At 39.5% G+C, this 57,671-nt stretch carries 58 protein-coding genes and 2 pseudogenes (1 of these 60 only partly in view); 19 read left to right on the forward strand and 41 right to left on the reverse strand.

Annotation, left to right across the window (positions count from 1 at the left end; genetic code table 11):
- The coding region (locus tag SMIDD28_RS11760; RefSeq protein ID WP_155719335.1) for a helix-turn-helix domain-containing protein at nt 1-93 on the reverse strand (93 nt) is incomplete at its 3' end.
- Nucleotides 94-307: 214 nt separating this feature from the next.
- On the opposite strand from SMIDD28_RS11760, the gene tyrS reads away from it, so the two are divergent.
- On the forward strand, nt 308-1,564 hold the full coding sequence (gene tyrS / locus SMIDD28_RS09525; RefSeq protein WP_061425760.1) for a tyrosine--tRNA ligase: 1,257 nt from the start codon (nt 308-310) through the stop codon (nt 1,562-1,564).
- Between the two features lie 77 nt (nt 1,565-1,641).
- Here tyrS and SMIDD28_RS09530 read toward each other — a convergent pair whose 3' ends face one another.
- Together SMIDD28_RS09530 and SMIDD28_RS09535 are read right to left on the reverse strand one after the other, a co-directional pair.
- On the reverse strand, nt 1,642-3,705 hold the full coding sequence (locus SMIDD28_RS09530) for a heavy metal translocating P-type ATPase (RefSeq protein WP_061425761.1): 2,064 nt from the start codon (nt 3,703-3,705) through the stop codon (nt 1,642-1,644).
- Nucleotide 3,706: 1 nt separating this feature from the next.
- On the reverse strand, nt 3,707-3,985 hold the full coding sequence (locus tag SMIDD28_RS09535; RefSeq protein ID WP_061425762.1) for a DUF6110 family protein: 279 nt from the start codon (nt 3,983-3,985) through the stop codon (nt 3,707-3,709).
- Nucleotides 3,986-4,242: 257 nt separating this feature from the next.
- On the opposite strand from SMIDD28_RS09535, the gene SMIDD28_RS09545 reads away from it, so the two are divergent.
- Entirely contained in the window at nt 4,243-5,091 is an 849-nt protein-coding gene (locus tag SMIDD28_RS09545) for a putative RNA methyltransferase (RefSeq protein WP_061425764.1), read from the forward strand.
- Nucleotides 5,092-5,445: 354 nt separating this feature from the next.
- Here the strand turns inward: SMIDD28_RS09545 and SMIDD28_RS12335 are convergent, their stop codons facing one another.
- The 3 genes from SMIDD28_RS12335 to malQ all read right to left on the reverse strand — a co-directional run bounded on the left by SMIDD28_RS12335 (nt 5,446) and on the right by malQ (nt 9,674).
- Nucleotides 5,446-5,652 (reverse strand): hypothetical protein, encoded by a 207-nt coding sequence (locus tag SMIDD28_RS12335; RefSeq protein ID WP_061425765.1) that lies wholly within the window; start codon nt 5,650-5,652, stop codon nt 5,446-5,448.
- Nucleotides 5,653-5,873: 221 nt separating this feature from the next.
- Nucleotides 5,874-8,132, reverse strand: coding sequence for a glycogen/starch/alpha-glucan family phosphorylase (glgP, locus tag SMIDD28_RS09555; protein WP_061425766.1), 2,259 nt, complete (start codon nt 8,130-8,132; stop codon nt 5,874-5,876).
- A 24-nt stretch (nt 8,133-8,156) separates the two neighbouring features.
- A complete protein-coding gene (gene malQ, locus SMIDD28_RS09560) occupies nt 8,157-9,674 on the reverse strand; it encodes a 4-alpha-glucanotransferase (protein WP_061425767.1) in 1,518 nt (505 codons plus the stop codon).
- Nucleotides 9,675-10,226: 552 nt separating this feature from the next.
- Here malQ and SMIDD28_RS09565 point away from each other — a divergent pair.
- The 5 genes from SMIDD28_RS09565 (at nt 10,227) to SMIDD28_RS09585 (ending at nt 15,686) form a co-directional block, all read left to right on the forward strand.
- Nucleotides 10,227-11,498 carry an extracellular solute-binding protein gene (locus SMIDD28_RS09565; protein ID WP_061425768.1) on the forward strand — a complete coding sequence of 424 codons (1,272 nt, stop codon included), beginning with the start codon at nt 10,227-10,229 and terminating at the stop codon, nt 11,496-11,498.
- A 109-nt stretch (nt 11,499-11,607) separates the two neighbouring features.
- Nucleotides 11,608-12,900 (forward strand): sugar ABC transporter permease, encoded by a 1,293-nt coding sequence (locus SMIDD28_RS09570; protein ID WP_000414961.1) that lies wholly within the window; start codon nt 11,608-11,610, stop codon nt 12,898-12,900.
- A 1-nt stretch (nt 12,901) separates the two neighbouring features.
- On the forward strand, nt 12,902-13,744 hold the full coding sequence (locus SMIDD28_RS09575) for a sugar ABC transporter permease (protein ID WP_004236955.1): 843 nt from the start codon (nt 12,902-12,904) through the stop codon (nt 13,742-13,744).
- A gap of 145 nt (nt 13,745-13,889) precedes the next feature.
- Nucleotides 13,890-14,690, forward strand: a complete 801-nt coding sequence (locus SMIDD28_RS09580; RefSeq protein WP_061425769.1) for a DUF1189 domain-containing protein — start codon at nt 13,890-13,892, stop codon at nt 14,688-14,690.
- A 9-nt stretch (nt 14,691-14,699) separates the two neighbouring features.
- Nucleotides 14,700-15,686: a LacI family DNA-binding transcriptional regulator gene (locus SMIDD28_RS09585; RefSeq protein ID WP_061425770.1), complete on the forward strand. Its 987-nt coding sequence runs from the start codon at nt 14,700-14,702 to the stop codon at nt 15,684-15,686.
- Nucleotides 15,687-15,715: 29 nt separating this feature from the next.
- Here the strand turns inward: SMIDD28_RS09585 and SMIDD28_RS09590 are convergent, their stop codons facing one another.
- The 11 genes from SMIDD28_RS09590 to hisS form a co-directional block, all read right to left on the reverse strand.
- Nucleotides 15,716-16,657, reverse strand: a complete 942-nt coding sequence (locus SMIDD28_RS09590) for a YitT family protein (RefSeq protein ID WP_045606596.1) — start codon at nt 16,655-16,657, stop codon at nt 15,716-15,718.
- Nucleotides 16,635-18,398, reverse strand: coding sequence for an aspartate--tRNA ligase (gene aspS, locus SMIDD28_RS09595; protein ID WP_061425771.1), 1,764 nt, complete (start codon nt 18,396-18,398; stop codon nt 16,635-16,637). Before aspS ends, SMIDD28_RS09590 begins: the two co-directional genes overlap by 23 nt.
- A 154-nt stretch (nt 18,399-18,552) precedes the next feature.
- A complete protein-coding gene (locus SMIDD28_RS09600; protein ID WP_061425772.1) occupies nt 18,553-18,783 on the reverse strand; it encodes a hypothetical protein in 231 nt (76 codons plus the stop codon).
- Nucleotides 18,784-18,800: 17 nt separating this feature from the next.
- Entirely contained in the window at nt 18,801-19,442 is a 642-nt protein-coding gene (locus tag SMIDD28_RS09605; RefSeq protein WP_061425773.1) for a CPBP family intramembrane glutamic endopeptidase, read from the reverse strand.
- Between the two features lie 9 nt (nt 19,443-19,451).
- Nucleotides 19,452-20,150, reverse strand: coding sequence for an ABC transporter permease (locus tag SMIDD28_RS09610; protein WP_061425774.1), 699 nt, complete (start codon nt 20,148-20,150; stop codon nt 19,452-19,454).
- On the reverse strand, nt 20,143-20,967 hold the full coding sequence (locus SMIDD28_RS09615; RefSeq protein ID WP_061425775.1) for an ABC transporter ATP-binding protein: 825 nt from the start codon (nt 20,965-20,967) through the stop codon (nt 20,143-20,145). Before SMIDD28_RS09615 ends, SMIDD28_RS09610 begins: the two co-directional genes overlap by 8 nt.
- A gap of 10 nt (nt 20,968-20,977) precedes the next feature.
- A complete protein-coding gene (locus tag SMIDD28_RS09620) occupies nt 20,978-21,712 on the reverse strand; it encodes a DUF3169 family protein (RefSeq protein ID WP_061425776.1) in 735 nt (244 codons plus the stop codon).
- A gap of 18 nt (nt 21,713-21,730) precedes the next feature.
- Nucleotides 21,731-22,081, reverse strand: a complete 351-nt coding sequence (locus SMIDD28_RS09625) for a PspC domain-containing protein (RefSeq protein ID WP_061425777.1) — start codon at nt 22,079-22,081, stop codon at nt 21,731-21,733.
- A 2-nt stretch (nt 22,082-22,083) separates the two neighbouring features.
- Nucleotides 22,084-22,281: a hypothetical protein gene (locus SMIDD28_RS09630; RefSeq protein ID WP_042900140.1), complete on the reverse strand. Its 198-nt coding sequence runs from the start codon at nt 22,279-22,281 to the stop codon at nt 22,084-22,086.
- Nucleotides 22,281-22,484, reverse strand: a complete 204-nt coding sequence (locus SMIDD28_RS09635) for a helix-turn-helix transcriptional regulator (protein WP_061425778.1) — start codon at nt 22,482-22,484, stop codon at nt 22,281-22,283. The genes SMIDD28_RS09630 and SMIDD28_RS09635 overlap by 1 nt, the downstream gene beginning before the upstream one ends.
- A 143-nt stretch (nt 22,485-22,627) precedes the next feature.
- Nucleotides 22,628-23,908: a histidine--tRNA ligase gene (hisS, locus tag SMIDD28_RS09640; RefSeq protein ID WP_061425779.1), complete on the reverse strand. Its 1,281-nt coding sequence runs from the start codon at nt 23,906-23,908 to the stop codon at nt 22,628-22,630.
- Between the two features lie 86 nt (nt 23,909-23,994).
- On the opposite strand from hisS, the gene SMIDD28_RS12340 reads away from it, so the two are divergent.
- Complete coding sequence (locus SMIDD28_RS12340; RefSeq protein ID WP_061425780.1) at nt 23,995-24,141, forward strand: hypothetical protein; 147 nt, start codon at nt 23,995-23,997, stop codon at nt 24,139-24,141.
- Here the strand turns inward: SMIDD28_RS12340 and SMIDD28_RS09650 are convergent.
- A complete protein-coding gene (locus tag SMIDD28_RS09650) occupies nt 24,138-25,385 on the reverse strand; it encodes an MFS transporter (RefSeq protein ID WP_061425781.1) in 1,248 nt (415 codons plus the stop codon). The two genes, SMIDD28_RS12340 and SMIDD28_RS09650, sit on opposite strands and share 4 nt — an antisense overlap.
- Nucleotides 25,386-25,691: 306 nt before the next feature.
- On the reverse strand, nt 25,692-26,543 hold the full coding sequence (gene rgg, locus SMIDD28_RS09655; RefSeq protein WP_061425782.1) for a quorum-sensing system transcriptional regulator Rgg: 852 nt from the start codon (nt 26,541-26,543) through the stop codon (nt 25,692-25,694).
- Between the two features lie 123 nt (nt 26,544-26,666).
- Between rgg and SMIDD28_RS09660 the strand changes: the two genes are divergently transcribed.
- Nucleotides 26,667-27,008: a metal-sulfur cluster assembly factor gene (locus SMIDD28_RS09660; protein WP_061425783.1), complete on the forward strand. Its 342-nt coding sequence runs from the start codon at nt 26,667-26,669 to the stop codon at nt 27,006-27,008.
- A gap of 60 nt (nt 27,009-27,068) precedes the next feature.
- Here the strand turns inward: SMIDD28_RS09660 and ilvD are convergent, their stop codons facing one another.
- The 6 genes from ilvD to SMIDD28_RS09690 all read right to left on the reverse strand — a co-directional run bounded on the left by ilvD (nt 27,069) and on the right by SMIDD28_RS09690 (nt 34,472).
- Complete coding sequence (gene ilvD, locus SMIDD28_RS09665; RefSeq protein WP_061425784.1) at nt 27,069-28,772, reverse strand: dihydroxy-acid dehydratase; 1,704 nt, start codon at nt 28,770-28,772, stop codon at nt 27,069-27,071.
- Between the two features lie 232 nt (nt 28,773-29,004).
- Nucleotides 29,005-29,937 (reverse strand): transketolase family protein, encoded by a 933-nt coding sequence (locus tag SMIDD28_RS09670; protein WP_061425785.1) that lies wholly within the window; start codon nt 29,935-29,937, stop codon nt 29,005-29,007.
- Nucleotides 29,934-30,791 (reverse strand): transketolase, encoded by an 858-nt coding sequence (locus tag SMIDD28_RS09675; RefSeq protein WP_061425786.1) that lies wholly within the window; start codon nt 30,789-30,791, stop codon nt 29,934-29,936. The genes SMIDD28_RS09670 and SMIDD28_RS09675 overlap by 4 nt, the downstream gene beginning before the upstream one ends.
- Before the next feature lie 3 nt (nt 30,792-30,794).
- The gene (locus tag SMIDD28_RS09680) at nt 30,795-32,141 is read right to left on the reverse strand and encodes a PTS ascorbate transporter subunit IIC (RefSeq protein ID WP_024056492.1); all 1,347 of its coding nucleotides are present in this window, start codon (nt 32,139-32,141) and stop codon (nt 30,795-30,797) included.
- A gap of 12 nt (nt 32,142-32,153) precedes the next feature.
- Nucleotides 32,154-32,438, reverse strand: a complete 285-nt coding sequence (locus SMIDD28_RS09685; protein WP_000912476.1) for a PTS sugar transporter subunit IIB — start codon at nt 32,436-32,438, stop codon at nt 32,154-32,156.
- A gap of 3 nt (nt 32,439-32,441) precedes the next feature.
- Complete coding sequence (locus SMIDD28_RS09690) at nt 32,442-34,472, reverse strand: BglG family transcription antiterminator (RefSeq protein WP_061425787.1); 2,031 nt, start codon at nt 34,470-34,472, stop codon at nt 32,442-32,444.
- Nucleotides 34,473-34,663: 191 nt separating this feature from the next.
- Here SMIDD28_RS09690 and SMIDD28_RS09695 point away from each other — a divergent pair, with 191 nt between their 5' ends.
- From SMIDD28_RS09695 to SMIDD28_RS09730, 9 genes are all read left to right on the forward strand, one after another.
- Nucleotides 34,664-35,671, forward strand: a complete 1,008-nt coding sequence (locus tag SMIDD28_RS09695) for an SPFH domain-containing protein (protein ID WP_061425788.1) — start codon at nt 34,664-34,666, stop codon at nt 35,669-35,671.
- A gap of 2 nt (nt 35,672-35,673) precedes the next feature.
- Complete coding sequence (locus SMIDD28_RS09700; protein ID WP_000796544.1) at nt 35,674-35,874, forward strand: type II toxin-antitoxin system antitoxin; 201 nt, start codon at nt 35,674-35,676, stop codon at nt 35,872-35,874.
- Nucleotides 35,875-36,025: 151 nt separating this feature from the next.
- Nucleotides 36,026-36,208: a 50S ribosomal protein L32 gene (gene rpmF / locus SMIDD28_RS09705; protein ID WP_000290417.1), complete on the forward strand. Its 183-nt coding sequence runs from the start codon at nt 36,026-36,028 to the stop codon at nt 36,206-36,208.
- Nucleotides 36,209-36,223: 15 nt separating this feature from the next.
- Nucleotides 36,224-36,373, forward strand: coding sequence for a 50S ribosomal protein L33 (rpmG, locus tag SMIDD28_RS09710; RefSeq protein ID WP_001265622.1), 150 nt, complete (start codon nt 36,224-36,226; stop codon nt 36,371-36,373).
- Nucleotides 36,374-36,562: 189 nt separating this feature from the next.
- Complete coding sequence (locus SMIDD28_RS12345) at nt 36,563-36,721, forward strand: hypothetical protein (protein ID WP_231075184.1); 159 nt, start codon at nt 36,563-36,565, stop codon at nt 36,719-36,721.
- 245 nt (nt 36,722-36,966) lie between these two features.
- Nucleotides 36,967-37,293, forward strand: a complete 327-nt coding sequence (locus tag SMIDD28_RS09715; RefSeq protein ID WP_000273858.1) for a PadR family transcriptional regulator — start codon at nt 36,967-36,969, stop codon at nt 37,291-37,293.
- Nucleotides 37,280-37,873 (forward strand): DUF1700 domain-containing protein, encoded by a 594-nt coding sequence (locus tag SMIDD28_RS09720; protein WP_061425789.1) that lies wholly within the window; start codon nt 37,280-37,282, stop codon nt 37,871-37,873. The genes SMIDD28_RS09715 and SMIDD28_RS09720 overlap by 14 nt, the downstream gene beginning before the upstream one ends.
- Complete coding sequence (locus SMIDD28_RS09725; protein WP_061425790.1) at nt 37,866-38,777, forward strand: DUF4097 family beta strand repeat-containing protein; 912 nt, start codon at nt 37,866-37,868, stop codon at nt 38,775-38,777. The genes SMIDD28_RS09720 and SMIDD28_RS09725 overlap by 8 nt, the downstream gene beginning before the upstream one ends.
- A 57-nt stretch (nt 38,778-38,834) precedes the next feature.
- Nucleotides 38,835-39,899, forward strand: coding sequence for a DUF6574 domain-containing protein (locus SMIDD28_RS09730; protein ID WP_061425791.1), 1,065 nt, complete (start codon nt 38,835-38,837; stop codon nt 39,897-39,899).
- Nucleotides 39,900-39,968: 69 nt separating this feature from the next.
- On the opposite strand, the gene SMIDD28_RS09735 is transcribed toward SMIDD28_RS09730, so the two are convergent.
- From SMIDD28_RS09735 to SMIDD28_RS09805, 15 genes and pseudogenes are all read right to left on the reverse strand, one after another.
- Nucleotides 39,969-40,829 carry a DUF4299 family protein gene (locus SMIDD28_RS09735; RefSeq protein WP_061425792.1) on the reverse strand — a complete coding sequence of 287 codons (861 nt, stop codon included), beginning with the start codon at nt 40,827-40,829 and terminating at the stop codon, nt 39,969-39,971.
- Between the two features lie 227 nt (nt 40,830-41,056).
- Nucleotides 41,057-42,043 carry an oxygen-dependent tRNA uridine(34) hydroxylase TrhO gene (locus SMIDD28_RS09740; protein ID WP_001030011.1) on the reverse strand — a complete coding sequence of 329 codons (987 nt, stop codon included), beginning with the start codon at nt 42,041-42,043 and terminating at the stop codon, nt 41,057-41,059.
- Between the two features lie 413 nt (nt 42,044-42,456).
- Complete coding sequence (locus tag SMIDD28_RS09745; protein WP_081103292.1) at nt 42,457-42,888, reverse strand: IS1096 element passenger TnpR family protein; 432 nt, start codon at nt 42,886-42,888, stop codon at nt 42,457-42,459.
- Between the two features lie 515 nt (nt 42,889-43,403).
- Nucleotides 43,404-44,288: an SPFH domain-containing protein gene (locus SMIDD28_RS09750; RefSeq protein WP_004237018.1), complete on the reverse strand. Its 885-nt coding sequence runs from the start codon at nt 44,286-44,288 to the stop codon at nt 43,404-43,406.
- 149 nt (nt 44,289-44,437) lie between these two features.
- Complete coding sequence (locus SMIDD28_RS09755; protein ID WP_061425793.1) at nt 44,438-45,589, reverse strand: iron-containing alcohol dehydrogenase; 1,152 nt, start codon at nt 45,587-45,589, stop codon at nt 44,438-44,440.
- 857 nt (nt 45,590-46,446) lie between these two features.
- Nucleotides 46,447-47,951: pseudogene (gene adcA, locus SMIDD28_RS09760) on the reverse strand (zinc ABC transporter substrate-binding lipoprotein AdcA).
- A gap of 9 nt (nt 47,952-47,960) precedes the next feature.
- On the reverse strand, nt 47,961-48,767 hold the full coding sequence (locus SMIDD28_RS09765; RefSeq protein ID WP_000950030.1) for a metal ABC transporter permease: 807 nt from the start codon (nt 48,765-48,767) through the stop codon (nt 47,961-47,963).
- The gene (locus tag SMIDD28_RS09770) at nt 48,760-49,464 is read right to left on the reverse strand and encodes a metal ABC transporter ATP-binding protein (protein WP_001269496.1); all 705 of its coding nucleotides are present in this window, start codon (nt 49,462-49,464) and stop codon (nt 48,760-48,762) included. Before SMIDD28_RS09770 ends, SMIDD28_RS09765 begins: the two co-directional genes overlap by 8 nt.
- Nucleotides 49,464-49,904, reverse strand: a complete 441-nt coding sequence (gene adcR, locus SMIDD28_RS09775) for a zinc-dependent transcriptional regulator AdcR (RefSeq protein WP_061425794.1) — start codon at nt 49,902-49,904, stop codon at nt 49,464-49,466. Before adcR ends, SMIDD28_RS09770 begins: the two co-directional genes overlap by 1 nt.
- 152 nt (nt 49,905-50,056) lie before the next feature.
- Entirely contained in the window at nt 50,057-51,325 is a 1,269-nt protein-coding gene (dltD, locus tag SMIDD28_RS09780; RefSeq protein WP_061425795.1) for a D-alanyl-lipoteichoic acid biosynthesis protein DltD, read from the reverse strand.
- Complete coding sequence (gene dltC, locus SMIDD28_RS09785; RefSeq protein WP_061425796.1) at nt 51,318-51,557, reverse strand: D-alanine--poly(phosphoribitol) ligase subunit DltC; 240 nt, start codon at nt 51,555-51,557, stop codon at nt 51,318-51,320. The genes dltD and dltC overlap by 8 nt, the downstream gene beginning before the upstream one ends.
- 13 nt (nt 51,558-51,570) lie before the next feature.
- Nucleotides 51,571-52,815 (reverse strand): D-alanyl-lipoteichoic acid biosynthesis protein DltB, encoded by a 1,245-nt coding sequence (gene dltB / locus SMIDD28_RS09790; RefSeq protein WP_061425797.1) that lies wholly within the window; start codon nt 52,813-52,815, stop codon nt 51,571-51,573.
- Nucleotides 52,812-54,362, reverse strand: coding sequence for a D-alanine--poly(phosphoribitol) ligase subunit DltA (gene dltA, locus SMIDD28_RS09795; RefSeq protein ID WP_061425798.1), 1,551 nt, complete (start codon nt 54,360-54,362; stop codon nt 52,812-52,814). Before dltA ends, dltB begins: the two co-directional genes overlap by 4 nt.
- A gap of 20 nt (nt 54,363-54,382) precedes the next feature.
- Nucleotides 54,383-54,514: a teichoic acid D-Ala incorporation-associated protein DltX gene (locus SMIDD28_RS09800; protein ID WP_000813667.1), complete on the reverse strand. Its 132-nt coding sequence runs from the start codon at nt 54,512-54,514 to the stop codon at nt 54,383-54,385.
- A 309-nt stretch (nt 54,515-54,823) separates the two neighbouring features.
- Entirely contained in the window at nt 54,824-56,002 is a 1,179-nt protein-coding gene (locus tag SMIDD28_RS09805) for a ryptide export MFS transporter (RefSeq protein WP_061425799.1), read from the reverse strand.
- 785 nt (nt 56,003-56,787) lie between these two features.
- Between SMIDD28_RS09805 and SMIDD28_RS12355 the strand changes: the two are divergent.
- Nucleotides 56,788-57,396, forward strand: a pseudogene (locus tag SMIDD28_RS12355) (hypothetical protein).
- 86 nt (nt 57,397-57,482) lie between these two features.
- Here the strand turns inward: SMIDD28_RS12355 and SMIDD28_RS09820 are convergent.
- Nucleotides 57,483-57,671: the 3' portion of a hypothetical protein gene (locus SMIDD28_RS09820; RefSeq protein WP_061425801.1), read on the reverse strand. It continues 15 nt past the right edge of the window; only the last 189 of its 204 coding nucleotides appear in the window; its start codon lies beyond the right edge, outside the window — the gene reads right to left on this strand; the stop codon is at nt 57,483-57,485.

Genomic DNA, 57,671 nt, shown 5'->3' on the forward strand with positions numbered 1-57,671 from the left:
GGATTGTCCAATAGCTTTGAAGGTTTCACCGCGCTCTAAGCCCAATTGGATATCATTGCGGTCTGAAAGGGTAAGGTGTTTATGTTTTGTCATAGTAGACCTCATTTCTAACTCAAACGTCTCACACTTAATTCCACCATAAAAATCCGTTTGAGACTAATTTCCACTTCGGTTAGGTAAGTGGAAGTTACTTTGAGAAGTTGCCCTTTCAATAAAATAGCCACTTTCTTCCTTATTCTACTAGGCTATTGCCCAAGTTTGTGATACAATAGGTAGAAACAATATTTTTAAAAAGGAGAAAAGACACATGCACATTTTTGATGAGCTAAAAGAGCGTGGTTTGATATTTCAAACGACTGATGAAGAAGCTTTGCGTAAAGCCCTAGAAGAAGGTCAAGTTTCTTATTATACTGGCTACGATCCAACTGCTGACAGCCTTCACCTAGGCCACCTTGTCGCAATCTTGACAAGTCGTCGCTTGCAACTAGCAGGTCACAAACCTTATGCGCTCGTTGGCGGTGCTACAGGTCTCATCGGAGATCCGTCCTTCAAAGATGCTGAACGTAGTCTCCAAACAAAAGACACAGTAGATGGCTGGGTCAAGTCTATCCAAGGACAACTGTCTCGTTTTCTTGACTTTGAAAATGGTGAAAACAAGGCTGTCATGGTCAACAACTACGACTGGTTTGGCAGTATCAGCTTCATTGACTTCCTCCGTGATATCGGAAAATATTTTACTGTCAACTACATGATGAGTAAGGAATCTGTGAAAAAACGGATTGAAACAGGGATTTCTTACACTGAGTTTGCTTACCAAATCATGCAAGGTTACGACTTCTTCGTCCTTAACCAAGACCATAATGTCACTCTTCAAATAGGTGGTTCTGACCAGTGGGGAAATATGACAGCTGGTACTGAATTGCTTCGTCGTAAGGCTGACAAGACTGGCCACGTTATCACTGTTCCATTGATTACAGATGCAACTGGTAAGAAATTTGGTAAATCAGAAGGAAATGCCGTCTGGCTCAATCCTGAAAAGACTTCTCCATACGAAATGTACCAATTCTGGATGAACGTGATGGACGCTGACGCTGTTCGCTTCTTGAAGATCTTTACTTTCTTGTCACTTGATGAGATTGAAGACATTCGTAAACAATTTGAAGCAGCGCCACACGAACGCTTGGCTCAAAAAGTCTTGGCTCGTGAAGTCGTTACACTTGTTCACGGCGAAGAAGCCTACAAAGAAGCCCTCAACATCACTGAGCAACTCTTTGCTGGAAACATCAAAAACCTTTCTGTCAAAGAACTCAAACAAGGACTTCGTGGAGTGCCAAACTACCAAGTACAAGCAGATGAAAATCACAATATCGTGGAACTGCTCGTCTCATCTGGTGTGGTTAGCTCAAAACGCCAAGCCCGTGAAGACGTCCAAAACGGAGCTATCTACGTCAACGGCGACCGCATCCAAGACCTTGACTATGTCTTGAGTGACGCTGATAAGTTAGAGAACGAACTGACTGTTATCCGTCGTGGAAAGAAAAAATACTTTGTATTGACTTACTAAATTGTTCAACATTTACCTATAAAAAAAGGAGTTAACCTCAATAAAGGTAACTCCTTTTTGCTGTTAATAACTCTCATCTATCTATTTTTAATAGACAGGCTACGCAGGACTATGCGTAAGGTTGTTAGATTATGTAAGATAGAGAGATTTGAAGGACTGAGCCAATTAAACAAGCCAAAGCCAATCAAACTACTATTTACGACAACGGTATCTTGAATATTCTTCTTGATAAGTGTTTGCAAAGATGATGATAACGAATTCAACTCTTGGAAGAAATCCAAACGATTATCTAACAATAAGATATCGCTCATCTGCTTAGAAATATCTGCACTCTCATTCATCACCACACCGATATCTGACAGGGTTAGAGCCGCTGAATCATTCAATCCATCCCCAACCATCAAAATAGTGTGACCTGCTTTCTGCAGTTCCTCTACTAACTCAAATTTCCCATCAGGTTTCAAGTCTGTATAGACCTGATCAAAGGGCAAATCTTTGACTAATTCCTCTGTCCTAACCAAGGTGTCCCCTGTTGCCAGAATCAATTTTTTCCCTTGTTCCTTAAGTTTCTCCAAGGCTGCTTTTGCTTCTTTTCTCAAAGGAGTATGGATGCAGAACATTCCAATCAATTCATTCTGATAAGCCAAGAATAAGAGATTGTAGTGACTCTTGTACTCTTCAATTAAAGCATTTTGTTCTGAATTGATATGAATTTGCTCATCCTGCATCAAAACATAATTCCCAATAAGAACTGGTTGCCCATCTATATGAGATTTGATCCCCTTGCTTGCGATATATTGGAGTTTCCCATGCATTTCCTCATGTTCAATTCCCTCTATCTCAGCTTGCTTGACGATAGCATTAGCAATAGGATGATAGATGTGCTCCTCAAGACAGGCACTGATTCTGAGAATATCTTCCTCACTATAGTCCCCAAAAGGTAACACCTTTTCAACTATAGGATAACTAGTTGTGATTGTTCCCGTCTTATCAAACAAGAAAGTATCAACTTCCAGGTATTTCTCCAGAACATCTCCATCCTTAATCACCATTTCACGGTTCAACCCCTCCTTGATAGCTGCCAAATAAGCTACAGGAGTAGAGATTTTCAAAGCGCAGGAGAAATCGACCAATAGGAAAGAAATAGCCTTAGAAAAAGAACCTGTTAATAGGTAAGTCAGACCAGCTCCCAAGAAATTATATTTGACGACCTTATCCGCCATCTTGATGAAATAGCGTTGTTTCGTTTTCTTGTTTTCTTCAGATTTCTTCATCAACTCAATCAGTTGTAAAACCCGGCTGTTCATCTGATTATCGGTTACACGAATGCGTAACTCTCCAGTTTCTAATACTGTATTTGCACAAACCAAATCAGACTCTCTTTTTTCAACTGGAAAACTCTCTCCTGTCAAGGAACTTTCGTTGACCATACCTAAACCTGAAACCACTTGTCCATCAAACAGAATTTCATTTCCTTGAGATAGGACCAAGACATCTCCTATTTGAACATCGGAACTCTTGATACTAACAACCGTATCGCCCTGTACTAGGAAAACATCGCTCTCTTTTGCAAGAAGGCTTTGTTCTAAATCTGTTGCAGTTTTTTTCAAGGACCACTGATCTAAATGATTCCCCAAATCAAGCATAAATATGATATTGCTAGCCGTCTTGGATTGGTTCATAAACAAGGACAATAAAATCGCCGAACAGTCCAAGACCTCCATCGTTAGTTCCTTACGCGCTAGTGTTTGATAGGCTTCTCTAATATAACCCAAAGCCTGATAACAAGTCCATATATAGCGAATTGGAGACGGTACAAGACTACGAAAAAGCACACGCTTAATCGCTGCACCTGAAACAATAGAATAAGCACTCTCTTCTCTACGAATGGGAAGAGTCATCAACTCAGAAACTTTCCCTTTATCAATTCTTTTTAAAAAGGCTTCTGCATTATCTAATACAGAAAAGCCTTCTTTTATACGTAGAGTAAAGTGCTGTTGATCCATGTAAAACCGGATAGACTCAATTCCCTTTTCATCTCTCGCCAAGGAACGAAGATAGTCTTGAATATCCAAGGTGAGCGAGAAAGATGATGATAGTCGGATATGTTGGTATCCTCTATGTAGCACTTTAAAAGACATGTTATTCCCCTATAAGGCTATCTAATTGCTCTGCTTTTTTCTCTTGCTCGTACAAATATTTGGCATCTTGCAAGACATCGTCTCCATGTTGCTTCACAACAGAAACAGATGCATCTAGCTCGTCCTTCAATTTGTAAGCCTTAGCCAAAGCTTTAGAATAACCTTTTTTAGCTTCCTTACTTGCTAAGATTTTCAAACCAAGGGTACCAAATGCAACACCACCCAAAAAGAGTGATGATTTTTTCGCAACTTTTGCGACGGTTAATACTTCTTTTAACATACTTATTTCCTCCTTATCATTATTATATAGCAATTTAGATATAAAAGCAATTTTATTTTATAAATTGGAGAATTATACTCAATGAAAATCAAAGAGCAAACTAGGAAACTAGCCGCAGGCTGTACTTGAGTACGGCAAGGCGACGTTGACGTGGTTTGAATTTGATTTTCGAAGAGTATTAGTTTTATTTCTACTGAATCTCCCATCTACTTATTCCTAAAGTTGCTTTCATTTGCCTCTTTTGATACACTTAAACTATGAATACAAATCTCAAACCCAAACTTCAGCGTTTTGCTTCTGCGACTGCCTTTGCCTGTCCTATCTGTCAAGAAAAGCTGACTCTGGTAGAGAACAGTCTTAAATGCTGCAACCGTCATTCTTTTGACCTGGCAAAATTCGGCTATGTCAATCTGGCACCTCAAATCAAGCAATCTGCCAACTACGACAAGGAAAACTTTCAAAACCGGCAACAAATCCTAGAAGCCGGCTTTTATCAGGCTATTTTAGAAGGTGTATCGGACTTGCTAGCAAGCTCAAAAACTACCACAACAATCTTGGATATTGGTTGTGGCGAAGGATTCTACTCTCGAAAACTCCAAGAAAGTCACTCTGAAAAAACTTTCTATGCCTTTGACATCTCCAAAGATTCAGTCCAGATCGCTGCCAAGAGCGAACCCAACTGGGCAGTCAATTGGTTCGTTGGCGACCTGGCTCGTCTTCCTATAAAAGACGCCAGCATGGATATCTTACTTGATATCTTCTCACCTGCAAACTATGGAGAATTTCGTCGCGTTTTATCCAAAGACGGTATCTTGATCAAGGTCATCCCAACCAAAAATCACCTCAAGGAAATTCGCCAAAGGGTACAAGACCAGCTGACAAACAAGGACTATTCCAACCAAGATATCAAAAATCATTTCCAAGAACACTTTACCATCCTATCTAACCAAACGGCCTCTCTGACTAAGACTATCACATCAGATCAGCTCCAAGCCCTACTCAGTATGACTCCTCTCCTCTTTCACATCGACCAGACTAAGATTGACTGGAGCCAACTGACAGAGATTACCATTGAAGCAGAGATTATGGTTGGGAGAGCACTCTAAACTATACTTCCCAAAGGTATAAAACTTACCGAAAATCTCCAATATTACAAAAACGCATAAGAACAGGTGGTCAAAACCTTAATCTTATGCGTTTTGTTATGCAAAAATCACTGGAGTTTCTATACACATTAAGTGGAAATATTTGAAATCAGTTCTCTTAATAACCATTGAACACCATATAGTACATTTACCCAAAATATGATATAGGCCGTATAAATCAAGTATTTCGATTTTTCCCGCCTCAAAGAATAAATCTTGTACAAGATAAACAAATTTAAAATAATAAATAATAGAGACAAAATCTTCCCCCAAAAATCAATCATAAAAGTAGGCAGTCAAGCATAGTTCTAATCTTTATTTTCGATTCGAAATTACAAACTTATCAATGAACAATAAGTGATATAAGGCCAGTACCAGACCCCAAACGCTACCACGAAAAGAGAATTCTTGATGATTGAGAGGAAACAAATCATGGTTACCAATATAGAGGCAGGTCAAAATGATAAATAAAATCCAAAATAAATCAGTCCATTTATATTTTGAAAAATATTTTTTCCACATAAAAACACCTTCTTTCCTACAATCATATTATAACACTTTGTGTAAGCGAATACAAGGGATATGAGGTTGAAAGAGAGTAAAAAGCAGTATTTCTAAGCCTTCACTGTATCTATGATTTCTATCTTTTTAAGACAAGATTGACTCAAATCTACATCATTAAAAAAGCGAATTTCAATCGAAATCCGCTTTTTTACAAAATGTATTCGTATAAATCTTGTATCTTAGTTCAAGTGCCAGATATCTTCGTTGTACTGAGCGATTGTACGGTCAGATGAGAAGAATCCTGCTTTAGAAATGTTAACGATAACTTTGTCCAACCATGCGTCACGGTCTTCGTAGTCAGCTAACATTTGCTCTTTGACTTTGATGTAGTCTTCCAAGTCAAGAAGAGTCATGAACCAGTCTTTGTTGATCAATTCATTGTAAAGACGTTCCAAGCGCTCTTTGTTTCCAGCTGCAAGAACTGCATCGCTAACGATGAAGTCAACCAATGGTTTGATAGCTTTACGAGCGTAGAATTCGCTTGATTTGTAAGCTGCTTTTGCGTAAAGATCGATAACAGTTTCTGAATCTTCACCAAAGATGTAAATGTTTTCGTCGCCAACCAACTCAGCGATTTCCACGTTAGCACCGTCCATAGTACCAAGAGTCAAAGCTCCGTTCAACATGAATTTCATGTTACCAGTACCTGAAGCTTCTTTAGAAGCAAGTGAGATTTGTTCTGAGATATCACATGCTGGGATAAGGAAGCTTGCTGCAGTAACGTTGTAGTTTTCAACCATAACTACTTGCAAGTGTGGAGCTACTGCTGGGTCGTTAGCAATAACTTCTGACATGCAAAGAATCAAGTGGATGATGTCTTGAGCGATTGTGTAGGCTGGAGCTGCTTTACCACCAAAGAAGATTGTGATTGGGCGAGCAGGAATGTTACCAGCTTTGATGTCAAGGTATTTGTGAATCACGTACAAGGCGTTCATTTGTTGGCGTTTGTACTCGTGAAGACGTTTGATTTGGATATCAAAGATAGAGTTTGGATTGATTTCAACACCTTGGTGTTCTTTCAAGTGACGAGCCAATTTACGTTTGTTGTGAGCCTTGATGCTTTCCAATTTTTCTTTGACAGCTGCTTTGTCTTCATAAGACAAGAGTTTCTCAAGCTCATCTGCTTCATGGTGCCAACCGTCTCCAAGAATCTCGTCTAAGTAGTGAGACAAGCTTGGATTAGCATGCATGAGCCAACGACGGAAAGTGATACCGTTTGTTTTGTTGTTGAATTTTTCTGGGTAAAGGTCGTAGAAAGCTTTCAACTCAGAATTTTTCAAGATTTCAGTGTGAAGTGCTGCAACCCCGTTAACGCTGTATCCGTAGTGGATATCCATGTGAGCCATATGAACACGTCCGCTCTCGTCAATAATTTGAACAGCTGGATCTTTCACTTCTGCTTTCACGCGACGGTCCAATTCTTTAATGATTGGTACCAAGTGAGGAACCACTTCTTGCAAGAATTCAAGAGGCCATTTTTCAAGGGCTTCAGCAAGGATTGTGTGGTTAGTGTAGGCAGTCATGCTACGAACGATTGAGATTGCTTCGTCAAGCTCGATACCACGTGCAGTCAAAAGACGGATCAATTCAGGGATAACCATTGATGGGTGAGTATCGTTGATTTGTACAACTGCGTAGTCAGCAAGGTCATGCAAGTTGCTTCCTTTTTCGACTGCTTCGTCGATGATCAATTGCGCACCATTTGAAACCATGAAGTATTGTTGGAAGATACGGAGCAATTCACCTTGACGGTCACTATCATCTGGGTAAAGGAAGAGAGTCAAGTTGCGAGCGATATCTGTCTTGTCAAAGTTGATACCATCTTTAATAATAGAAGAATCAACTGAATCCAAGTCAAACAAACGCAAGCGGTTTTTAGTTGCTGTTTCATAACCAGTAACATCAATATCGTAAAGAGTTGATGTCAAAGTAAAGTCTGCAAATGGTACTTGGTAACTACGGCTTGAGCGAATCAACCAGTTTTGCTCTGTCAACCATGCATTTGGAATTGTTTCTTGTTGGTTGTTTTTAAGAACTTGTTGGAAAAGACCAAAGTGGTAGTTAAGACCAACACCGTCACCATTCAAACCAAGAGTAGCGATTGAGTCGATGAAGCAGGCAGCCAAACGTCCCAAACCACCATTACCAAGAGATGGTTCCAATTCAACTTCTTCAACTTCGATCAAGTCTTTACCTGCAGCAGCAAGTTCTTTTTTGACATCGTCGTAAAGACCAAGGTTGATCAAGTTGTTTGACAAGAGTTTACCAATCAAGAACTCAGCTGAGATATAGTAAACTTTCTTTTTACCAGTGTTGACTGGTTTTTGGCTGCTTGCAAGCTTGCTGTAGTTAAGAAGAGCAAGGTAAAGCTCTTCATTGCTACATTCTGCAATGGTTTTATTGTAACGATTTTGTACAAATTCTTGTAGTGATAACATGTTTAAGTGTCTCCTGATATTATCTTATTTCTTTAATTCTAGCAAATTTTCATTGGTTCGGCGATAAATTGTCGTCAAGTCAAGCAAAGTTTCTTCGACAGCTGGTGTCAATTGATCTTCAGTCATACGCCAAGACCAGTTTCCACCAAGGGTAGACGGAAAGTTCATACGAGCTGTCTCATCCAATTCTAGCAAATCTTGCATAGTTGCAATTGCCATGAAGCTAACTGATGAAAAGACTGTACGAAGCATAGCATGTGGCACTGTTTCATACTCTTTACGGTTAGTGTAGCGAGCCATGTACTCACGAGTCGCATCATCGATCTCATTACGGTACCAACCAAGGACCGTGTTGTTATCGTGAGTTCCTGTGTACATAACTGAGTTAGCAGGTGCCAAGTGTGGGCTATCGATGCTTTCGTCTTCTGGGTTGAAAGCAAATTGAAGAATCTTCATTCCTGGGAAGCCAGTACGTTCACGCAATTCGATAACTTCGTCTGTCATGAAACCAAGGTCTTCTGCGATGATGTTTAACTCACCAAGTTCTTCCTTAACGGCTGCAAAAAGCTTGTATCCTGGACCTTTCACCCACTCACCAGGTGCTGCTGTATCGGAACCAGCAGGGATTTCCCAGTAAGATTCGAAACCACGGAAGTGGTCGATACGAACGATATCGTAGATTTTGAAGCTTTCACGCAAGCGTTCAATCCACCATTTGTAGCCGTCTTTGTCCATTGCTTCCCAGTCATAGATTGGGTTACCCCAAAGCTGACCAGTTGCAGAAAACTCATCTGGTGGGCATCCTGCGATGCAAGTTGCTTTACCGTTGACATCTGTCTTGAAGAGATGTGGATTTGCCCACATATCGCTTGAATCTTCCGCTACGTAGATTGGCATGTCCCCAACGATTTCGATGTGGTTGTCGTTAGCGTAAGCTTTCAATTTCAACCATTGTTGGAAGAAGAAGTACTGAGTCACACGGTGGTAAACCAACTTGTCTGCCAATTGCTCACGGTAGCTTTCAAGTGCTGAAGTTTTACGAGCACGAGCATCCGCATCTGGCCATTCAGTCCAAGCAAGATTGTCAAAATGCTCTTTGATAGCCATATACTCAGCAAAGAGCTCAAGCCATGATTGGTTGTCTTGAGCAAATTTCTCAAAATCTTTAACATCTCCGACTTCAAAGAAACGTTGCACCGCTTTTTCTAAAAGAGGACGACGTGCATAGTAAATCTTAGCATAGTCAACTTCAGACGCATCGCTACCAAAATCAACTCCTTCAAGGTCACTTGCTTCCAACAAACCTTGCTCCACCAAGATATCTAAATCGATAAAATGAGTGTTTCCTGCGAAGGCTGAGAAAGATTGGTAAGGAGAATCCCCGTAACTAGTTGTTCCTAGTGGAAGGATTTGCCAGTAACGTTGTTTTGTACGAACCAAGAAATCAACGAAGTCGTAAGCACTTTGACCAAATGATCCGATTCCGTAGGCTCCTGGAAGAGAAGAGATGTGCATCAACACACCACTTTGACGTTTTTTCATAATAGCACCTCATGTGTTAAAATTAATGGAACGTTGCGTATTTTTGCAGACGCAAACGTTTGCGCTACTTATAAGTATACTCCTTTTCAAGCATAATTGCAAGCGTTTTTAAAAAACTTTTTTGATTATTTTTAAGGAGACTAACCCATTTTAGCAAAGATAACTTAAAACCATCTAATCCTAAAGTTTGACTCTCACGGGACAGTCTACAAAGCGCAAATCCTCCTTTAGAAAACTTTGATTTATATGCAAAAAGGCACAAAGATCTATAGAAAATAGATAGGGATTAGAAACAGGGAGGTACCCCTCCTGATTTCCCTCTTTAGACAGATTCCATCTATTTTTTATTAAAAATACTGTATTCTTATCTATTTCACACTTTTCTTCTATTAAAAAGCAAAATCATGCTATCAAATCAAGCTTAAAAATTTTTTAAAATTTTTGACAAAAATACTTGCAACCGTTTTCTATTTGTGCTATACTAAGCTCATAAAGGAAAACGTTTGCGTTTCCTTATCAATAAAACTTGTTATTCTTTAGGAGGAATACACTATGTCATCTAAATTCATGAAGAGCGCTGCGGTGCTTGGAACTGTTACACTTGCTAGCTTGCTTTTGGTAGCTTGCGGAAGCAAAACTGCTGATAAACCTGCTGATTCTGGTTCATCTGAAGCGAAAGAAATCACTTTCTACGTTGAAGATCAATATAAAGCATTTGCTGAATCAGCTGCAAAAGCTTACGAAAAAGAAGCTGGCGTAAAAGTGACTATCAAAACCGGAGACCAAATGGGTGGTCTTGACAACCTTTCTCTAGATAACCAATCTGGTAAAGCTGCTGATGTTATGATGGCACCATACGACCGTGTAGGTAGCCTTGGTACTGATGGCCAACTTTCAGAAGTTAAATTGAGCGACGGCGCTAAAACAGATGATAAAACTAAATCTCTTGTAACAGCTGCTGACGGTAAAGTTTACGGTGCTCCTGCCGTTATCGAGTCACTTGTTATGTACTACAACAAAGACTTGGTGAAAGAAGCTCCAAAAACATTTGCTGACTTAGAAAGCCTTGCTAAAGATAGCAAATACGCATTCGCTGGAGAAGATGGAAAAACTTCTGCTTTCCTAGCTGACTGGACAAACTTCTACTTTGCATACGGACTTCTTGCTGGTAACGGCGCTTACGTATTCGGACAAAACGGTAAAGACGCTAAAGACATCGGTCTTGCAAACGACGGTGCTATCAAAGGTGTAGAGTACGCTAAATCTTGGTATGAAAAATGGCCTAAAGGTATGCAAGATACAGAAGGAGCTGGAAACCTAATCCAAACTCAATTCCAAGAAGGTAAAACAGCTGCTATCATCGATGGACCTTGGAAAGCTAAAGCCTTCAAAGACGCTAAAGTAAACTACGGTGTTGCAACTATCCCAACTCTTCCAAACGGAAAAGACTACGCAGCATTTGGTGGTGGTAAAGCTTGGATCATCCCATCAAGCACTAAGAACCTTGAAGCTGCTCAAAAATTTGTAGACTTCCTTGTTTCAACTGAAGAACAAAAAGCCTTCTACGATACAACTAACGAAATCCCAGCTAACACTGAAGCTCGTTCATACGCTGAAGGTAAAAACGATGAGTTGACAACAGCTGTTATCAAACAGTTCAAGAACGCTCAACCAATGCCAAACATCTCTCAAATGTCAGCAGTTTGGGACCCAGCTAAAACAATGTTGTTTGAAGCTGTAAGCGGTAAAAAAGATGCTAAAACAGCTGCAAACGATGCTGTAACATTGATCAAAGAAACAATCAAACAAAAATTTGGTGAATAAGAAATTTGTTCAAGGGGGGTGGAAATCAAATCCCCCTTTGAATTTATCAACAAAAACACAAATAGTTTAGGTTTTATGTAGAAACCAGTATCCTATGAAAGGAGTTATTATGGAAAAGCAACAACCTAGTAAAGCAGCCCTGCTGTCTATCATTCCTGGGTTAGGACAGATTTACAATAAACAAAAAGCCAAAGGTTTTATCTTCCTTGGTGTAACCATCGTATTTGTCCTCTACTTCCTAGCACTTGCAGCCCCTGAATTGAGCAATCTCATCACTCTTGGTGACAAGCCAGGTCGTGACAATTCCCTCTTTATGCTGATTCGTGGTGCCTTCCATTTAATCTTTGTAGTCGTTTATGTACTCTTTTATTTCTCAAATATCAAAGATGCACATACAACTGCTAAACACATTAACAATGGTATTCCAGTAGCACTTACCTTTAAAGAAATGGTCAAAGGAATCTATGAAAATGGCTTCCCTTACCTCTTGATCATTCCATCTTATATTGCCATGACTTTTGCGATCATCTTTCCAGTTATCGTAACCTTGATGATTGCCTTTACCAACTACGACTTCCAACACTTGCCACCAAACAAGTTGTTGGACTGGGTTGGTTTGACCAACTTTACGAACATCTGGAGCTTGAGTACATTCCGTTCTGCCTTTGGTTCTGTTCTTTCTTGGACTATCATTTGGGCTTTATCTGCCTCAACTTTACAGATCGTCATCGGTATCTTCACAGCTATCATTGCTAACCAACCATTTATCAAAGGAAAACGTATCTTTGGTGTTATTTTCCTTCTTCCTTGGGCTGTCCCAGCCTTCATCACTATCTTGACATTCTCAAACATGTTTAACGATAGTGTCGGAGCTATCAACACTCAAGTCTTGCCGATCTTTGCTAAATTCCTTCCATTCCTTGATGGGGCTCTTATCCCTTGGAAAACAGACCCTACTTGGACTAAGGTTGCCTTGATTATGATGCAAGGTTGGCTTGGATTCCCATATATCTACGTTTTGACTTTGGGTATCTTGCAATCTATTCCTAACGACCTTTACGAAGCAGCTTATATTGACGGTGCCAATGCTTGGCAAAAATTCCGCAACATCACTTTCCCAATGATCTTGGCTGTTGCAGCACCTACTTTGATTAGCCAATACACCTTCAACTTTAACAACTTCTCTATCATGTACCTCTTCAATGGTGGAGGACCTGGTAGTGTCGGTGGAGGAGCTGGTTCAACCGATATCTTGATCTCATGGATCTACCGTTTGACAACAGGTACATCTCCTCAATACTCAATGGCGGCAGCTGTTACCTTGATTATCTCTATCATTGTCATCTCAATCTCTATGATCGCATTCAAGAAACTACACGCATTTGATATGGAGGACGTCTAAGATGAATAACTCAATTAAACTCAAACGTAGACTGACTCAAACCCTTACTTACCTTTACCTGATTGGTCTATCAATCGTGATTATCTATCCACTTTTGATTACCATCATGTCAGCCTTTAAAGCAGGTAACGTCTCAGCCTTTAAACTAGATACTAACATCGACCTCAATTTTGATAACTTTAAAGGCCTCTTCACTGAAACCTTGTACGGTACTTGGTACCTCAACACTTTGATTATCGCCTTGATTACCATGGCTGTTCAAACAAGTATTATCGTACTTGCTGGTTATGCTTACAGCCGTTATAACTTCTTGGCTCGTAAACAAAGTTTGGTTTTCTTCTTGATTATCCAAATGGTGCCAACCATGGCCGCTTTGACAGCCTTCTTCGTTATGGCACTTATGTTGAACGCCCTTAACCACAGCTGGTTCCTCATCTTCCTCTACGTTGGTGGTGGTATCCCGATGAATGCTTGGCTCATGAAAGGCTACTTCGATACAGTGCCAATGTCTTTAGACGAATCTGCAAAACTAGACGGTGCAGGACACTTCCGCCGCTTCTGGCAAATTGTTCTTCCACTTGTTCGCCCAATGGTTGCCGTACAAGCTCTCTGGGCCTTCATGGGACCTTTTGGAGACTACATCCTCTCTAGTTTCTTGCTTCGTGAGAAAGAATACTTTACCGTTGCCGTAGGTCTCCAAACCTTCGTTAGCAATGTGAAAAACATGAAGATTGCCTACTTCTCAGCAGGTGCTATCCTCATCGCCCTTCCAATCTGTATTCTCTTCTTCTTCCTACAAAAGAACTTTGTTTCAGGACTTACAAGTGGTGGCGACAAGGGATAATCTATCCCCGCCACCCTTTTTCATTTTGAAGCTTGTGACTATAAAAATATCCTTACAACAAGCAATTTTTCTCCTAGACTTGAAATAAAGCGCATTTCTCTATATAATAATACTCATATAGAAAACACCTTTTAGAAAGATACCTATGCTTCCATATCCATTTTCCTATTTTTCAAGTATTTGGGGATTTCGTAAGCCCCTGTCCAAACGTTTCGGACTCAACTGGTTCCAGCTTCTCTTTACCAGTATCTTCCTTATCAGCTTGTCTATGGTACCCATTGCCATCCAAAACAGCTCCCAGGAGACTTATCCGCTAGAAACCTTTATCGATAATGTCTATGAACCATTGACAGATGAAGTTGTCCAGGATCTCTCTGAGCATGCTAAAATTGTTGATGGTAAATTAATTTATACAGGAACAGCTAGTCAAGCGCCTTCTCTTTTAATCGGTCCAAGTCAAAGCAAGGAGTTACCTAAGGACTTGCAACTGCATTTCGATGCGAATGAGCTAGTCATCAGCAAGGAAAGTAAGGAACTGACTCGTATCTCTTACCGGGCGATTCAGACTGAGAGCTTCAAAAGCAAAGGCAGCTTGACCCAAGCGATTTCTAAAGACTGGTACCAACAAAATCGTGTCTATATCAGTCTCTTCCTAGTTCTCGGTGCTAGCTTCCTCTTTGGTTTGAATTTCTTTATCGTCTCTCTAGGAGCGAGTCTTCTCCTTTATATCACTAAGAAATCACGCCTCTTTTCATTTAGGACCTTTAAAGAGTGCTACCATTTTATCTTGAACTGTTTAGGATTACCAACTCTGATTACGCTTATTTTGGGATTATTTGGCCAAAATATGTCAAACCTCATTACTGTACAAAATATTCTTTTTGTCCTTTATCTGGTCACTATCTTTTATAAAACACATTTCCGTGATCCAGATTACCATAAATAGGAGATTTTTATGCCCGTTACGATTAAAGACGTGGCCAAGGCTGCTGGTGTTTCACCTTCAACCGTAACCCGTGTTATTCAAAATAAATCAACCATTAGCGACGAAACAAAAAAACGCGTTCGCAAGGCTATGAAGGAGCTCAATTACCATCCCAACCTCAATGCTCGCAGCTTGGTAAGTAGCTATACTCAGGTGATTGGTTTGGTTCTTCCTGATGACTCAGACGCCTTCTACCAGAATCCTTTCTTTCCATCGGTTCTACGTGGTATCTCTCAAGTCGCATCTGAAAGCCACTATGCCATTCAGATAGCAACAGGAAAAGATGAGAAGGAGCGTCTCAACGCTATTTCACAAATGGTCTACGGCAAGCGTGTAGATGGGCTAATCTTTCTCTATGCCCAAGAAGAAGACCCTCTCGTAAAACTCGTAGCAGAAGAACAGTTCCCCTTCCTTATCTTAGGTAAATCTCTATCTCCTTTCATCCCGCTTGTCGACAACGACAATGTTCAAGCTGGTTTTGATGCAACTGAATATTTCATCAAAAAAGGCTGCAAACGCATTGCCTTTATCGGAGGAAATAAAAAGCTCTTCGTGACCAAAGACCGTTTAACAGGCTATGAACAGGCGCTTAAACATTACAAACTTACCACTGACACCAATCGCATCTACTTTGCAGACGAGTTTCTGGAAGAAAAGGGCTATAAATTTAGCAAGCGATTATTCAAGCACGATCCACAAATTGATGCTATCATCACAACCGATAGTCTCCTAGCCGAAGGGGTCTGTGACTATATTGCCAAACACCAGCTGGATGTCCCTGTTCTCAGCTTTGACTCGGTTAATCCTAAGCTCAATTTGGCAGCCTATATAGATATCAACAGCCTAGCCCTCGGACGCACTTCTTTAGAAACTATCCTCTGTATCATCAATGATTCTAAAGAAAATAGACAAATCTGCTACCGCCAGTTGATTGCCCACAAAATTATTGAAAAATAAAAACCAGCTCGCGCTGGTTTTTTTGATTACTAATTTTCTGTTTCAACGAACCGTCCCAGAATATGAACATTCTCAGATACAGAGACAAAGGCGCCTGGATCCACCTGTTTCATAATCTGTTTAAATTCATTAAACTCTGCACGTGTAATGACAGTGATTAAAACTGCCTTTCTCTCGTGATTATAGGTTCCTTCTGCATCGTGGATCATGGTTGCTCCGCGGTGCAATTTTTTATGGATTTTCTCAATTACCTTCTCTGGATGATTGGTCACAATCATAGCCTGCATGCGTTTTTGCTTGGTAAAGACAGCGTCTGTGACACGGCTAGAAACAAAGATGGTAATCATAGAGTAGAGAGCGTATTTCCAACCAAAGGTCAAACCTGCTATCAGCATGATGGTCCCATTTACCAAGAAAGAAATACTACCAACATTCTTACCTGTTTTCTTGCGAATGGTCAGGCTGACAATATCCGTCCCACCACTGGAGATATTGTTGCGAAGAGCAAAACCAATCCCCAAGCCCATGACAACACCTCCAAAAAGGGCATTGATAATAGGATCCTCCGTCAAGGTTGCCACAGGGACAAACTGGATAAAGAAAGAACTCATAGATACCGTGATAAAGGTAAAGACGGTGAACTTATGGCCAATCTGATACCAAGCCAAGACCATCAAAGGGAAGTTAATGGCGTAGAAGGTTAGCGAAATCGGAATATGAAAACCAAACCAGTGATTACTCAAGGCAGAAATAATCTGTGCCAGACCTGTCGCACCACTCGAATACACATGCCCTGGTTGGAAAAAGAAATTGACCGCCACTGCTGATAAAAATCCATAGACCAGAGAGGCCGAAATCTTCTCATCATATTTTTCGCGAGAGATGCTTTGTAAGACACGTAAAATTTTTATCTGATGAGCAAAGCGGCGCAGATAATAGCGCCACCGCTTAATTCGTTTTGCTTGTTTCATCTTCTTCTACTTGTAAGCTGAGTTCCTCTAGTTGTTTGAGAGCTACTGTTGAAGGAGCTTGTGTCATTGGATCACTTGCCTTGTTGTTCTTAGGAAAGGCAATGACTTCACGGATATTTTCTTCTCCTGCTAAGAGCATGACAAATCGGTCAAGCCCGATCGCCAAGCCACCGTGTGGTGGGAAACCATAGTCCATGGCTTCAAGAAGGAAGCCAAACTGGTCATTTGCTTCTTCGGCTGAAAAACCAAGAGCCTTGAACATACGTTCTTGAAGGTCTTTTTGGTTGATACGAAGGCTACCACCACCAAGCTCATAACCGTTCAAGACGATATCGTAAGCAATGGCACGAACCTTAGCCAAATCACCTTCTAATTCGTGAGCAGTCTCTTCCTGTGGAAGTGTGAATGGATGGTGGGCGCTCATGTAACGGCCTTCTTCTTCAGACCATTCAAACATTGGCCAGTCAACCACCCAAAGGAAGTTGAATTTATCGCTATCAATCAAACCAAGCTCTTTGGCAATACGTCCACGAAGGGCACCAAGAGTTGCATTGGCCACTTCAAGCGTATCCGCCACAAAGAGAACGAGGTCCTTATCTTCAAGAGCAAGCGCTGTTGTCAATTCTGCTTGGATGCCTGTCAAGAACTTAGCAACTGGTCCGTTTAATTCTCCATCAACAACCTTGACCCAAGCAAGACCTTTGGCACCGTACTGTTTGGCTACTTCCGTCATCTTGTCAATGTCTTTACGTGAATAGTTGTCCGCAGCTCCTTTGACCACAATGGCTTTAACAGCAGGTGCTTCTGAAAAGACTTTAAAATCAACACCCTTGACCACTTCTGTCAAGTCCTGAAGCAACATATCAAAACGGGTATCTGGCTTGTCAGAACCGTAAAGAGCCATCGCATCATCGTATTTCATACGAGGGAATGGAAGTGTCACTTCGATGCCTTTAGTTTCTTTCATCACGCGCGCAATCAAGCCTTCTGTGATATCTTGGATTTCTTGCTCAGTAAGGAAAGACGTTTCCAAGTCGACCTGAGTAAACTCAGGCTGGCGGTCTCCGCGCAAGTCCTCATCACGGAAACATTTAACGATTTGGTAATAACGATCAAATCCAGCATTCATCAACAATTGCTTAGTAATTTGTGGACTTTGAGGAAGGGCATAAAAATGTCCTTTATTAACACGAGACGGTACCAAGTAGTCACGCGCCCCTTCTGGTGTTGACTTAGAAAGGAATGGTGTCTCCACATCGATAAACTCCAACTCATCCAAGTAGTTGCGGATAGAGTGGGTTACCTTAGCACGAAGTTTAAGATTTTCCAACATTTCTGGACGACGAAGGTCAAGGTAACGGTAACGCAAACGCGTATCGTCATTGGCCTCAATGCCATCCTTAATCTCAAATGGGGTTGTCTTAGCTGTATTAAGCACTGTCAGAGCTGTCACGTTTAACTCAACTGCACCCGTTGGCAACTTATCATTGGCTTGCTCACGCGCAGCGACCTGACCAGTCACCTCGATAACAAATTCGCTACGAAGGCTTTCAGCTGTTGCCATAACCTCTGCAGATACTTTTTCAGGGTTGATAACCAACTGCATGATTCCTTCACGATCACGAAGGTCGATAAAGATCAAACCACCAAGGTCACGACGACGGCCTACCCATCCTTTCAAGGTTATTTCTTGTCCGATGTGTTCCTCACGAACACGACCAGCATACATACTACGTTTCATTGTTTCTCTCCTCTTTTATTCTGTTACTATTTTACCATAAAAGCGCAGGCTCTTCATGAAAATCAGCAGAAAAGTTTGCCAGTCTTTAAAAATCAGGTAAAGGACCTAAAAATTATCTCCAATAAAAAAATCCGATGAAGTTCATCGGACTCTTTTATTTTGAATTGTTGCCTACTTTACGCTTTTCAGCAATTTCAGCTGCCTTTCGAGGCAAGACAATTTCCGTTGTATAGGCTGTCCCAAAACGCCAGATACCAGCAATAGGGGCAAAGACTACTGCTAGATGGCTGTAGAAGAAATCACCTTTAAAGGCATAAGCTAGCGCTCCAATAATGAAAAATAGAACGATTGCTTGAATCACTGCTAATAAAATTACTCGTTTCATGTGACCTCCTGACTCTATTATAGCATGAGAATCATCAAAAAGCTGACTAAATTATTCAAAGCGTGGAGAGAAATACTGTAAAGAAGACCTTTTCGGCTTACATAAGCCAGACCCAAACTCAATCCTAGACTAGCATAAACTAAAAACTGTTGCAAAGTTCCTGGAGAATGAATCAAGGCAAACAGAACACTGGATACCAGAAGAAAAATCAGAGTTTGTTTACTATTGTCCTGCTTAGGAAAGAGGTAGCGTGCCAGCATTCCTCTAAAAATAAGTTCTTCCGTCAGAGGAGCAAAAATAACGACCGCAAAGAATGAGAAAAGTGGCTGAGATAAGGTCAAGTCTGTCGCTATTTGTTGATTTACTGAAGGATCATCTGGCAAGAAAAACTGTACAACTAGAGATAAGAACCAAACCAAGGCAGGAAGCCAAATAAATCGGTTGAAGCCACTCTTCTCAATATGAACAGGACCTTTCTGGTACCATTTATAAATGACGTACACATATACTCCAGCCAAGGCCACATAGAGCAAGGTAGTAGCATAGGGTGAAGCGCCTAGTTTCAAAGCTTCTACAGCACCACTCTGAACGGTACCATAGATAACCAGAAAAGATAGAAAGGCTAGAAGAAACCATCCGAGGTTTTTAAGTAGTTTCATATAAATCTCCTATCTTGCTTTATAGCTGTTTTTCAATACAAAGAGGTTTGCTATTCCTAACACAAGTACCCAAGCAAGTAACATACCGATGTTAGAAAAAGATATTTCTCCACCTTTTTTATTTAAAAGATTTACAATAGGACCGATGAACGAATAATCCAACACTTTTTGAGCCGTATCATTTTGAAGAGCAATCATAGGTAAAAAAGAGACAATTAACATAGGGAAGATACTATAAACTTGCGCTTTAGATTGAGTATCTGACACCGCACCGATTAGAAGGTTGAGAAAAATAATACTAATAGTTGCTAGGAGCAAATAGATAACATAGGCAAATAAATAACCCGATACATCTACTTTAAGATAGACTGGTAGTAAAATCATTCCAAGCAACATAATCAACAAAGGGAGGACGAGCATACTAAGAGTATATTCTGTTGCTGTCACACCACTTAGAATGAGTGATTTGAGATTTCGTTTTTCCTTATCTTCTGCCATCATAATCGATACCATATAACCACTTCCCATGCTCAAGACCATCGTCAAACTCGTAGAGAGGAGAAACATACTCAATTCTCCATTCTTATTCATGAATTCATTATATAGAACAGCAATACCAAAAGGCATCAATAAAGTCGCTAACAAAGTTGAATTGCTAATAAGAACTTGCACTCTTAACCATAGTAGGGCATTTAATTTTCTAAACATCTAACTTTTCTCCTGTTAATCTGATAAAGATCTCTTCTAAAGTCGGCTCACAAGAGTGAACCACCATCAAATCTGTCGTGTCTAAATGTGGCAATTCTTCAAATGGAACTATCTGTTCTCGTCCATCGTTATAAACCACATGTACTTTCTTATCCACATGATACTTCTGGATAATATCTTGTGGACTTCCATACTCTATTAAGTTTCCCTTATTTAAAAGAGATAAGCGATCACAAAGCAGAGTTGCTTCATTCATATCATGCGTGGTCAGAAAGATCGTTGTCCCCGCCTGCTTTAATTCTTGAAGTAGGGTATGAATCATCTTAGATGTTGTAGGGTCTAAGCCACTGGTTGGCTCATCTAGAAAGAGAATCTTAGGAGCATTCAGAAGGGCACGAGCCAAGAACATTCGTTGTTTCATTCCTGTAGATAGTTTTTCTGCGATAATATCTTTAGCATCTGCCAATCCAACCTGTTGGAGCACCTGATTTACTCTATCTGACTTGAGACCATATAACTTAGCATAGATGAGAAGATTTTTATAAAGACTCATCTTTTCATAAAAACCACTGCCATCACTAACAATACCAATTTGTTCCAAATCATTTGAGGTTAAATCTTGAGAATTCTTGCCTAACAAAACTGTTTTACCTTGATCTGCAGCCAACTGACCTGTCAAGACATTGATCATGGTTGTTTTACCTGAGCCAGAAGGGCCAAGAAAACCAAAGATTTCACCTTCCTTAATCTCAAAAGAAATCTGGTGAAGAGCTTTTTTGCTCCCAAAACTTTTGCTTACATTTTCAACACGAATCATAGAAACTCCTTTATTTGAAATAGCGTTTTACCATAGGTAACTGCATCACGTTGATATAAACATGGATGGCTCCGACAAGCAAGAAAGCTAGTAACTGAATCTCACCTGTCAAGAAAGAAATGATAATAATAAAGACATATAAGACTGGTAAGACATATTGGTGTAATTGGAATAAAATTCGAAAACTCTGTTCCAAATTAGCTTGTCGCTCTCCTTCATCATAAGAATTGATATAATCTAAGACATCCTTGGGTGTAGAGAAAAGAGACAAATCAAACTGACGAACAATCGCAATTGTTTTAGAAAGAGATTTTTGAGCGGATAAGAATAGCACAAAGGCTAAGAAAGAGAGGGAAAATGTTTGGTGGCCTGTATGCAATATAACCACTTCATTTAATGAGAGGAAAATAGACAATGAAATCGCTACACTTGTAATATTAAAGGCAATGGTTCCAAACTCGAGATTCCGATACATTTGCACATAATAGGTTTCATTCAGATCATCATCCATTTCCTCTTGGTACAAGGAATGAAATTTTCTGCTTTTCTTTAGGAAATTGAAAGTCAAAAGAACGCTAATAAAACCTAACAGTAAACAAATAGTTGATATCCAGGGTATCAAGACTTTTACATCTAAAATAATTTCGTAGGATTCGGCACCAGCTTTAAACATCCCTACAAACACGCCGAAGAAAGCTCCCAAGACAATAGACATTAAAAATAACAATCCACGTTTCTTTTTCATATTCAACCTCTCTCTAAACTAAACCAATCCAACTAACCACTGACCAAAGACTTTACCTGATTCATAAATTACTGTCAAACCTTCTGTTCCAAGTGATACTAAAATCAAACAAACAGCAAACAAGAGAATAGCTTGGTTTCTTGCTTTTTTCGCCCCTTCTCCTAAAGGGTCTCTCCCAAGCCAACCTGCTAGATAAGCATATAGGATGACTGTTAAAATCCCAAACTCTGTTGACCAAAGAAACAGCAAAATGGCTACCAAACGGATGACGTTAGTCTTGATATTAAAATAATTTCCTAAACCTGCACAGACACCTGCAAGTTCTTTTTGTTCTGTATCTACTTGAAATCCTGCTAAAAACTCTTTCATATTCATTCTCCTTTTTCACTTGCTAAATTGTTTGCTTTCTTTTCAATCCAGTCAACGACTGGGATAAGAGCAAAGTAGGCCCAAATAAATTGGTCACTCTGATAGGGACTAAACCAGCCTAAGTCTATCCCAATCAGTAGAAATACACTGACTAATAGAGCTATGGCAACTACATAATAAATTACTTTATACTTGTTCATCACTCATCCTCCTCTAAGCGAAATACCGATTCGACTGTTTCGTTGAAAATTTGAGATATTTTCAGGGCAATGATAATGGACGGGGTGTACTCATCCCGTTCTAGTAGGCTAACGGTCTGTCTGGAAACCCCTGCCAGCTTGGCTAGGTCGGTTTGATTGAGACCATCGCGAGCCCGCAGCTCTTTTAGACGATTTTTAAGCATTCCTTTCTCCTTTTCTCTTAACTTGATTATATTGTAACACATCTTTTTCTTTTTGACAAGCATATTTGTCAAAAAGTTTATGATTTTTGTCATTTTGCAAAAGAAAAAGGTCAGGAATAAGATCCTGACCAGTTTTTCTACTATTAAAAGCCTAATTTTTCAAAGATTTCTGAGAAGTTTTGGCTGATTGTCTCAAGTGACACTTGCACTTCTTCTCGGGTTTGGTTGTTCTTGACCGTCACTTGTCCGCTTTCGACTTCGCTCTCACCTAGAGTGATGAGGGTCTTAGCCGCAAAGACATCGGCTGACTTGAACTGAGCTTTGAGCTTACGGTTGAGGTAATCACGCTCTGCTTTGAATCCTTGTTGGCGAAGAGCCTGTACCAATTCCAAGGCCTTGGCATTTGCTCCTTGACCCAAGACTGCGATATAGACATCTAGGGTGTTTTCGATAGGGAGGGCCACACCTTGCTTTTCAAGAATGAGAAGCAGGCGCTCTACACCAAGTCCAAAACCAAAGCCAGCAGTTTCAGGACCACCAAAGTAGGCAACCAAACCATCGTAACGACCACCCGCACAGACGGTCAAGTCATTGCCCTCAATCTCAGTGATAAACTCGAAAATCGTGTGGTTGTAGTAGTCCAGACCACGCACCATATTGGTATCGATGATGTAGTCTACTCCAAGATTTTCCAACATCTGACGGACAGCATCAAAATGAGCTTGGCTTTCTTCATCAAGGAAGTCCAAGATAGAAGGCGCATTTTCCACTGCTACCTTGTCTTCTTTTTCCTTAGAGTCCAAGACACGGAGAGGATTTTCCTCCAAACGACGTTGGCTATCCTTAGATAAACTCTCCTTGAGTGGTGTCAAATAGTCAATCAAGGCTTGACGGTAGGCCGCACGGCTCTCAGGATTTCCAAGAGTGTTAAGATGTAATTTGACACCTTGGATGCCGATTTCTTTCAAGAAATGGGCTGCCATTGCAATCGTTTCCACATCGGTAGCTGGATTGCTAGAGCCAAAACACTCAACACCAATCTGGTGGAACTGGCGCAAACGTCCTGCCTGTGGACGCTCGTAGCGGAACATAGGGCCCATGTAGTAGAACTTACTTGGCTTTTGCACTTCTGGGGCAAAGAGTTTATTTTCCACATAAGAACGGACAACTGGCGCAGTTCCTTCTGGACGGAGGGTGATATGACGGTCACCCTTGTCATAGAAGTCGTACATTTCCTTGGTCACGATATCGGTCGTATCTCCGACAGAGCGACTGATAACCTCGTAATGCTCGAAAATAGGCGTACGCACTTCCGCATAGTTATAGCGCTTGAAAATCTCACGGGCAAAGCCCTCAACATACTGCCACTTGGCAGACTCAGCAGGCAAGATATCCTGCGTTCCTTTTGGTTTTTGTAATTTCATAGGGTGTCCTCTTTAAACTTAATAGTCTTATTTTACCATAAATAAAGGGATTAAAACAGTAAGAAAAAAATTAGGATTTATACTCAATGAAAATCAAAAAGCAAACTAGGAAGTTAGCCGCAGGTTGCTCAAAACAATGTTTTGAGGTTGTGGATAGAACTGACGAAGTCAGTAACCATATCTACGGTAAGACGACACTGACGTGGTTTGAAGAGATTTTCGAAGAGTATTAGATATCATTTTTAAGATTAAGAACTGTCAAAAGAATAGCCAGCAAGGAGAGACCAACAAATAGCATCCAAGTCAACTGTATATTCCATACAGCTATAAGTGAAAAACAAGCTGTTCCCACAGGTATGGATAAGGTAAACAATAAACCTAAAAAATTACTGGTACGAGCTAGAACCTCTGGAGCTAGATTTTTCAGGAGTAAGGCACTAATCTTTGGTTGAACTTTACCAGACACATACAGAGTTGAACAGAGAAATAGTAAACCAAGTACGACTTGATTGAATAAATTAGCTAGACCAACTAGACTGAGTCCTACGGTCACCCACATCATCAATCTAGGCAAGGACTGCTTCCCAAAATAATCATTGCCCGTAAGGCTACTGATGATGATTGCTAACAAAGCACAGAATTGACTGATAAATAATGCCTCTGTGTAAGAAAAGTCCAAAAGAGAATGGCTCAAAAAGAAGATGTTATAGATGCTTCCTAAAGCGCCTCCCAAGGCATTGATAAGCAAGACAGCAAAGAGCATGAAGCCAAAGTTTTTCTGTCCACCTTTAAGAAAAACGAGACGTAAATTTCGATAAATCGTTAGGAACTGCTCTTTGATCGGAAGCTTCTCATTTTTTAGAATTTCACCATCAGCAGATGACATTGACAGGCTCAATTTGCTTTTTCCCAAAAAGAGGATGACGGCTGATACTAGGAAGAAACAGGCATTGATTCCCGCAACGAGAGAAAAATTATTGACCGATAGCCCTAAGAGCCAAACTCCGAAAGCTTGACCACCAATAGCTGAAATATAGGTGATGAACTGAGAAAAAGAGTAAGCTTCCATCAGATCTGACTCTGCTACCTTTTCTTTAACAAGAGGCATTCGCAAGCCACCAGCAAAATCACTGGCTACATCACTAATGACATTGATGAGGCAAAGGGTCGAAAAGGCAAAGAAACTAGCTTGCTGGACAACTAAAGCTGCTAGAAAAAATAAAATCGCCTGAAACAAACCACTATAGACCATCCATTTGACCTTATCCCTCGTGTAATCTGCTCGAATCCCTACAAAAACTGTAAAGAAAGTCGGAAGAATCATGACAATATTCGCCATAGCAACCGCAAAAGATGCTTGTGGCAGGGTCGATGCATAGACGATAAAGACCAGATTGAAAATCGAAGCACCAAAAGCATTGAAGAATCGTGACAAAGTTAAGATTCGATAAGCTTGATTTCTAAACAATAGTTTCATAGATAATCTCCCTTCTTGTTCGAATACTCAATGAAAATCAAAGAGCAAACTAGGAAGCTAGCCGAAGGCTGTACTTGAGTACGGCAAGGTGAAGCTGACGTGGTTTGAATTTGATTTTCGAAGAGTAGAAGTTTTATGTGAAGTATGACTATAGTATAGCACTTAGAAATTTTAGAGGAAAAACTTTTGAATATATGCAACAAATAAAATGAGCAAAAAGAAACGATAGAATTTCTCCAGTGATACGAGAGAGCCCAACAGTTCTATCGCTTAAAATTTCAAATGATTTTCTTAGTTTGCAGATATTCAACAATCGGAGGTTTTTCTGTAGTATTCAGCAGATTTGTTGCAGCCAAGCATCTCAAAAATACGGACAGCATCCTCCATCTTTTTCTGTCCTTCCTTGACTCTACCTTGCTTGCTATCAAGGAGACCTTCCGCCCACAGATAAACAATCCGGAAATAGGTCTCATTTTCCTTGTAGAAATGCTCTTCGATAACACGTTTAAAATAAGAGGCATTGGTAAATTCTTCACACTCAATGCTGGCTAAAAAACCATTCAATAGTATAGTGTGAAAAAGGTTTCGATTACCAGACATTTCCATTAGAAAATCAGATTTTCGTACCATCTCTCTAACATACCTAGTGAAAAGAGAAACAGATAGAAATGGTGAACTGACTGAAAATAAATTGAGTTCATAGATTCCCCAGATCTCGGTAGAAAACAGATAGTCATGAAGGACTTTCCCCTCCTCTGCCGTTAACTCTACCCTTTCGTCCATGCTCTTCATATAAGACTTTATAAGAATGGCATTTAGAATATGTTTCTGTTTGTTTTGAGAATGGGCATGCTTTTGATACTCCCTGCGATACAAGTCCTCAAGAGGTGCTATATTCTTTGGATCCAAGACATCTATGATTTCTTTTCTCAACTCAGAATCTGTATCATACTGAAAACCTCTCGCCAGAAAGAGGATTTCCTCCACACTGGCAGATATGTTTTCTAGGGCAAATAGAAACTTTTCCACCGAAAGCTCACTCTGACCTGTTTCAAAGCGAGATAACATAGACGGCGAAAATTGTCCTCCAGTTGCTTGTCTCAGCGAGATATTTCTTGACTCTCGTAATTGTCTAAAGACTTTTCCAATCTGCTCCATAGGCTTCCCCTTGATTCAGTATTTTCTTCATTTTATCATATTTTTCAGAAAATTCATCAAAAACTTGCCAAATTGTCAGAATTATGAGAAAATAGAGGATATTTATCACGTGGAGGGACTGTAATGAGAGAGGATATCAAAATCAATGACCGTGCTTTGGCCTTGCAAGACCAAATTATCGAAAAACTAGAGAAGGTTTTTGATACAGATGTGGAATTGGATGTTTACAATCTAGGGCTGATCTATGAAATCAATCTGGACGAAACAGGTCTCTGCAAGATTGTCATGACCTTCACCGACACTGCCTGCGATTGTGCCGAAAGCCTGCCTATCGAAATCGTTGCAGGTCTGAAACAAATTGATGGTATCGAAGATGTCAAGGTTGAAGTTACCTGGTCGCCTGCCTGGAAGATCACACGAATCAGTCGCTACGGCCGTATTGCCCTTGGACTGCCACCTCGTTAAGCAGGTAAATTACTTTTGAAGATGAAAAAAAGCAAGCCCAAGTTGGCTTGCTTTTTGAGTTTATTTTTTACCTGACTTGTCCATATTCCAGAAGTCTGTCACGGCTCCGCGTGAAGCAGATGATACGATATGGGCATATTTACCGAGGACACCACGACTGTAAAGTGGTGGTAAGGTTGTTTCTGCCTTACGTTTTTCAAGTTCTTCTTGGGATACGGCCATAGAAATTTCTTTAGTATCTTGGTCAACCGTAACGATATCGCCTGTACGGAGATAGGCAATTGGTCCACCATCCTGAGCTTCAGGAGCGATATGTCCAACAACCAGACCATAAGTACCGCCAGAGAAACGTCCGTCTGTCAAGAGGGCAACCTTGTCTCCTTGACCTTTACCAACGATCATTGATGAAAGTGACAGCATCTCAGGCATACCAGGACCACCTTTAGGTCCAACGAAACGAACAACAACTACATCGCCATCAACGATTTCATCTGTCAGAACGGCCTGAATCGCATCTTCTTCTGAGTCAAAGACCTTAGCTGGACCAACGTGACGACGGACCTTAACACCTGATACCTTGGCAACCGCACCATCAGGGGCAAGGTTTCCGTTCAAGATGATAAGCGGACCATCTGCACGTTTTGGATTTTCAAGTGGCATGATAACTTTTTGACCTGGTGTAAGGTCTGCAAAGTCAGCTAAGTTCTCAGCGACAGTCTTACCAGTACATGTAATACGGTCTCCATGAAGGAAACCATTTGCCAAGAGATATCTCATAACCGCAGGCACACCACCGACTTCGTAAAGGTCTTGGAAGACATACTGACCAGATGGTTTCAAGTCGGCCAAGTGAGGCACACGTTCTTGAATCGTATTGAAGTCCTCAAGTGACAAATCAACATTAGCCGCGTGGGCAATGGCAAGCAAGTGAAGAGTGGCATTTGTAGAACCACCGAGAGCCATGGTTACAGTGATGGCATCTTCAAAGGCTTCACGAGTCAAGATATCTGATGGTTTGAGACCAAGCTCCAGCATTTTAACTACAGCACGTCCTGCTGCTTCGATGTCTTCTTTCTTGTCAGCTGATTCAGCTGGGTGAGATGAAGAACCTGGCAAACTCATACCTAGAACTTCGATAGCTGTCGCCATGGTATTAGCAGTATACATACCACCACAGCCACCAGGTCCAGGGCAAGCATTACATTCAAGACGTTTAACGTCCTCAGCCGTCATATCACCGTGGTTCCATTTTCCGATACCCTCAAAAACAGAAACCAAGTCAATATCTTTGCCATCAAGATTTCCCGGTGCAATAGTTCCACCATAGGCGAAAATAGCTGGAATATCCATATTAGCAATAGCAATCATAGATCCAGGCATGTTCTTGTCACAGCCACCGATAGCGACGAAGGCATCCACGTTGTGACCACCCATAGCCGCCTCGATTGAGTCCGCAATGATATCACGAGATGTCAAAGAAAAACGCATACCAGGCGTTCCCATGGCAATCCCGTCCGCTACAGTAATAGTCCCAAACTGCACAGGCCAAGCACCTGCCGATTTGATACCTTCTTTGGCTAATTTCCCAAAATCATGCAAGTGGATGTTACATGGTGTATTTTCCGCCCAAGTCGAAATAACCCCAACAATCGGTGTTTCAAAGTCCTTATCTGTCATACCGGTCGCACGAAGCATGGCACGGTTTGGCGATTTTACCATGCTGTCATAAATGCTACTGCGGTGACGTTTATCTAATTCAGTCATTTGTTCCCTCCCATTTCAGTTTTTACTATTATAGCACATTTTAAAGGCAATGAACAGAATAAAATTCTTGAATTTTCAGAAAATTCTATACACACGTGAAATATTTAAAATTAAAAACAACAAAGCGGATTAGTACACTTTCTGATGACCAGAATATGCTTTTTAATCCGCTTTCTTTAAATAACGTAATGTAATTTTTACAGAAATTCTTTCAGATAAGTGTATTTAACATCTATCTTGCATTATAAAACTCTAGAACCTTCTCTTTTATATTCGATTCACTCAAACCATACTCATTAAGAAGGTAATCCATTTTCCCTACTTGACCGAATTTTTCTTGAACACCTATCCGATGAATTTTTGTTATTCCATCATCAGAGAATAATTCACATAAAGCACTGCCAATTCCACCTATCTGATTGTGGTTTTCTACAGTAAATATAGTTTTTCCACTTAACATTGTTTTTATCTGTTCTGGTATCGGTTTGATTCTAAATAAATCTATCACACCTACTGAATAACCTAATTTAGACAGTTCATCCGCAACTCGAATACTTGGAGCAACCATTATGCCAGAAGCAACTATTACAACATCTTCACCGTGTCTTAACTCAATGTAGCCTTTAGAAAAATCTTCTCCACCTTGATATACAGCCTCTGGAGCTTTTCTAATTGTTCGAATATATTTTAGTCCTTTTAATTCTAATGTCTGGTTCAAGATTTCACGAAATTGGATATCATCAGTTGCTTCAAAAATGATTGATTTAGGAATTAAACGTAACAATCCAATTTCTTCAAATGGCATATGTGTTCCACCATTCATCTCTGCCGTTACTCCTGCATCTGAGCCAATCACAGTGGCATCCAATTGTGCGTACCCAAGAGAAATAAATAATTGATCAAATACTCTTCGTGAAGCAAAAGGGCCAAATGTATGAAGATAAGGTCTAAACCCCTGAATAGATAAACCTGCTGCAAGCCCGACCATTTCTGCTTCCATGATCCCAACATTCACATAACGGTCTCCAAAGTCCTTTTCAAGATTATTAGTAGCCATCGAACTTGACAAATCTGCTTCTAAAACTACTATATCAGAATAACTTTGGTTAGCTTCTAGAAGGAAATCTCTATACACATGTCGTAATTCTTTCGTACTTCTCATCATTCTGTTTCCTCCAATTCCTGACTTAATCTTTCTACAACTGAAGTTAACATTTGTCTCTCCTCTACAGTAGGGCGAAGATGATGATTGGATTTCATTTCTTCCAGCTCTCGAACTCCTTGACCTTTAATAGTGTCTAATACAATACACTTAGGGGATGAATTATTTGACTGTTTTAATTGGATAATCCCTTCATAAATTTCTCTAATATCTGAACCATTGACCCTAATGGATTCAAACCCAAATGCTGAGAATTTTTCTACAAAATCACCTGGATTACAAATATCCTTTGTAAAACCATCTAATTGTTTTTTGTTATCGTCTACAAATACAATTAAATTAGATAACTGTTGATGAGAAGCAAACTGTATAGCCTCCCAACATTGTCCCTCATTTAACTCACCATCTCCAACAATAGCATAGGTATAAAAGGGACTTTTTCTTATTCTCTGACCATATGCAAGCCCGGTTGCAACACTAATTCCCTGTCCTAAAGAGCCAGTTGTCATATCTATACCCGGCGTTAGATTTCTATCAGGATGAGACGGTAATTTGGTTCCATTTGTATTTAAAGAATGTAAGAATTCTTTGTCAAAGAAACCATTCAAATAGAGTGTGCTGTACAAAGCTGGTCCAGCATGTCCCTTGGATAAAACAAAATAATCTCTATCTAGTGACGCAAATATTTCTGGAGTCATCGGCATTATTTCACCATAAAGCACTGCTAAAACTTCTACTATAGACAGACTCCCTCCATAATGGCCGAATCCAAGATGATTCAATGTTCTAAGAGTATTTAATCGGATTTTTGTTGCAAATTTTCTTAACTCATCTTCTCTATTTTCACTTAAAATCATCCCTTATTCCTCCTTTGCAGATGGCTTTTTAATAAAGGATACTCCAAACATAACTGCTAGAATAAGAACAAGACCAATAACAATGCCTGCTTGTGAGCCAAATTGATTCAACATTCCTAAAATAATTCCTGATAGACCAAAATCTGCATCTGAGAAAGTTGACCCTTGGAAACCAAGTCCTCCCAAAACTGGCATTAAAAAGACTGGAAGAAAACTAATTAAAATACCTTGTAAAAATGCTCCAATAGTGGCTCCACGAACACCACCAGATGCATTCCCAATGACACCTGCAGTCGCTCCACAGAAGAAATGAGGCACAACGCCTGGTAAGATGACAACCGTTCCTGAAGCAATCATAATTGCCATACTTACTAAACCACCAACAAAACTAGAGATAAATCCAATTAGGACTGCATTAGGTGCATAAGTATAAACAATCGGACAATCCAAAGCAGGTTTTGAATTAGGTACAAGACGCTCTGAAATACCTTTAAAGGCTGGAACAATTTCACCCAAAATAAGGCGAACACCTGCTAAAATAACAAATACACCTGCTGCAAATTGACCTGCTAATTGTAAAGCATAAACTAGACCACTTGTACCATTACTGATTTCTTTTTCTATATATTCTGACCCTGCAAAGATAGCTACAATAATGTAAATAACTGCCATAGATAAAGTAATACTAACAGTACTATCACGTAAAAAAGCTAAACTCTTTGGGAATTTAATGTCCTCTGTTGATTTTGATTTGTCACCGATAAGGCTACCAGTGAAACCACTTAACCAATATCCCAAAGAACTGAAATGACCTAAAGCCACCTTGTCATTTCCAGTTAATTGAACCATATATTTTTGCACAAATGCCGGGGAAACACTCATAATAATACCAAGTGCTAATCCTCCTAGTAAGATAAGAGGCAAACTTGTAAAGCCAGCAACTGATAAAATGACCGCAATCATACACGCCATATATAGAGTGTGGTGCCCTGTTAAAAAGATATATTTGAATCGAGTAAAACGAGCAATTAAGATATTGAATACCATACCTGCAAACATAATCATTGCAGTAGCTGAGCCATATGTGGTTAAAGCTACAGCTACAATTGCTTCATTATTCGGTACAACTCCAGATAAATGAAAAGCATGTTCAAACATGGTACCAAATGGATTCAAAGAATTTTGTACAATTCCTGCACCACCAGATACAACTAAGAAACCAACAAAGGTCTTAATTCCACCTTTAATAATATCAGGTAATTTCTTCTTCTGAAGAACTAATCCTAAGATTGCAATTAAAGCTACTAAAATAGCTGGTGTACTAACAATATCCAATATGAACTTCATCATGACGCTAGCCTCCTATATAAGTCCTTTTTCTTCACAAAGTTTAGTAATTAATTCTCGTAGTTCATCCATATCAATAATACTATTTAAGATACGAACATCTCCAAGATGACTAGCTGAATCAGCTAGATCACGACCAACAATCCAAATATCAGCTGCATTTGGATCTGCTCCACCTAAATCATAGTGTTCAACTTCTACATCTGAAACATTCAAATCACTCAATACAGATTCAATATTCATCTGTACCATAAAACTTGAACCTAATCCTGAACCACAAGCTGTACCAATTTTTAACATTATCTAATCCTCCTGTTTAATTATCATTTCAATGTCATCATAGTTTTTTGATGATATTAAAGTTTGAACATGACTTTTATCTCTTAAAATTGTTGTTAAATGTGACAAAGCCTTTAAATGACTTTCATTATCAATGGCTGCAATACAAATCAACAATCTTACCTCTTGTTCTGGATTATCCAATAAATAAATCGGTTCTTCCAAAACTAACATTGACATTCCTATTTCATTCACACCTTCATCTGGCCGAGCGTGAGGAATTGCTACTCCCTTCCCTAAATTAATAAAAGGCCCAAACTCTTCTACTTTTTGAATCATTGCCTCAGGGTAGTTCTCAGTTATCTTATCTTGATTCAAAAGTGGTTTAGCTGCTAAACGAATTGCCTCCTTCCATCCTAATTTTTCCGAACTAACCTGATAAGTTTCTTTTGTAATTAATTCTTCTAACAATGGTAACACTTCCTTTCTGTTCATATCTTGATAGAGATACCTCTTTAATGCTAATTTTAACTCTAATTCTTGTGTGATTACACTATATCGTCTTACTATGCTAATTATCTGATTAAGTTCAATATCTCGATAACCTGTATCTGGGAAATCTTTTGATACCAATTCAACTAACTGTGTTGTTTGTTCTTCCGTCATCATAACAGAAACTAGATAATTTGGCTTCTCTGTATCCACCTTTATAGTAGAAAAAACCATATCATAGTCACTACTAGTTTTCGCATATAAATCATCAATCTTTGAGGTTCCTATAAACTCAATTTGAGGGAATAATGCTAATAGATTCTCTTTTATCATCAATGAAGAACTAATTCCATTAGGACAAATAATTGCTGCCTTATAACATTTTTGAGGCAAAGTATCTGCTTTCTTTAAATATCCTCCAAAATGGATAACAAAATATGCTGTTTCACTATCAGGTATGGGCTTGTCAATAGCGTCCATCAAGGGAGTCAAAGAATCTTTTACTAGTTCAAATAAATCAGGATAATGTTCTTTAACATGCAACACATATTCATTTGAACTAGGTAAGCCGAACTTTAATCTATAGTAAGCCGGTATAAGGTGGCGGCGAAGATTTTCTCTCAATACTTCCCTTTGTTTAAAATGTAACAAAGAAATATCTTCCATTCTACTTATAATAGCCTCTGTTAATTGATTAAAGTAAACCGGAGCAACATCTACTTCACCTTCAAAGCAACTTGATAATAAAACTGTGATATAGCGATAATCATCCTCAGAAAACACCGTATCTATAATTCCCAAATCAACCACTGTATCCAATAAAATAGTCGTTATATCTTGAATAATAGGAGATACTAATGTCTCTGAAAGACATACTCTTTCAACATCCCTTTGATACCTACATATAATGAATACTAAACCGAAAAGGCAAACTTTTAATTGATTAACAATAGGTACTATCTGTAGCTTTTCATAATAATCTTTAACCACCTGATCAATCAAATCATAAGTTAATGAATACCCCCAACTGGATAAAACATAATCCAACCCCCAAATCCCTATGGAGGATTCCAGCAACTCACTAACCATTTGAAAAGCTAAACGGTGCTTATTCCACTCTGAACCGTGTAAAGTATAACCTTTTGCTCTACTGTACCCTAGCTCCAAATCATTATCTAACATAATCTTTCTTAATGATTGAATATCAGATAAGGTTGTATTCTTACTTACTTTCAAAAAGTCTTGGTAATGATTATTCGATATAAAATCTAATCGGCAAAAAGTGTAAAGATAGATTAATGCTAAGCGAGTCGACTTTGGTAAAACCAATTCATCCGACTTAATAATATCTGTCAAAGACTGCTTCGTACGATTTGATAAACTATAGCGACCTTGTTTTTTATCCAGCACTATCCCTTTATTAGCTAGATAAGGCACTAAATAATCTATTCCTTCTTTGACTTCCTTTATAGGCAAGCTCACCTTAACAGATAATTCATATAATGATAGCTCACAATGATCCATCAAAGTCATCAAAATAACTAGTGCTCTATAATCAAACATTTCTCTTCCTTTCTAACTACAATTATAGTGTAAAAGTTATAAGAATAAAAGAGTATTTCAGCACAATATAATCTCACCTCCTACAAGTAATTATTGGGCTGAAACTTTTTAGTGATTATTTTTCAACTTTCTATTGACTTTTAAAAACAAAGTGATATCATTTAGATATCAAATAATAGGAGATCATTCTTATGACTGAAAAACTCATCAATTCAAAACCAAATGGTGTATTCGCATTGATTCTCATTGAGTTGACAATCGTACTTGGTATCTTTATATTGATAATGGGTGCTGGTTCGGAAAACATTTTTGGAATTATTATCGGACCTTTACTAATCGTAATTGCAGTGCTAACTCATGCTGGTTTAAAAGTTGTCAAACCTCAAGAAGCTCTGGTTCTGACACTCTTTGGTAACTATACAGGTACCATCAAAGAACCTGGTTTTTACTTTGTCAATCCCTTCAGCGTAGCGGTCAACCCTGCAAACCACACTCGACTTGGACAAAGTGGTGATGTTAGCACAAAATCTCCTTTTTTAGGAGCTAAATCATCAAATGACAATGATGTAAATCTTGAAATTAGCAAGAAACACATTTCACTCAAGGTTATGACCTTAAGTAATTCCCGTCAAAAAATCAATGATTGCTTAGGAAATCCTGTAGAAATCGGAATTGCTGTTACTTGGCGTGTAGTCGATACTGCTAAGGCAGTTTTCAACGTTGATAACTACAAGGAATACCTCTCTTTGCAATGTGATAGCGCCCTCCGAAATATTGTCCGCATCTATCCTTACGATGTGTCTCCTAACGTGGATACTACGGGTGACGGCCAAGCAGATGAAGGTAGCCTCCGTGGCTCTAGCGAAATTGTGGCTAACCGTATTCGTGAAGAAATCCAAAGTCGTGTTGAGGATGCTGGCTTAGAAATCCTTGAAGCACGTATTACTTACCTAGCTTACGCTCCAGAAATTGCTGCTGTCATGCTTCAACGCCAACAAGCATCTGCCATTATTGATGCACGTAAGATGATTGTAGATGGTGCTGTAGGAATGGTTGAAATGGCACTAGAACGGCTCAATGAAGGGGAATTGGTAGAGCTTGACGAAGAACGTAAGGCTGCTATGGTTTCAAATCTCCTTGTCGTACTTTGTGGCAATCATGATGCACAACCAATTGTCAACACAGGAAGTCTTTACTAAAGATGGCTGAAGCTAAAAAAAAGCAGATCCCCCTTCGACTCTCAACAAAGTTATACGCTGCACTCGCATCATGGGCAGAAGATGACTTTCGTTCAGTCAATGGGCAAATCGAATATCTCCTCACAGAATGTGTCAAACAACGGAAGAAAGACGGAAAATACGTATCAGAAACCATTGACGAACCATTTGAGATTGATATTTAACACCTTCTCCTGTCTGCTAGGTCTTACAGGAGAATTTTTTCATCTTTTTTTGTCAAGTAACTTTACTTTACAAAAAAAATGTGTTATCCTAGTATGGTTGATGAAAATCAGTAGATTGAATCGAATATAAATACCTAAAGGAGAAATCAAAATGGCAGTACCTGCACGTCGCACTTCAAAAGCGAAGAAAAACAAACGTCGTACACACTACAAAGTAACAGCTCCATCTGTAAACTTTGACGAAACTACTGGAGATTACTCACGTTCTCACCGTGTATCACTTAAAGGATACTACAAAGGACGTAAAATCGCTAAAGCTGCATCAGCTGAATAATAGAAGGGAGATACCATGCGCGTAAATATTACACTTGAACACAAAGAATCTGGTGAACGCTTGTACCTTACTTCTAAAAACAAACGTAACACTCCAGACCGTCTTCAATTGAAGAAATACTCACCAAAACTTCGCAAACACGTTGTGTTTACAGAAGTTAAGTAAGCATTCAATACGAATCAATACAGAAGAAAAACGCATTCAAGCGTTTTTTTCTTTTGTTAATTTCAGTACATTGCAATCAAAATTAACCGAATCACTACCTTTTTCACTACCTTTTTTGAAATAAGAATATTGATTCGGACAATTAAAAGCAAGAGGAGAAGAGGCTGGGCAAAAAGTCTTTAATACTCAATGAAAATCAAAGAGCAAACTAGGAAGCTAGCCACAGGTTGCTCAAAACAGTGTTTTGAGGTTGTGGATAGAACTGACGAAGTCAGCTCAAAACACCGTTTTGAGGTTGCAGATAGAACTGACGAAGTCAGTAACATCTATACGATAAGGCTAAGCTGACGTAGTTTGAGTTTGATTTTCGAAGAGTATAAAATCAGAAAAACGCATAGTATCAATCCTTGAATGAACTGCACCCCAAAAGTTAGGCAGAAAAAATCTAACTTTTTGGGGTCAGTACAAAGCCTGCGTTTTTTATATATAAAAATTTTACACATTTCTCTTGACAGGGCTTTCTTTTAGATGTACAATGTATGTGTAGAAAAATTATATATAAAAATCTTATACATTAGAAAAGGAGGTTTCTCATGTACTTTCCAACATCCTCTGCCTTGATTGAATTTCTCATCTTGGCCGTACTGGAGCAGGATGATTCTTATGGTTATGAGATTAGCCAGACCATTAAGCTGATCGCTAATATCAAAGAATCCACACTCTATCCCATTCTCAAAAAATTGGAAGGCAATAGCTTTCTGACAACCTATTCTAGAGAGTTCCAAGGTCGCATGCGCAAATACTACTCCTTGACAAACGGTGGTATAGAGCAGCTCGTAACCCTAAAAGATGAATGGGCACTTTATACAGACACCATCAATGGCATCATAGAAGGGAGTATCCGCCATGACAAGAACTGAATACCTGACTCAGCTAGAACTCTATCTCAAAAAACTGCCTCAGGCTGACCAAATTGAAGCCATGGACTATTTCAGGGAACTCTTTGACGATGCTGGAGTCGAGGGAGAAGAAGAACTCATCGCTAGTTTGGGAACTCCCAAAGAAGCGGCCCACGAAGTTCTCTCAAATCTTCTCGATAAAAAAATCAATGAAGCACCTGCTCAAAAGAATAACCGACAAATTTTGCATATCGCCTTGTTAGCCCTACTTGCAGCACCCATCGGTATTCCTTTAGGAATCGCCATTCTCTTGGCTCTTTTCGCAATCCTTGTGGCCGCTTCGAGCGTCATCTTGGCTTTCTTTGCGGTTTCCATACTTGGTATCATCGGCGGATTCCTATTTTTAGTTGAAAGTTTCACTGTCCTAGCTCAAGCTAAATCAGCCTTTATCTTGATTTTTGGTTCTGGTTTACTGGCTATCGGTGCTTCTTCACTAGTCTTACTAGGTATTTCCTATGTAGCCCGCTTCTTCGGTCTACTCATTGTTCGCCTGGTGCAATTTGTTCTCAAAAAAGGAAAGAGAGGTGATCAGCATGCGTAAATTGACAAAAGGATTTCTCATTTTTGGTGTGGTGACTACCATTATCGGCTTTATCCTGCTCTTTGTAGGCATCCAATCTGACGGGATTAAGAGTTTGCTTGCTATGTCCAAGGAGCCTGTCTATGATAGTCGGATGGAAGAGTTGACCTTTGGCAAGGAAGTCGAAAACCTAGAGATCACGCTCCACCAACACGCGCTGACCATCACAGACTCTTTCGATGATCAAATCCACATTTCTTATCATCCATCTATTTCTGCTAACCATGATCTTATCACCAATCAGAACGATAAAACGCTGAGCCTCACTGATAAGAAACTGTCTGAAACTCCATTTCTCTCTTCTGGAATTGGCGGGATTCTTCATATCGCAAGTAGCTACTCTAGTCGTTTTGATGAAGTTATTCTCCAATTGCCAAAAGGAAGAAGTCTAAAAGGAATCAACGTGTCAGCCAATCGCGGTCAAACTAGTATCACTAAGGCTAGCCTTGAAAATGCGACCCTCAATACAAACAGCTATATCCTCCGAATTGAAGGAAGTCGTATCAAAAACAGTAAACTCACAACCCCTAATATCGTTAATATCTTTGATACAGACCTTACAGATAGTCAGCTAGAGTCAACAGAGAAGCACTTCCACGCTGAAAATATTAAAGTATATGGTAAAGTAGAACTATCTTCTAAAAATGCGCTCAGTATCATGCTAACTCAAAAAGAAAGCCAAGAAATTAACTTAGACCTCTCGAGTCACCATGGTTTTATTTATCAATTATTAAGAGATAAGAGTCAACAGAAACCCAACGAATTAAGCAACCCTTACAAAACTGAAAAGACCGATGTAAAAGGTCAACTCATAGCTAAGGCTGATGATTATATTAGTCTTGAGACTACAGCCAACAGACCTTAACAAACCTATTTATATCGACCACAATAACGCATATCTAACTAAAAAGGAGGTTCTACCATGAAACAAGAATGGTTTGAAAGTAATGATTTTGTAAAAACAACAAGCAAGAACAAGCCTGATGAACAACACAAAGATGTTAGAGACAAGGCTGAAGAAACGATAGTCGATCTCGATACACCAATTGAAAAAAATACTCAAGTAGAGGAGGAAGTCTCTCAAGCTAAAGTCGAACTTGAAAACCAGCAAGAAGAGACAATTGAAACGCCTGAAGACAGTGAAGCGAGAACAGAAATAGAAGAAAAGAAAGCATTAGATTCTACTGAAGAAGAGCAAGATCTTTCTGGGGAAACAGAAAAAGTCACTATAACTGAAGAGAGTCAAGAAGCACTTCCGCAGCAAAACACAACCACGAAAGAGCCACTTCTTCTCAGTAAATCCTTAGAAAGTCCTTATATTCCCGACCAAGCTCCAAAATCTACGGATAAATGGAAAGAGCAAGTGCTTGATTTTTGGTCTTGGCTAGTGGAGGCTCTCAAATCTCCTACAAGCAAGCTTGAAACAAGTAGCACACACAGCTACACAGCCTTTCTCTTGCTCATTCTGTTTTCTGCATCTTCCTTTTTCTTTAGTATCTACCACATCAAACATGCTTACTATGGACATATAGCAACTATGCATAATCACTTCCCTGAACAATTTGCTTCATTGAATCTCTTTTCGGTTATCTCTATCCTAGTAGCAACCACACTCTTCTTCTTTTCATTCCTCTTGGGTAGTTTCGTCGTGAGACGATTTATCTACCAAGAAAAGGACTGGACGCTAGAAAAGGTTCTCCAACAATATAGTCAACTCTTGGCAATTCCAATCTTCCTCACTGCTATTGCTAGTTTCTTTGCCTTCTTTGACAGCCTGCGATTTACGGCCCTCTTGTGTGTGATTAGCATTGGAATCATTCTGCTTGCCAGTCTCCATATCATTACAAGACCAAGTCAAGCAAGTGAAACCGACTCCTTCTATCAATTATTCTTGTCTGTCCTTGTGAACGGAGTCATTATCCTCCTCTTCTTTGTAGCTGAAGTCGCACTGATTGGGGATTACCTTCGTATCTTGGCCTTTCTTTAAACTTCAATCCTGTCTTTCACGGCAGGATTTTTCTATGCCAAAAAGCAAGTCGATTGACCTGCTTCTGCTTTACTTTTCTTGTGCTAATGTTTTAAAATCTTTGTCTAAGATGGGTTGCACTTCTAATTGATTGGCATCTAGTTGGTGGTAAGATGCTGATGGTAGTGACTCTAGGAATTTTGCATAGTCCAAGCGGGCAATGGCTTCATAGTTTTCTGGTTTAGAGCCATCTCCTGTGATTTGAACCAAGTCAATCTCCCACTTGACTTCCTTATCCACCAATTGCTCAATATAGGCTGCAGGAACAAATGGTTCTCTCGGTAAAACTGTCTTGACTCCTTGAGCCAGATGGTAAACGCCATGCACTTGGTCTTCTCCATCCTGATAGAAGGAAACTCTTGCAAAGTAGGCGTCTGTCTCTTGAACCGCACGCACACGCGCTTCAAACTGAGCCAAGCCATCTTCCACTAAAAAGCTTTTCAAGTCCTCGTGACTAAAGAAAACTGGATTAAAAATTCCTTGGCAAATCGTAAAACGGGCTGCATTATCTGTCAGATGGGCTTGAATACTTGCTTGGAAATAAGCTTCAAGATCAAAACCATCTAGTCCTTCAATCTCAGTTCCTGTATAAGCAAGCAGAGCATCTAAAAATGACTTGATAATCTGCCAGTCTGTCTTCGTGAGTAGGTCAGGAAGCTTGACACGGTAAGCCTTTTGACCATCAGCATAGCTAACCTTAAAGAGAAATTGTGATTGCCCCACTATCGCACACTCGATATATTCGAGACGGTTAAGAGGCTGACGGAGATAGACTGCATCATAACTATGCGACTCCAAACCGTCTAGCAAGGCCAAGATCGACTTGGCAGTCAAAATCTCTTGTTCTCCTAAAATGCTCTGTTTATTTGGAATAAAAAATGTTTTCGTCATAACTGGACTCCTTTGAAATCGTTTACATATAGTAAACCCTATTTTTCTGAAAGATACAGAAACAAACTTTATACTCTTCGAAAATCAAATTCAAACTGCGTCAGCTTCGCCTTGCCGTACTCAAGTACAGCCTGCGGCTAACTTTCTAGTTTGCTCTTTGATTTTCATTGAGTATTAGATTTTTGAGTACAAAGCATAGAAAAACAGCCCCTGAGGACTGTTTGATCTTATACAGTAGCTGCTTGATCCAAGCTTTCACCGATAGCGGCTAGACGCTCGACAACTTCAGCTTGTGTCAATTCATGTTCTGAAACATAGCGGTTACGTGGGTGAACACGGCACTCGTGTGAGCATCCACGAAGGTACTTGTCTTCATTTTCTTCTGATGTCAAGATACGACGGTTACAGAATGGATTTCCACAGTTGACATAACGTTCACATGGTGTTCCATCAAACCAGTCTTTCCCTACGATAGTTGGGTTGACATGGTTGACATCAACGGCGATACGCTCGTCAAAGACATACATTTTCCCATCCCAAAGCTCACCTTGAACTTCTGGGTCTTTACCGTAAGTTGCGATTCCTCCGTGCAATTGGCCAACATCTTTGTAGCCTTCACGGACCATCCAGCCTGAGAATTTCTCACAGCGAACGCCACCTGTACAGTAAACCACGACACGCTTGTCCATGAATTTTTCCTTGTTGTCACGAACCCACTGTGGCAACTCACGGAAGTTGCGGATGTCTGGGCGGATAGCCCCACGGAAATGTCCTAGGTCATACTCATAATCATTACGTGTGTCAAGGACAACTGTATCTTCGTCAAGAAGGGCTTCTTTGAACTCTTTTGGAGACAAGTAAGCACCTGTTGTTTCAAGTGGGTTGATGTCGTTGTCAAAGTCGTTGTCTTCCAAACCAAGGTGGACAATCTCTTTCTTGTAGCGAACGAACATCTTCTTGAAGGCTTGTTCATTTTCTTCGTCAATCTTGAACCAAAGGTCTTCCATTCCTGGAAGGCTGTGAACGTAGTCCATGTATTTTTGAGTTGTTTCGTAGTCACCTGAAACTGTTCCGTTAATCCCCTCGTCAGCGACTAGGATACGGCCTTTAAGGCCGATTGATTTACAGAAAGCCAAGTGGTCTGCAGCAAATTGCTCTGCATTTTCAATTGGAGTGTAAAGGTAGTAAAGTAAGACACGAATATCTTTTGCCATAAGATTTGTTCTCTTTTCTATTCTTAAATTTTCAGAATTTTTCATCTAACTATACTAGTATACCTACTTGAGAAAACGAATGCAATTTATTTGACTGAAAATTGTAGAAGGTTCTCGAAATTTCCTGAATGGTTAAAATAAGGGAAATAAGGGAACACGGATATCTATGTTTTCGTTTCAAAAAATCACTGTCTTCCCCAGATAAGCCTGAGGAAAACAGTGCTTCAGTTTTTAGGAATTAGGAATGAATACACGAAATCAATCTATACTCTTCTAAAATCAAAAAGCAATCTAGGTAGGTAACCTTTTCATAGATTTATTTCCGATTTTGTCAATATTATCTAAAGCCTCAAAAAGAATGTTAATCTATCTGTGGTTAGTCCTGTAGTTTACTTTTTGATTTCTGTTTAGCACTAGTGGATTATTTTTTGTTTCTCAACTACCCATTCTTCACAGTCAAAACCATCATAATCTGGATATTGTTCTGGTGGCGTTCCAATCGAACGTACGAGATAAGCTTCTTCGTCCTCTATCTCGATTTCTCTCAGCACTTGACATTCGAAACGCCATTCATCACCGAAGTCGAAAATAAACTTAAATTTTTGTTTGACACTTGGGATATCCAGATAGACATTTTCTGTGTAACGTTCTTCAACATCGGCACTGACAAAGCTAAGAAAGTAAGAATCTGCATGACTCCACGCAACATTATCCATGAAAAATGCATGAGCATGATCACTTGCAAAATCGAAACTCCATAAAATCACATCTGCTAGTTCCGCTAACGTTTTTGTTTTTGGAATCTGTATATGTCGGCAGCAATCTTTTTTAAATTTGACGGAAATGACCTAAGCTTCTACAGATGCTGGCTTTTCAACTTCTATTTCTTGTTTTACTAATTTTAAGTGTACCATAATACCTCCAATAGCTAATCGATAGGGTTGCGCCTAAGAGACATTCCCTCTCAGTCATTTTAACATAAGTTTGTCTAACTGTGGTATTTGAAACTAGATAATCCCTCTGTTTCACGCGAAACATCCTACTTCCTCCAATTTAGGAAAGCTATTCTAGCAGTGAGCGTAACGTAATAGGATGGTTTTAATATCTATTCTCTTTGCTATCCACATGTTTTACACAGATTGTTAATAACTAACTTAAAGTGTTTTTGATTTCCCTCTTTATAAATAATAAATATTTAAACTATTACAGAGATTCAGTCAACCACAGGTAATAGCAAGCCACTCAAAGTTATCCACACTTATCCACAGCCTGTTAATAACTTTTGTGAATAATTTTTTCAAGCCAAGACTCATCTCTTACCATTACCAAAAAAGAGCCTGTTGCCAAGCTCTTTAGTCTATTATTTCTTCTCAGCGCGAAGGGCTGACAAGATTTGTGTACGAATATCATCCACACCATTTGGCGTATTTGGTAAAAAGATGGTTTGATTTCCTTTAGAGGCAAAGGTATTCAAGGTATCCAAGTACTGGTTAGTCAAAAGGATGGACATGATTTGCTCTTCTGTCATGCCAACATTGGCTTCCTTGAGTTCTGTGATAGACTCTGCCAATCCATCCACAATCGCCTTACGTTGTTGGGCAATCCCCACACCATGAAGGCGGTCTTTTTCTGCTTCGGCTTCAGCTGCAGTGACAATTTTAATCTTATCTGCTTCTGCCAATTCTTGCGCTGCGACCCGCTTACGTTGCGCCGCATTGATTTCATTCATGGATTGCTTAACTTCTGCATCAGGTTCGACCTTGGTAATCAAGGTTTTCACGATAATATAGCCGTAAGTAGTCATTTCTTCTGCTACTTGATGTTGAACTTCAAGGGCAATCTCATCTTTTTTCTCAAATAATTCATCCAAGGTTAATTTGGGAACAGAAGAGCGAAGAGCGTCTTCAATATAAGATTTAATCTGAGATTCTGGACGCATGAGTTTATAGTAGGCATCTGTCACGCTCTGCTCATTGACACGGTACTGGGTCGCTACATTCATCATAACGAACACATTGTCCTTGGTCTTAGTCTCAACCACAATATCACTTTGCAACAAGCGCAACTGAATCCGCGCTGCAATCGAGTCAATCCCAAAAGGCAAGCGAATATGAATACCGCTATTGGCAACCTTTTGGTATTTCCCAAAGCGTTCAATAATTGCCACCGACTGCTGACGAACCACATAAACCGTACTCAGTGTGACTATCAGCAATAGGAGCACACAAACCACCACAAAAATCATCAAAAATGTTGTTATCATCGCGACGACCTCCATCATTATTTTTTCCTGTATTATAGCACATTTAAAGAAGGTTGTGCAGTTTTTACTGCGATTTTTCCTGAAATGTCAATAATTAGAGGTGAATTGTCCTATTGTCGTCTAATCTCTTGCTAAAATAACTCTTTATAAAAGGCAATCGTTTCTTCTAAGGTTGGCATGAATGGATTTCCTGGTGCGCAGGCATCAATCAAGGCGTTCTTAGAAAGGTATTCAAAGTCGAAATCTTTTTCTTCAATACCAAGTTCAGTCAATTTCTTAGGAATACCTACTGTTTCAGAAAGCTCCTCAATCTCAGTAATTGCATAATCGGCACACTCTTCATCTGATTTACCTTCTACATGAAGTCCCAAGGCTTTAGCAACATTGCGAAAAGCTTCTGGTACACGTTTAGCATTTTCACGTTCTATAACTGGTAGCAACATAGCACAGCAAACACCATGAGGCAAGTTATATACAGCACCGAGTTGGTGAGCCATTGAATGAACATAGCCCAGACCAGCATTATTAAAGCTCATACCACCAAGGAAGATGGCATTAACCATACCTTCACGCGCTTCAATATCGTGTCCGTTTGCTACAGCACGAGGAAGGTATTCCTTAATAAGCTCAATTGCTCCGATAGAGAGTTTCTTGGTCACATCATAAGCACCAGGTGTTACCAAAGCCTCAACAGCGTGAGTCAGAGCATCCATACCTGTCGCTGCAGTCAAAGCTTGAGGTTTTGAAATCATCAATTCAGGGTCATTAACAGAGATAAGAGCAAGGCTATTCTTGTCAACCATTACCATCTTAACCTTGCGTTCTTCGTCGGTAATCACATAGTTAATAGTAATTTCTGCAGAAGTTCCTGCCGTTGTATTGATAGCCACAACTGGCAAGCCTTTTTTAGCAGACTTATGAAGCCCTTCATAATCCTGTGGTTTCCCACCATTTGTAGCTATGATAGAAATACAACTAGCTGCATCCTGTGGAGAACCACCACCAAGACTGATGATAAAATCACATCCATGTTCTTCCAAAGTAGCTGCCCCATCTGTGACATTCTTACAAGTAGGGTTTGGCTCTACATCGCTAAAGATGACATATTCGATTCCTTCTGTATCTAGCGGTTTTAAAACCTTAGGCAAAATGTCACTGCCTTCGATGTACTTATCTGTCACCAAAAGTGCCTTTTTATAGCCAAGTTCCTTGATATAAGGACCCACTTCATTTACAACACCTTTACCAATAAGGTTGACTGCCGGAACATAAAATGTAGCCATATAATTTTCCTCCTGCGCCTTCGCGCTATTTACTTAACATCATTATATTACTTTTTGTATTCGTTTTCAATTATTTGTGAATTATTTAACAAATCTTTTTAAAAGGAGTGAATTTTGACTATTATTTATGAGATCCTTTTCCATCAGCAAACAAAACAAATAGAACAGATTTTGAAATTATAATATACGAGGGCTTGCGAAAACCCTCTGTCTTCGCCCCTCAATTTAATAAAGGAAGTGTTACATATGCCAGAAACTTTACTTACAGTATTTCTAGCTTCGTTGCTTATCAACGTACTATATGAGCTTTTAAAGCCGTGGACAAAGAAACGAAACAAGTAATGGGTAATCCTTTAAGAGAGTAACAAAAAACATCATTACAGTGAACCGCACTCCAATAGTTCAAGCATTAAGTGATCTTGATGATCTGAATGTAGTGTGATATACTATTTTTGTCATCGGTTACCGATTACGTTCCTATGGGTTCGTGAGAGGAGGTGAAACTAATGAGCCTTATCATAGAGCTCGCTCTTACTATTATAGCGGATGTTATAGCTGGAATTATCTTGTATTTCGTTTGCAAATGGCTAGATAGTAAGAAGTAGACCGAGTGACTAGCCTATAAACACCCGTTAAATCGCTAAGATACGTCAAAAAAGCCCTTAACTACGGCCATAGTTAGGGGCTTTGGTGTTCTAATGAACCTTATCAATTAACTATATTCTAGCATATAAGCCCAGATATTTCAAGAGTTTTATTTATTTTTTCAGATTCCCTTAGTTCTGAAAGATCTATAATGAAGTTAGCCATCTAGTATCAAAAAACCGACTAGCTCTTATGATCTAGTCGGTTTCTCATCAATGCGCCAACATTTCTTGGGCAATTTCTTGACCAGATAGGTTATCTGGGTAGTAGGTTGGCCAGTTATCCATTTCTTCAAAGAGGGCTTCTTGGCTTGTGCCTCCAAAGAAGATATGGAAATGTTCTGCCTTAACCGGGGCGATATTATGGTCACTAAACTGAACATATTTGAATTGTCCAGCGTCAGCATCTGTGGCTTCAAAGAGGAAGCGCACGCCACGATTGCCTTTCTTGTAAGTTAAGATTTTCTTACCAACATACTTGTAGGTGAATTTCTTACTTTGTCCACCTTGAACAAATTCCATAGTATTATCAGTAATGTTGATCTTAGTGACATCTGTCTGATAGCCTTTTGTATAGTAAGCCTTGTATTCAGCCTGAGTCATCTTACCAGTCAACTTAGCCTTGTAGTCAAAGACTTGATCAAACGTGCCATCTTCAAGGAAAGGATAAACTGATTGCCAGTTACCTGCATAGTCACTCAAGGTGCGGTCCTTGACGTCTGCATCTTCAAAGTAACCATTTTGAACTGTCTTGGTATCCTCTGCCTTTTCAGGTTCGATAGCTGGACCTTCTTGGTCTGTTGTTTGTTTTAGAGCCTTGAGGTTTTTCTCCATGATAGAGATGTAATTTTCTCCAGCTTTGGTGTCCTCTTCTGTCAGACTTTCCAAAGGATTGAGGACATCTGTTTTGACACCTGCTTCTTTTGAAAGTGTATTAGCAAGAGCTTGTGAGGCATTTTCTTCAAAGTAGATATAGGCAATTTTATTTTCTTGACGTACTCTGTCAATTCTGCCAAACGTGCAGCTGATGGTTCTGCATCTGGAGAGAGGCCTGAGATTGCGACTTGTTTGAGTCCATAGTCCAAAGCAAGGTAGTTAAAGGCTGCGTGCTGAGTCACAAAGCTCTTTTGTTTAGCTTGAGACAAGCCTTCTGCATAAGCCTTATCCAAGGCTTGCAATTTTTCGATATAGGCAGCTGCGTTCTTTTCAAAGGTCTCTTTTTTATCAGGATAATCTGCTGACAAGCTATCGCGGATGTGCTCTACAAGTTTAATGGCACGAACTGGTGATAACCAAACATGGGGGTCAAACTCATGGTGATGACCTTCTTCTCCATGGTCATGGTCTCCCTCTTCTTCCTCACCACCTGGCAAGAGCAACATATCGCCTGTCGCCTTGATGGTTTTCACCTTTTTCTTATCCAAGGTATCTAGCAATTTAGGAACCCAAGTTTCCATGTTTTCATTTTCATAAACGAAGGTATCTGCATCTTGGATTTTGGCAACTGCCTTGGCAGATGGTTCGTATTCATGGGGTTCTGTACCAGCACCGATGAGGAGTTCTACATTAGCAGTATCTCCCGCAACTTGCTTGGTAAATTCATAGACAGGGTAAAAGGTTGTCACGATATTTAGTTTGCCATCTGCCTGTTTTTGATTGGAACAAGCCACTAAAAACAAGGCACATAGACTGGCTAGTAATAAGCTAATTTTTTTCATCTTAGTCTCCTATTTGATAAAACGTCTTACTAAACTAATTAGCAAGAAAACAGTTACAAAAATAATAGTAATACTTGCACTTGCAGGTGTTTCTGCATAGTAGGAAATGTAAAGTCCTGCTACCATTCCCAAAAAGCCAATAGCACTAGCAAGTAGCATAACCGATTTAAAGTTTTTCCCCAGACGCAGGGCAATACTAGCTGGCAAGACCATAATGGTCGATACCAGAAGAGCTCCTGCAGCAGGAATCATAAGGGCAATGGCCACCCCTGTCACCATGTTAAAAAGAATAGACATGGTACGAACGGGCAAGCCATCCACAAAGGCCGTATCCTCATCAAAGGTCAGGATATACATTGGACGAAGGAAGAGGAAGGTCAAAATCAAAACAACCGCCGCAATGACAAAGAGGGAAATAACCTGCTCTTCACTGATAGTCACGATCGAACCAAAAAGATACTGGTCCAAACTCATAGAACTAGAGCTTTTACCCTTGCTCATGACAATCAGAGAAACAGCCAGACCTGTCGACATGAGGATAGCTGTCCCGATTTCCATAAAGCTCTTGTAAACCGTACGGAGATACTCCAGAAAGACCGCCGCAATCAAGACAATAGCAATAGTTGAAATAGTCGGAGAAATCCCTAGGACCAGACCAAAGGCTACACCTGAAAGTGAGACGTGGCTAAGAGTATCACTCATCAAACTCTGACGGCGCAAGATAAGGAAGGTCCCCAACACCGGCGAGAAAAGACTCATAGCAATAACAGCCAGAAAGGCACGCTGCATAAAGTCATAAGATAACAAACTAAGCATGGCCCACCTCCTGATCATTCTCATGAACGTTGAAACAACGCCATGGCGAGTCTTGGTTACGAACTAGATGAATATTGCGATCCGCATAGTCCTTAACTTCTTCAGGGTCATGAGTAATCATCAAAACAGCCTTGCCATGATGATGGGCGCTGTGATGCATGAGTTCGTAAAATTCGTTTTTACTTCCTGCATCCATCCCCGTTGTCGGCTCATCTAGGATAAACACATCTGGATCAGAAGCAAACATACGCGCGATTACCGCTCGCTGCTTCTGTCCCCCAGATAGAGACCCCAAGCGTTTGTCTCGGTGTTCCCACATACCAACTGAGTCCAAACTAGCCTTGATATGCTCCTCATCATGAGCATTCAAACGACGGAACCAGCCTTTTCTCGGATAGCGACCCGACTTGACAAATTCATAAACCGTACTTGGAAAACCTGCATTAAAACTGGCAATCTGTTGAGGAAGATAGGCTATTCTCAATTTCTTACCCTGCGTATTTGTCTTTGAAATAGTCACCTTTCCAATGCGTGGCTGAAGGATGCCAAGACTGGCCTTGATGAGTGTCGTCTTAGCTGCTCCATTTTCCCCTGTTAAGGTAACAAATTCCCCACTATCAACACTATAATTGATATGTTCAAGAACGGGCTCCTTATCATAATAGAAGGACAAATCCTCTACCGTAATATATCTCATTATTTGATTTCTCCTACTAAAGTAGTCAAAAACCGCTGAATCACTTTTTGTTCATTTGGAGTAAACTGAGTCGCCACTTGTTCATAGGTTAAAAGTGTATGCTCATGGTGATGGTGGTGCTCATCAGCGATTGGACGAGCCAAATCAGTCAACTGATAAAAAATCACACGCGCATCCTTAGGATCTTTAGATGTTTCCAACATCCCTTCCTTGACCAAAGACTTAATGGCCTTGGTAACTGCTGCCTGACTGACATTGAGGCGACGCGCCAATTCTGAATTTGTTAAAGATTCCTCTGACAAAAGCATGAGAATGTGCTCCTGAGTATTAGTCAGAGCCACCTCGCTAGTACAATGACCTATTAGGATTTCATGCTGATTTTCTGCCTGCAAAATTACCTCATTCAAAAAAGCATCAATATCCTTCGCTAGCTGTCTCATATCTGACTCCTTTCCTTCTGGACTTTTCTTTTTTAAGAAAAAAATACTATTCTGTAGAATTTTATTTACCAGTTAATTATATCACAAGCAAAAAAAGAGTCAAGAAAAAACGTGAAAACTGGTTTCATTCTCGAACTCTTCTATATTATGAACTATTGAAATTCTTTGACATCTCCATCATAAGTCGCCCAATCTTTGCTGAAAAAGCGCTCATTCAGATGGTAAGTCGGAGCTGGTGTGGGATTGGATAGGAAAGGATCAACTGCCTTGTCAAATGCCAACCAACCCAACCAACCAAGGTGAATGGTGTCCTTCATAAAGAAAGGCTCCCCGCCATCCTTAGAAAAATCTGCTATATTGGTAAAACCTTGACTCTCTAACTGGTAGCGAATCTTCTGCACCGTTTGTTGGTACATATCCTCTCGTAGACCAGCGTAGTCCATCCATTTTTTATTAACAGGTGGAATGATAAAAATCGGGTTTACCTTGGATTTAGAAAACTGGGTTAAAACCAACTGCAAGTCATTATACTCTGGCGACTTGAGATAGGTAAAGCTTTTCTGAGAGTCCTTTAATTTCTTCAAATCCTTCTTGATCTGCGTATTATAGAAATAATTTTCCATTCCCAGATCATTATTGGAAGTATTCTTTTCAGCATCTGCTTTAACAATATCTTCTATAGCTTGATAAGAAAACTGGTCTGGCAAGGTCTTTAAATACTTAACTACATACTTATCATAATTGACATAGCCTCTAACTGAAAACTGACCAAAAAAGGAAGCTTGGCGTTCATTAAACCGAGCCAATAATTCAATCATTTCATTGTCTGCCGTCGACAATTCTTCTTCACTTGCCAACTTCTGAACCAGATCCTTCATAGCTACGTTTGGGAACTGCTGGAGTAAGCGAGTCGCTGCATATTGACTAGCCTGATCTCCAGATTGATGTTCCAGAAAACTGGTCAACTGGTCTCCATTAAAATACTGCTGAAAAGCTGCTGGCTCATAGCCATTTTTACTGAACCACTGAGGTGAGATAACATACACAACTTGTTTATTCTCCAGCTGTGGCAGCATCTGTTGCATTCCAAAATACTGGTTGAGTGAAGCAGCTCCCCTCTGTCCTAAAAGATAGGGGCGATAAGAGCGGTTGTATTTCTCAGCCAATACCGCAGGATGAGCACCGTCAAAACGAAGCCATTCACTGGAGCCAAAGAAGGGAACAAAACGCATATTTGGATCAGATAGTGCTCTGACTTTTTGACTTCGCTCCTTAAAACTATCGATAGTAGTAGCCACCGCTGAACGCTTTTCAGCTCCCAGATCATGATTCATCTCAGTAGGATAAAAGAAAATGAGCAGAAAAACCAACAAACCAGCTATCAAGACCGGTCCGAAGATCATCCATAAGCGTTTAAGCATTTTGTAGCTCCACAATACCAGCTATGATTTTATTGGCCGTATTCCAGTCGTCGCGACCAAACTCTGTTACAGGAACACGAATGTCAAAACGGTTCTCAATCTCCACAATCAATTCAACCGTTCCCATACTATCTAAAACACCTGCATCAAAAAGATCTTCATCCATCATGTCAGAAACATCTACCATAAACAACTCATCAATAATTTCGATAACTTCTGATTTGATATCCATATTTTATTTCCTTTTATTTTTTAAACCATAAATCATTCAAAAATCCAGAAAAGATTAAGAATGACAGCATGACGACATGGAAGGTGATAACCATGCCAAGCAACTGAATCCAGCGATTCTCAGGTAGAGCAGGCTTCCCTGCTTTTTTCCGTTCCTTATTGAGTGTTTTTTTCTTGCGAATCCAAGCGTCATTGATGACCATTCCAATCCCATGAAAGAGTCCATAGGCGATGTAGTACCAGGTCACACCGTGCCAAAATCCCATAATCAGCATATTTACAATGTAGGCAACACTTGAGGTTACATTTCGATTCTTAAAGACCTTCTTTCTGGTCAATACCATCACCATTCGCATAAAGACAAAGTCACGGAACCAGAAAGAGAGGCTCATGTGCCAACGATTCCAGAATTCCTTTAAATCCCTTGATAAAAAGGGCTTGTTAAAGTTGATAGGACTACGGATTCCCATTAAATTTGAAATGGCTAAGGCAAACATAGAATAACCTGCAAAGTCAAAGAAAAGTTCCAGACCAAATGTATACATAACTGCCAAGACATAGAGGTTAAAGAAGCCACCTGACTGCAAGGCTAAATTCTTCAAAGGAGGCAACAAGGTCTCTCCTAAAACATGAGCTAGGATAAACTTGTACAAAAAGCCCCACATGATATAGCGAACAGATTCATCCAGCATATCCATCAACTCATCTCGCTCAGGAATGGTCTGATAATTTTCATTGAAACGTTTAAAGCGATCAATTGGACCACTTGAAAAAGTCGGCATAAATAGAAGAAAGCGGAGGAATTCCCATAGGGTAAAATCCTTAATCACTCCATCTCTCAGCTCGATGATAATTCCAACCGAACGAAAGGTCAGGTAAGAAATTCCCAAAAATCCAAGCAAAGACTGCGTTCCATTGATAGCCGGCTGCACCTTGACAAAGATAATCGGAAGAAGGGACAGAAAACTAACTAGGTAGAAGACCCACTTGCCATCCTTACTTTTTCGATAGTGCTTGTAGAAAAGCAAGAGCAATATTTCCCAGCACAGATAAATACCCAAGGCAGCTAATTGATTGGTCTTTCCACCTACCAACATGGTGACGATAAAGAAGAGGCTAACCAGCACTTCATACCAGGCAAAGCGTCTCTTGAAAAAGAGGCCGATAAAGATGGGCAAGGTTGCAGCAATCACATAGACAAAATACTGAGGATTGCCATATGGCTCTAAATGAGGAAGCTGTTGAAAGAACTCCATCATCTCTTATTCACCTCGTTAATCAATCCTTTGATGTCAATTTTCCCATTTGGAGTCAGTGGCAAACTGTCTCGGTAAAGAAATTTAGACGGCATCATGTAGGACATCATGATGTCTGTCAAATCTTCCTTGATGGCCTTGGTAATATCGATATCACGCTCAAACTGTTCACGAACACCATCTTTTAAGATCACATAAGCCAATAGATTTTGTACCTTGTGGTCCTTGTTATAACGCGGTACTGCGACAGCAGACTCGATATAACGAGACTTGTTGAGATTTTGAGAGACATCTTCTAACTCAATGCGGTAACCGTTGAACTTAATCTGGAAGTCCATGCGTCCGCCGTAGAGAAGCAAGCCTTCATCTGTCATGGTTCCCACATCGCCTGTGTGATAGGCTGGCAGACCTTCAAATTCAAAGAAGGCTTCCGCTGTTTTTTCAGGATTGTTCATATAGCCTTTTGAAACAGCTGGTCCAGAAACAATGATTTCTCCCTGTTCACCATTTTGCAATTTATTGCCGTCCTCGTCAATGATAAAGGTTGGAGAATCAGCCTTGGTATAGCCGATTGGTAGGCGTTTGAGAGTCGCCAACATCTCGTCTGTCACGGCAACTGCTGACAGGGCCACTGTCGCTTCTGTTGGGCCGTAAGCATTGATAATACGGGCATTTGGGAAACGCTCGCGCAGTTTTTGAGCCGTTTTAACCGTCAATTCTTCACCATCAAAGTAGAAATGCGTGATACCAGGCATTTTCTCGCTATTAAAGTCTTCTGATAACATGGCCATATCCGCAAAAGAAGGGGTTGATGTCCAGATAGCGATTGGCAATGAAAAGATGGTCGCAAAGAGTTGCTTAAAGTCCTGAGTAATAGCTGAAGGAAGAGCGAAAAGCGTACCACCCAGTGCCAAGGTCGGTGCCCAGTACATGACAGACAAGTCAAAAGAATAAGGCGGCTGAGCCAGCATTTGCGGACGACTTGGCGTCGCAAATTCCTGATCCGTAATCATCCAGTTGGTAAAGCTGAGGAGGTTATCATGGGAAATCTGCACTCCCTTTGGCTTACCAGTCGTACCAGAAGTAAAGATGATATAGTAATTATCATCGCCCTTGACTGGATGCGTGATTTCATAGTTATTCCCTTGGGCAAGGGCTTCTTGAACCTGAGCTAGATTCATCATAGGTGTCGAAACCTGCTCCAATGGAAAGTCTGAGATAGCAATAATCAAGCTTGGCTCTGCAACTTCTAAAATAGCTGAAACTCGCTCCAAGGCCGAATGGCTGTCAATAGGAATATAGGCATGACCTGACTTAGTCAAAGCTACAAAAGTTGCCAACATTTCATACTCTTGGCCTCCAAAAACAACCACAGGAGACTTCTCAGGCAAGCCTAGTTGGTCAATGGCTGTAGCTAAACTATCCGAATCAGCCTTTAAATCTCCATAAGTGTGTTCCTGCCCCAAAACATTGTAAACAGGATAGCTAGGCTGGGTCTGAGCAAAATGCTCAATGGTTTCAATCATATCTGCTATTGGTTTATTTGACACAATAGGGATTCTCCTTCAAGTTAAAATTCATTATAGATAAAGCTTCCTTGACCCTGACCAAGATAGCTAAAGAAGTAAAGCAGCCCTAGAAAGATAAGAAAGTACAAGGCTGTCCGACCAAGAAAGAGGTACAATTCTTTTCTCTGTTTCATCAAGAAAAACCATTCATTTCTGTAATTTTTGCTAAAGTAAGATGAACTCTTACTTTAGTATTTTTCTACTATTGTACCACTTTATAGGGTAATTTTTCAATTGTTTACCGTATGTTTTCAATAGATTTCAGCTTATTTTAAGGATTATGCGGTTTTTCTATGTATATTTTAAATAGAGTGATCCTGCTTCAAAACTCAATTTCAGTAGAAAATGAAGGGAATCTTTCCATAATAAAACGCACAATATCAAGTTTTCAACACCTGATACTATGCGCTTTTCTAATTTTTCAAGACTTTTTAACCAGTCTCTCATTTAAAATAATCTCGTCTGATATAAATTAAAATAGCTTCTATCATCAGACAAATGGCTGATAGCCAAAAACTGATGCTAATACCAAAACTCTCAGTAATATAGCTCATTAGCAAAACAAATACTGAAAATGATAGTGTCGAAATCACTTCAAGAACGGAATAGACATTAACCAAGTTATTTTCCTCTACTGTTTCCTGAAGAAATACAGTTTCAGGAACTTCTTTTAGCTGCGATAACATACCAACTAAAGCTGAAAATAATAAAAACATCTGTGCGTTTGGAAAATATAGAATAGTCAGTGTCACTATTGCCATAGCTACAAGAGGAAAAAGAATACTTTCCCATTTAGCAGCAAGGAACTTTTCAGATAGCCTAAAAGCAATTAAGCCACTAATTATAATACCAATAGAGTATGCTGTATTAGAATATCCCCAGTAACTTTCCGTTTTATTTAATAACTCAGTTACAAAAACAAGTATAATGGAAGAAACCCAAATCGTATTTGAGAAAATTTCCAATAAATTTGCTGATACAAAAAGTCTTAATCTAGGATCTCTAGCAACTAACTTCCAACCTTTGAGCAAAATTTCAAGATTAGTTTCTGACTCTAACACCTCCACTTCAGCGTTAGGAAGAAATAACATCAGAAAGCTAGAAATTATATACAACATTAAAATTATAAACGTGGTAGGTAAAAGACCAATTGTTGCAAATAAGAGTCCACCTAATCCCCAACCCACCAATTGAACAGCTTCACCACTCATTGATAAGGCTGAATTAGCCTTACCCAAATCGGTCGCATAGCGTGGCACAATAGCATAGGAAACAGGTGCTGCAAAACCATCTAATATGGAAATTGCCACAACAAATAGATAGATTACCAAAGGCGCTACTGATTGCATTAGTATAAACATCCCTACCAGTATCGACAATAATATAGTCTTTCCAAATTGGGATAAAGATAAAACCCTATTTAGCGCTAACCTTTTAGTAACCAAAGGAACTAAAAGACTCGCAACAAAAGAGGATATCCCTATTAAAATGGGAACTAGTGATGTGGCAATTACTGATTTTGAAATAATGTATATGTTAGCAATGATTGTTACTCTAAAGAAAATATCTGCTAAATTTGCAAACAATTGAGAGACTAACAACTTGACAAATGAATTAGACATGTAGCGCTCCTATCTTAGTTGCCACCTTTGAAATTAAAATTTGATTTTTAATATTCTAGCATAAAATAACAGAAAATAAAAGCGAGGTTTTTCACATGAAAAAACAAAAATTATTGCCTTTATTATTCCTAATTTTGGGAGGAATTATGATTATCGTTGTTGGCTAGTACTAAGAAGTTAGTTAGTAGAATAATTACATCTTTAATCGAAAAAGAGACTGGGAAAAAGTCTTAAAAATCAGAAAAACGCTCAAATCCTTTGGCGCTCTAAGTTTTTCTAATGATAGATAGGTCAAAAAATTATCTGAAAAGTTCCCAGGATCGTTGTCTCAGCACCAAAAATACGTGAAATTTGCATAATTAAAATAAATTTCAGGGGAGTTATACAAAAAAACGACGATTTAAATCGCCGTTTTACTACGATAAATATGTAATCTTTTTTTGAAAATACGTCTATTTATTTTTTATGGTTTTTTATTGTAGAGCAGACCCAAGCGAATGAACATAGGTTGTAAAAAGCAAATGAAAAAATTGCGAGGATAATAGCTTCTGTGCCAAAATAACCCATTTCGAGACCTTTTTTCAACAACAACAAGCCTATAGTTTCGATAACGATCAAATATAAAAATATATAAAAAATTTTCGCATTAAGCATATTGTTACCGCTTTCTTTTTATTTGGTTTTATTGTATAATAAAAGTTGAAAAAAATCAAAAATACAAAGGAGTTTCCGTTATGTCTAAGATGTCTAAATGCATGTGTTTGCTAGCTATGTCTGTTTTCTGTATGTCTAGCATTTCCCCGTCGCTTGCTGTTTTTGCTGATGATAGCTTATCGGCAAACTCTAAAGTTGTATCTGGTGAGGCTCAGTTTGAGAATGGCTCATCAGTGCGGTTCGGAGATACGCAAGTAAATATTTAAAGTGATGAAGTTCTTGAGGTGGTCAATCCAAATGGAAATGTAGACACTATTGAACGACGTGCTGATGGCGTCTATATCAATGGGTCATTTTATATGGCTTATCAAAAGAATGAAATCGACCTAAATATATCTTTTAGATCATACGATCCTAATGTTTGGAATTACGTCAACACAATACATGGGAATAAACAAGCTAACACATTCGCTAATTTCATGGCTGATGCTGGACTAAGTTTTATAATTGGTAAGATAGGTGCTGTATTGGGAGGTCCATGGGGTGCAATAATTGGTGGAGCATTTTGGGGTATACAAGCTTATCAGGCTTACTTGGATTCACAAAGTCCATATCCATACTACATAACAAGTACTTATATCCATGTTGCTCAAAGAAAATGGAAGTTTATCACTGAATACTATAGAAACTCAAACTATACTGGGTATGTAAAAACCGAAACAACCTACATGAATTTCTAAAATATAAACCCTGCCTAGATATAAAGGTAGGGTTTATATTTTAGTTAATTGCTCAAGTAATTTGTAAGCATAATACTTGCGAAACTCTATTTGTTCAAGCGGTTCAAAAGCTCTTGTTTTTTATCCTCAAGCTCAGCTCTCCTTTGCTCGATTTCTGCACGTCTTTGGGCAATTTCTGCTTGTGCTTCAGGGCTCTCAAGCGTACCTTGTGACCTATGAAATTCTATTAGCATATCAATGATTTTTGGGTCTAATTCGTTGATATAATCAGGATT

Source organism: Streptococcus mitis, assembly GCF_001579045.1.
GTDB lineage: Bacteria > Bacillota > Bacilli > Lactobacillales > Streptococcaceae > Streptococcus > Streptococcus mitis_D.

Bases quoted from the DNA above. Each gene is read 5' to 3' on its own strand.
- SMIDD28_RS09725 (WP_061425790.1), top strand. From the start codon at position 37,866: ATGCGTAAATTGACAAAAGGATTTCTCATTTTTGGTGTGGTGACTACC.
- malQ (WP_061425767.1), bottom strand. From the start codon at position 9,674: ATGAAAAAACGTCAAAGTGGTGTGTTGATGCACATCTCTTCTCTTCCA.
- SMIDD28_RS09740 (WP_001030011.1), bottom strand. From the start codon at position 42,043: ATGGCAAAAGATATTCGTGTCTTACTTTACTACCTTTACACTCCAATT.
- SMIDD28_RS09570 (WP_000414961.1), top strand. From the start codon at position 11,608: ATGGAAAAGCAACAACCTAGTAAAGCAGCCCTGCTGTCTATCATTCCT.
- dltD (WP_061425795.1), bottom strand. From the start codon at position 51,325: ATGCTTAAACGCTTATGGATGATCTTCGGACCGGTCTTGATAGCTGGT.
- SMIDD28_RS09750 (WP_004237018.1), bottom strand. From the start codon at position 44,288: ATGATTTTTGTGGTGGTTTGTGTGCTCCTATTGCTGATAGTCACACTG.
- SMIDD28_RS09675 (WP_061425786.1), bottom strand. From the start codon at position 30,791: ATGATTTTAAGTGAAAATAGAGAAGATGAGTTAAGAAAATTTGCAACA.
- SMIDD28_RS09605 (WP_061425773.1), bottom strand. From the start codon at position 19,442: ATGAAACTACTTAAAAACCTCGGATGGTTTCTTCTAGCCTTTCTATCT.
- SMIDD28_RS09635 (WP_061425778.1), bottom strand. From the start codon at position 22,484: ATGCTTAAAAATCGTCTAAAAGAGCTGCGGGCTCGCGATGGTCTCAAT.
- SMIDD28_RS09545 (WP_061425764.1), top strand. From the start codon at position 4,243: ATGAATACAAATCTCAAACCCAAACTTCAGCGTTTTGCTTCTGCGACT.
- ilvD (WP_061425784.1), bottom strand. From the start codon at position 28,772: ATGACTGAATTAGATAAACGTCACCGCAGTAGCATTTATGACAGCATG.
- SMIDD28_RS09585 (WP_061425770.1), top strand. From the start codon at position 14,700: ATGCCCGTTACGATTAAAGACGTGGCCAAGGCTGCTGGTGTTTCACCT.
- tyrS (WP_061425760.1), top strand. From the start codon at position 308: ATGCACATTTTTGATGAGCTAAAAGAGCGTGGTTTGATATTTCAAACG.
- SMIDD28_RS09670 (WP_061425785.1), bottom strand. From the start codon at position 29,937: ATGATGAGAAGTACGAAAGAATTACGACATGTGTATAGAGATTTCCTT.
- SMIDD28_RS09620 (WP_061425776.1), bottom strand. From the start codon at position 21,712: ATGAAAAAGAAACGTGGATTGTTATTTTTAATGTCTATTGTCTTGGGA.
- SMIDD28_RS09535 (WP_061425762.1), bottom strand. From the start codon at position 3,985: ATGTTAAAAGAAGTATTAACCGTCGCAAAAGTTGCGAAAAAATCATCA.
- SMIDD28_RS09630 (WP_042900140.1), bottom strand. From the start codon at position 22,281: ATGAACAAGTATAAAGTAATTTATTATGTAGTTGCCATAGCTCTATTA.
- SMIDD28_RS09700 (WP_000796544.1), top strand. From the start codon at position 35,674: ATGGCTGAAGCTAAAAAAAAGCAGATCCCCCTTCGACTCTCAACAAAG.
- SMIDD28_RS09755 (WP_061425793.1), bottom strand. From the start codon at position 45,589: ATGGCTACATTTTATGTTCCGGCAGTCAACCTTATTGGTAAAGGTGTT.
- rpmG (WP_001265622.1), top strand. From the start codon at position 36,224: ATGCGCGTAAATATTACACTTGAACACAAAGAATCTGGTGAACGCTTG.
- SMIDD28_RS09805 (WP_061425799.1), bottom strand. From the start codon at position 56,002: ATGTCTAATTCATTTGTCAAGTTGTTAGTCTCTCAATTGTTTGCAAAT.
- SMIDD28_RS09600 (WP_061425772.1), bottom strand. From the start codon at position 18,783: ATGAAACGAGTAATTTTATTAGCAGTGATTCAAGCAATCGTTCTATTT.
- SMIDD28_RS09715 (WP_000273858.1), top strand. From the start codon at position 36,967: ATGTACTTTCCAACATCCTCTGCCTTGATTGAATTTCTCATCTTGGCC.
- SMIDD28_RS09695 (WP_061425788.1), top strand. From the start codon at position 34,664: ATGACTGAAAAACTCATCAATTCAAAACCAAATGGTGTATTCGCATTG.
- SMIDD28_RS09625 (WP_061425777.1), bottom strand. From the start codon at position 22,081: ATGAAAGAGTTTTTAGCAGGATTTCAAGTAGATACAGAACAAAAAGAA.
- SMIDD28_RS09565 (WP_061425768.1), top strand. From the start codon at position 10,227: ATGTCATCTAAATTCATGAAGAGCGCTGCGGTGCTTGGAACTGTTACA.
- SMIDD28_RS09580 (WP_061425769.1), top strand. From the start codon at position 13,890: ATGCTTCCATATCCATTTTCCTATTTTTCAAGTATTTGGGGATTTCGT.
- SMIDD28_RS09575 (WP_004236955.1), top strand. From the start codon at position 12,902: ATGAATAACTCAATTAAACTCAAACGTAGACTGACTCAAACCCTTACT.
- SMIDD28_RS09685 (WP_000912476.1), bottom strand. From the start codon at position 32,438: ATGTTAAAAATTGGTACAGCTTGTGGTTCAGGATTAGGTTCAAGTTTT.
- rpmF (WP_000290417.1), top strand. From the start codon at position 36,026: ATGGCAGTACCTGCACGTCGCACTTCAAAAGCGAAGAAAAACAAACGT.
- SMIDD28_RS09770 (WP_001269496.1), bottom strand. From the start codon at position 49,464: ATGAGATATATTACGGTAGAGGATTTGTCCTTCTATTATGATAAGGAG.
- SMIDD28_RS09680 (WP_024056492.1), bottom strand. From the start codon at position 32,141: ATGATGAAGTTCATATTGGATATTGTTAGTACACCAGCTATTTTAGTA.
- SMIDD28_RS12340 (WP_061425780.1), top strand. From the start codon at position 23,995: ATGAAAATCAAAAAGCAAACTAGGAAGTTAGCCGCAGGTTGCTCAAAA.
- SMIDD28_RS09590 (WP_045606596.1), bottom strand. From the start codon at position 16,657: ATGAAACAAGCAAAACGAATTAAGCGGTGGCGCTATTATCTGCGCCGC.
- SMIDD28_RS12345 (WP_231075184.1), top strand. From the start codon at position 36,563: ATGAAAATCAAAGAGCAAACTAGGAAGCTAGCCACAGGTTGCTCAAAA.
- SMIDD28_RS09800 (WP_000813667.1), bottom strand. From the start codon at position 54,514: ATGAAACAGAGAAAAGAATTGTACCTCTTTCTTGGTCGGACAGCCTTG.
- hisS (WP_061425779.1), bottom strand. From the start codon at position 23,908: ATGAAATTACAAAAACCAAAAGGAACGCAGGATATCTTGCCTGCTGAG.
- SMIDD28_RS09530 (WP_061425761.1), bottom strand. From the start codon at position 3,705: ATGTCTTTTAAAGTGCTACATAGAGGATACCAACATATCCGACTATCA.
- SMIDD28_RS09730 (WP_061425791.1), top strand. From the start codon at position 38,835: ATGAAACAAGAATGGTTTGAAAGTAATGATTTTGTAAAAACAACAAGC.
- SMIDD28_RS09660 (WP_061425783.1), top strand. From the start codon at position 26,667: ATGAGAGAGGATATCAAAATCAATGACCGTGCTTTGGCCTTGCAAGAC.
- rgg (WP_061425782.1), bottom strand. From the start codon at position 26,543: ATGGAGCAGATTGGAAAAGTCTTTAGACAATTACGAGAGTCAAGAAAT.
- aspS (WP_061425771.1), bottom strand. From the start codon at position 18,398: ATGAAACGTAGTATGTATGCTGGTCGTGTTCGTGAGGAACACATCGGA.
- SMIDD28_RS09610 (WP_061425774.1), bottom strand. From the start codon at position 20,150: ATGTTTAGAAAATTAAATGCCCTACTATGGTTAAGAGTGCAAGTTCTT.
- glgP (WP_061425766.1), bottom strand. From the start codon at position 8,132: ATGTTATCACTACAAGAATTTGTACAAAATCGTTACAATAAAACCATT.
- adcR (WP_061425794.1), bottom strand. From the start codon at position 49,904: ATGAGACAGCTAGCGAAGGATATTGATGCTTTTTTGAATGAGGTAATT.
- SMIDD28_RS09720 (WP_061425789.1), top strand. From the start codon at position 37,280: ATGACAAGAACTGAATACCTGACTCAGCTAGAACTCTATCTCAAAAAA.
- SMIDD28_RS09735 (WP_061425792.1), bottom strand. From the start codon at position 40,829: ATGACGAAAACATTTTTTATTCCAAATAAACAGAGCATTTTAGGAGAA.
- SMIDD28_RS12335 (WP_061425765.1), bottom strand. From the start codon at position 5,652: ATGTGGAAAAAATATTTTTCAAAATATAAATGGACTGATTTATTTTGG.
- dltB (WP_061425797.1), bottom strand. From the start codon at position 52,815: ATGATGGAGTTCTTTCAACAGCTTCCTCATTTAGAGCCATATGGCAAT.
- SMIDD28_RS09650 (WP_061425781.1), bottom strand. From the start codon at position 25,385: ATGAAACTATTGTTTAGAAATCAAGCTTATCGAATCTTAACTTTGTCA.
- SMIDD28_RS09765 (WP_000950030.1), bottom strand. From the start codon at position 48,767: ATGCTTAGTTTGTTATCTTATGACTTTATGCAGCGTGCCTTTCTGGCT.
- SMIDD28_RS09615 (WP_061425775.1), bottom strand. From the start codon at position 20,967: ATGATTCGTGTTGAAAATGTAAGCAAAAGTTTTGGGAGCAAAAAAGCT.
- dltC (WP_061425796.1), bottom strand. From the start codon at position 51,557: ATGGATATCAAATCAGAAGTTATCGAAATTATTGATGAGTTGTTTATG.
- SMIDD28_RS09690 (WP_061425787.1), bottom strand. From the start codon at position 34,472: ATGTTTGATTATAGAGCACTAGTTATTTTGATGACTTTGATGGATCAT.